The 57,671-nt window shown below is 51.0% G+C and carries 49 protein-coding genes and 2 tRNA genes (1 of these 51 running past the window's edge); 9 read left to right on the forward strand and 42 right to left on the reverse strand.

Annotation, left to right across the window (positions count from 1 at the left end):
- Together BZG25_RS11350 and BZG25_RS11355 are read right to left on the reverse strand one after the other, a co-directional pair.
- Window positions 1–1,378 (reverse strand): Ig-like domain-containing protein (locus BZG25_RS11350; RefSeq protein WP_131826114.1); only part of this gene is annotated, 1,378 nt, incomplete at its 3' end.
- A gap of 222 nt (window positions 1,379–1,600) precedes the next feature.
- A complete protein-coding gene (locus tag BZG25_RS11355; protein WP_077578349.1) occupies window positions 1,601–2,497 on the reverse strand; it encodes a LysR family transcriptional regulator in 897 nt (298 codons plus the stop codon).
- A 101-nt stretch (window positions 2,498–2,598) separates the two neighbouring features.
- Here BZG25_RS11355 and metE point away from each other — a divergent pair, with 101 nt between their 5' ends.
- Complete coding sequence (metE, locus tag BZG25_RS11360) at window positions 2,599–4,869, forward strand: 5-methyltetrahydropteroyltriglutamate--homocysteine S-methyltransferase (RefSeq protein WP_077578314.1); 2,271 nt, start codon at window positions 2,599–2,601, stop codon at window positions 4,867–4,869.
- Window positions 4,870–5,006: 137 nt separating this feature from the next.
- On the opposite strand, the gene rpsO is transcribed toward metE, so the two are convergent.
- The 13 genes from rpsO to rlmE form a co-directional block, all read right to left on the reverse strand.
- Entirely contained in the window at window positions 5,007–5,276 is a 270-nt protein-coding gene (rpsO, locus tag BZG25_RS11365; protein WP_046075122.1) for a 30S ribosomal protein S15, read from the reverse strand.
- Window positions 5,277–5,429: 153 nt separating this feature from the next.
- Window positions 5,430–6,386, reverse strand: coding sequence for a tRNA pseudouridine(55) synthase TruB (gene truB / locus BZG25_RS11370; RefSeq protein WP_046075121.1), 957 nt, complete (start codon window positions 6,384–6,386; stop codon window positions 5,430–5,432).
- 3 nt (window positions 6,387–6,389) lie between these two features.
- A complete protein-coding gene (rbfA, locus tag BZG25_RS11375) occupies window positions 6,390–6,782 on the reverse strand; it encodes a 30S ribosome-binding factor RbfA (RefSeq protein WP_046075120.1) in 393 nt (130 codons plus the stop codon).
- An 86-nt stretch (window positions 6,783–6,868) separates the two neighbouring features.
- On the reverse strand, window positions 6,869–9,586 hold the full coding sequence (gene infB, locus BZG25_RS11380; protein ID WP_046075119.1) for a translation initiation factor IF-2: 2,718 nt from the start codon (window positions 9,584–9,586) through the stop codon (window positions 6,869–6,871).
- Window positions 9,587–9,607: 21 nt separating this feature from the next.
- Window positions 9,608–11,095, reverse strand: a complete 1,488-nt coding sequence (gene nusA / locus BZG25_RS11385) for a transcription termination factor NusA (RefSeq protein WP_077578313.1) — start codon at window positions 11,093–11,095, stop codon at window positions 9,608–9,610.
- A 21-nt stretch (window positions 11,096–11,116) separates the two neighbouring features.
- On the reverse strand, window positions 11,117–11,572 hold the full coding sequence (gene rimP / locus BZG25_RS11390; RefSeq protein ID WP_046075117.1) for a ribosome maturation factor RimP: 456 nt from the start codon (window positions 11,570–11,572) through the stop codon (window positions 11,117–11,119).
- A 422-nt stretch (window positions 11,573–11,994) separates the two neighbouring features.
- Window positions 11,995–12,071 (reverse strand) — tRNA-Met (locus BZG25_RS11395).
- Window positions 12,072–12,134: 63 nt separating this feature from the next.
- A tRNA-Leu gene (locus BZG25_RS11400) sits at window positions 12,135–12,221 on the reverse strand.
- A 7-nt stretch (window positions 12,222–12,228) separates the two neighbouring features.
- Window positions 12,229–12,567, reverse strand: a complete 339-nt coding sequence (gene secG / locus BZG25_RS11405) for a preprotein translocase subunit SecG (RefSeq protein WP_046075116.1) — start codon at window positions 12,565–12,567, stop codon at window positions 12,229–12,231.
- A gap of 177 nt (window positions 12,568–12,744) precedes the next feature.
- A complete protein-coding gene (gene glmM, locus BZG25_RS11410; protein WP_046075115.1) occupies window positions 12,745–14,082 on the reverse strand; it encodes a phosphoglucosamine mutase in 1,338 nt (445 codons plus the stop codon).
- Window positions 14,082–14,933 (reverse strand): dihydropteroate synthase, encoded by an 852-nt coding sequence (gene folP / locus BZG25_RS11415; protein WP_077578312.1) that lies wholly within the window; start codon window positions 14,931–14,933, stop codon window positions 14,082–14,084. Before folP ends, glmM begins: the two co-directional genes overlap by 1 nt.
- A 62-nt stretch (window positions 14,934–14,995) precedes the next feature.
- Window positions 14,996–16,945 carry an ATP-dependent zinc metalloprotease FtsH gene (gene ftsH, locus BZG25_RS11420; protein WP_046075113.1) on the reverse strand — a complete coding sequence of 650 codons (1,950 nt, stop codon included), beginning with the start codon at window positions 16,943–16,945 and terminating at the stop codon, window positions 14,996–14,998.
- Window positions 16,946–16,996: 51 nt separating this feature from the next.
- Complete coding sequence (gene rlmE / locus BZG25_RS11425) at window positions 16,997–17,626, reverse strand: 23S rRNA (uridine(2552)-2'-O)-methyltransferase RlmE (protein ID WP_077578311.1); 630 nt, start codon at window positions 17,624–17,626, stop codon at window positions 16,997–16,999.
- A gap of 204 nt (window positions 17,627–17,830) precedes the next feature.
- Here rlmE and yhbY point away from each other — a divergent pair, with 204 nt between their 5' ends.
- Window positions 17,831–18,127, forward strand: a complete 297-nt coding sequence (gene yhbY, locus BZG25_RS11430; RefSeq protein ID WP_046075111.1) for a ribosome assembly RNA-binding protein YhbY — start codon at window positions 17,831–17,833, stop codon at window positions 18,125–18,127.
- 103 nt (window positions 18,128–18,230) lie between these two features.
- Here yhbY and greA read toward each other — a convergent pair whose 3' ends face one another.
- Window positions 18,231–18,704, reverse strand: coding sequence for a transcription elongation factor GreA (greA, locus tag BZG25_RS11435; RefSeq protein ID WP_046075110.1), 474 nt, complete (start codon window positions 18,702–18,704; stop codon window positions 18,231–18,233).
- A 276-nt stretch (window positions 18,705–18,980) separates the two neighbouring features.
- On the opposite strand from greA, the gene dacB reads away from it, so the two are divergent.
- Window positions 18,981–20,423 (forward strand): D-alanyl-D-alanine carboxypeptidase/D-alanyl-D-alanine-endopeptidase, encoded by a 1,443-nt coding sequence (dacB, locus tag BZG25_RS11440; RefSeq protein WP_077639104.1) that lies wholly within the window; start codon window positions 18,981–18,983, stop codon window positions 20,421–20,423.
- 51 nt (window positions 20,424–20,474) lie between these two features.
- Here the strand turns inward: dacB and carB are convergent, their stop codons facing one another.
- The 9 genes from carB to murJ form a co-directional block, all read right to left on the reverse strand.
- Window positions 20,475–23,702, reverse strand: a complete 3,228-nt coding sequence (carB, locus tag BZG25_RS11445) for a carbamoyl-phosphate synthase large subunit (RefSeq protein ID WP_046075109.1) — start codon at window positions 23,700–23,702, stop codon at window positions 20,475–20,477.
- Between the two features lie 15 nt (window positions 23,703–23,717).
- Window positions 23,718–24,857 carry a glutamine-hydrolyzing carbamoyl-phosphate synthase small subunit gene (gene carA / locus BZG25_RS11450; protein ID WP_046075108.1) on the reverse strand — a complete coding sequence of 380 codons (1,140 nt, stop codon included), beginning with the start codon at window positions 24,855–24,857 and terminating at the stop codon, window positions 23,718–23,720.
- Between the two features lie 467 nt (window positions 24,858–25,324).
- Window positions 25,325–26,128: a 4-hydroxy-tetrahydrodipicolinate reductase gene (dapB, locus tag BZG25_RS11455; protein ID WP_046075107.1), complete on the reverse strand. Its 804-nt coding sequence runs from the start codon at window positions 26,126–26,128 to the stop codon at window positions 25,325–25,327.
- Window positions 26,129–26,262: 134 nt separating this feature from the next.
- Entirely contained in the window at window positions 26,263–27,207 is a 945-nt protein-coding gene (ispH, locus tag BZG25_RS11460) for a 4-hydroxy-3-methylbut-2-enyl diphosphate reductase (RefSeq protein WP_046075106.1), read from the reverse strand.
- A 10-nt stretch (window positions 27,208–27,217) separates the two neighbouring features.
- Window positions 27,218–27,649: an FKBP-type peptidyl-prolyl cis-trans isomerase gene (gene fkpB, locus BZG25_RS11465; RefSeq protein ID WP_046075105.1), complete on the reverse strand. Its 432-nt coding sequence runs from the start codon at window positions 27,647–27,649 to the stop codon at window positions 27,218–27,220.
- A gap of 44 nt (window positions 27,650–27,693) precedes the next feature.
- Entirely contained in the window at window positions 27,694–28,203 is a 510-nt protein-coding gene (gene lspA / locus BZG25_RS11470; RefSeq protein WP_046075104.1) for a signal peptidase II, read from the reverse strand.
- The gene (gene ileS, locus BZG25_RS11475; RefSeq protein WP_077639105.1) at window positions 28,203–31,028 is read right to left on the reverse strand and encodes an isoleucine--tRNA ligase; all 2,826 of its coding nucleotides are present in this window, start codon (window positions 31,026–31,028) and stop codon (window positions 28,203–28,205) included. Before ileS ends, lspA begins: the two co-directional genes overlap by 1 nt.
- Window positions 31,029–31,058: 30 nt before the next feature.
- Window positions 31,059–31,994, reverse strand: a complete 936-nt coding sequence (gene ribF / locus BZG25_RS11480; protein ID WP_046075102.1) for a bifunctional riboflavin kinase/FAD synthetase — start codon at window positions 31,992–31,994, stop codon at window positions 31,059–31,061.
- Between the two features lie 91 nt (window positions 31,995–32,085).
- Window positions 32,086–33,657: a murein biosynthesis integral membrane protein MurJ gene (gene murJ, locus BZG25_RS11485; RefSeq protein WP_077639106.1), complete on the reverse strand. Its 1,572-nt coding sequence runs from the start codon at window positions 33,655–33,657 to the stop codon at window positions 32,086–32,088.
- Between the two features lie 286 nt (window positions 33,658–33,943).
- On the opposite strand from murJ, the gene rpsT reads away from it, so the two are divergent.
- Entirely contained in the window at window positions 33,944–34,204 is a 261-nt protein-coding gene (rpsT, locus tag BZG25_RS11490) for a 30S ribosomal protein S20 (RefSeq protein WP_077639107.1), read from the forward strand.
- A 55-nt stretch (window positions 34,205–34,259) separates the two neighbouring features.
- On the opposite strand, the gene BZG25_RS11495 is transcribed toward rpsT, so the two are convergent.
- The 4 genes from BZG25_RS11495 to nhaA all read right to left on the reverse strand — a co-directional run bounded on the left by BZG25_RS11495 (window position 34,260) and on the right by nhaA (window position 37,059).
- Entirely contained in the window at window positions 34,260–34,577 is a 318-nt protein-coding gene (locus BZG25_RS11495) for a metalloregulator ArsR/SmtB family transcription factor (protein ID WP_046075099.1), read from the reverse strand.
- Window positions 34,578–34,643: 66 nt separating this feature from the next.
- Window positions 34,644–35,537 carry a transcriptional activator NhaR gene (nhaR, locus tag BZG25_RS11500; protein ID WP_046075098.1) on the reverse strand — a complete coding sequence of 298 codons (894 nt, stop codon included), beginning with the start codon at window positions 35,535–35,537 and terminating at the stop codon, window positions 34,644–34,646.
- 72 nt (window positions 35,538–35,609) lie between these two features.
- Window positions 35,610–35,885 carry a hypothetical protein gene (locus BZG25_RS11505; RefSeq protein WP_077606480.1) on the reverse strand — a complete coding sequence of 92 codons (276 nt, stop codon included), beginning with the start codon at window positions 35,883–35,885 and terminating at the stop codon, window positions 35,610–35,612.
- A complete protein-coding gene (gene nhaA, locus BZG25_RS11510; RefSeq protein WP_046075096.1) occupies window positions 35,854–37,059 on the reverse strand; it encodes a Na+/H+ antiporter NhaA in 1,206 nt (401 codons plus the stop codon). The genes BZG25_RS11505 and nhaA overlap by 32 nt, the downstream gene beginning before the upstream one ends.
- 419 nt (window positions 37,060–37,478) lie before the next feature.
- Here nhaA and BZG25_RS11515 point away from each other — a divergent pair, with 419 nt between their 5' ends.
- Window positions 37,479–38,627 carry a Na/Pi symporter gene (locus BZG25_RS11515; protein WP_046075095.1) on the forward strand — a complete coding sequence of 383 codons (1,149 nt, stop codon included), beginning with the start codon at window positions 37,479–37,481 and terminating at the stop codon, window positions 38,625–38,627.
- Between the two features lie 109 nt (window positions 38,628–38,736).
- Here the strand turns inward: BZG25_RS11515 and BZG25_RS11520 are convergent, their stop codons facing one another.
- From BZG25_RS11520 to rppH, 5 genes are all read right to left on the reverse strand, one after another.
- Entirely contained in the window at window positions 38,737–39,576 is an 840-nt protein-coding gene (locus BZG25_RS11520) for a thymidylate synthase (protein ID WP_077606482.1), read from the reverse strand.
- A gap of 88 nt (window positions 39,577–39,664) precedes the next feature.
- Entirely contained in the window at window positions 39,665–40,462 is a 798-nt protein-coding gene (gene lgt / locus BZG25_RS11525) for a prolipoprotein diacylglyceryl transferase (protein WP_077578301.1), read from the reverse strand.
- Window positions 40,463–40,474: 12 nt separating this feature from the next.
- Window positions 40,475–41,281, reverse strand: a complete 807-nt coding sequence (locus tag BZG25_RS11530) for a sulfite exporter TauE/SafE family protein (protein WP_371326857.1) — start codon at window positions 41,279–41,281, stop codon at window positions 40,475–40,477.
- On the reverse strand, window positions 41,281–43,539 hold the full coding sequence (ptsP, locus tag BZG25_RS11535; RefSeq protein ID WP_077639109.1) for a phosphoenolpyruvate--protein phosphotransferase: 2,259 nt from the start codon (window positions 43,537–43,539) through the stop codon (window positions 41,281–41,283). The genes BZG25_RS11530 and ptsP overlap by 1 nt, the downstream gene beginning before the upstream one ends.
- A 17-nt stretch (window positions 43,540–43,556) precedes the next feature.
- Complete coding sequence (gene rppH, locus BZG25_RS11540) at window positions 43,557–44,069, reverse strand: RNA pyrophosphohydrolase (RefSeq protein WP_046075090.1); 513 nt, start codon at window positions 44,067–44,069, stop codon at window positions 43,557–43,559.
- Between the two features lie 623 nt (window positions 44,070–44,692).
- On the opposite strand from rppH, the gene mutH reads away from it, so the two are divergent.
- Entirely contained in the window at window positions 44,693–45,364 is a 672-nt protein-coding gene (gene mutH, locus BZG25_RS11545) for a DNA mismatch repair endonuclease MutH (RefSeq protein WP_198531454.1), read from the forward strand.
- A gap of 44 nt (window positions 45,365–45,408) precedes the next feature.
- On the opposite strand, the gene BZG25_RS11550 is transcribed toward mutH, so the two are convergent.
- Window positions 45,409–45,711: a DUF6482 family protein gene (locus BZG25_RS11550; protein WP_046075088.1), complete on the reverse strand. Its 303-nt coding sequence runs from the start codon at window positions 45,709–45,711 to the stop codon at window positions 45,409–45,411.
- Between the two features lie 199 nt (window positions 45,712–45,910).
- Between BZG25_RS11550 and BZG25_RS11555 the strand changes: the two genes are divergently transcribed.
- A complete protein-coding gene (locus BZG25_RS11555; protein ID WP_046075087.1) occupies window positions 45,911–46,945 on the forward strand; it encodes an NADP(H)-dependent aldo-keto reductase in 1,035 nt (344 codons plus the stop codon).
- Window positions 46,946–47,035: 90 nt separating this feature from the next.
- Here BZG25_RS11555 and BZG25_RS11560 read toward each other — a convergent pair whose 3' ends face one another.
- The 3 genes from BZG25_RS11560 to BZG25_RS11570 all read right to left on the reverse strand — a co-directional run bounded on the left by BZG25_RS11560 (window position 47,036) and on the right by BZG25_RS11570 (window position 50,784).
- The gene (locus BZG25_RS11560) at window positions 47,036–47,266 is read right to left on the reverse strand and encodes a hypothetical protein (protein ID WP_077578297.1); all 231 of its coding nucleotides are present in this window, start codon (window positions 47,264–47,266) and stop codon (window positions 47,036–47,038) included.
- A 578-nt stretch (window positions 47,267–47,844) separates the two neighbouring features.
- The gene (locus BZG25_RS11565; RefSeq protein ID WP_077639110.1) at window positions 47,845–49,401 is read right to left on the reverse strand and encodes an alpha-glucoside-specific PTS transporter subunit IIBC; all 1,557 of its coding nucleotides are present in this window, start codon (window positions 49,399–49,401) and stop codon (window positions 47,845–47,847) included.
- Between the two features lie 48 nt (window positions 49,402–49,449).
- Window positions 49,450–50,784, reverse strand: coding sequence for a 6-phospho-alpha-glucosidase (locus BZG25_RS11570; RefSeq protein ID WP_241828712.1), 1,335 nt, complete (start codon window positions 50,782–50,784; stop codon window positions 49,450–49,452).
- A 165-nt stretch (window positions 50,785–50,949) separates the two neighbouring features.
- Between BZG25_RS11570 and BZG25_RS11575 the strand changes: the two genes are divergently transcribed.
- Both BZG25_RS11575 and BZG25_RS11580 read left to right on the forward strand, forming a co-directional pair.
- Window positions 50,950–51,669 (forward strand): GntR family transcriptional regulator, encoded by a 720-nt coding sequence (locus BZG25_RS11575; RefSeq protein WP_077578296.1) that lies wholly within the window; start codon window positions 50,950–50,952, stop codon window positions 51,667–51,669.
- Window positions 51,670–51,752: 83 nt separating this feature from the next.
- Window positions 51,753–52,184 (forward strand): PACE efflux transporter, encoded by a 432-nt coding sequence (locus BZG25_RS11580; RefSeq protein ID WP_077639111.1) that lies wholly within the window; start codon window positions 51,753–51,755, stop codon window positions 52,182–52,184.
- Window positions 52,185–52,218: 34 nt separating this feature from the next.
- Here the strand turns inward: BZG25_RS11580 and BZG25_RS11585 are convergent, their stop codons facing one another.
- The 4 genes from BZG25_RS11585 to recJ all read right to left on the reverse strand — a co-directional run.
- Window positions 52,219–53,556 carry a sigma-54 dependent transcriptional regulator gene (locus BZG25_RS11585; RefSeq protein WP_046075082.1) on the reverse strand — a complete coding sequence of 446 codons (1,338 nt, stop codon included), beginning with the start codon at window positions 53,554–53,556 and terminating at the stop codon, window positions 52,219–52,221.
- Window positions 53,557–53,791: 235 nt separating this feature from the next.
- Window positions 53,792–55,300, reverse strand: a complete 1,509-nt coding sequence (gene lysS, locus BZG25_RS11590) for a lysine--tRNA ligase (protein ID WP_046075081.1) — start codon at window positions 55,298–55,300, stop codon at window positions 53,792–53,794.
- Between the two features lie 26 nt (window positions 55,301–55,326).
- Window positions 55,327–56,425 (reverse strand): peptide chain release factor 2 gene (gene prfB / locus BZG25_RS11595; RefSeq protein WP_101494515.1). Its coding sequence is split into 2 segments (ribosomal slippage): window positions 55,327–56,349 and window positions 56,351–56,425, totalling 1,098 coding nucleotides; the frame shifts between segments, so codons are not numbered across the junction.
- A 94-nt stretch (window positions 56,426–56,519) separates the two neighbouring features.
- Window positions 56,520–57,671 carry the 3' portion of a single-stranded-DNA-specific exonuclease RecJ gene (recJ, locus tag BZG25_RS11600; RefSeq protein WP_046075080.1) on the reverse strand. Its footprint extends 579 nt past the window's final position, so 1,152 of the gene's 1,731 nt are visible here — the last part of the coding sequence; the start codon falls outside the window, past its right edge; the stop codon is at window positions 56,520–56,522.

The raw sequence follows: 57,671 nt of genomic DNA on the forward strand, positions 1-57,671 counted from the left end.
TCATGGTCACCGTCAGCTCGCCATCGGCCAGGCTGCTCACGTCTTGGCCTGTGACGGTCACGTTGCCATCACCATCCACGCTGATGTCGCCTTCCGCCACGGTGACGCTGTTATTTGCGCTGTCGGTGATCACGATGCTGTCGATCGACGCACCGTCTTCCACCGTGCCGGTGAACTCGACGTCGTCTTGTTCGTTGTCGTTGATCAGGCCATCGGCATCGTCGAACGCGATGCTGTTGCTGCTATCGCCACCTTCGCCTGGGGCCGCCGTATCCACCGTATGCTCTGATGAGCCAGTGCTTTCTACCGTATTGCCCGCGTCATCTGTCGAGCTCACGATCACCTCGAACTCGGTGTCCGCTGCCAGGTCGCTGCCGGCCACGTCCACGCTCCATTCGCCGTTTTCATCCACGGTGGTGGTGTACTCGGTGCCGTTGATGGTCATGGTGACCGGATCGTTTGCGGCGATGTCGCCGCCGCTCGCGCTGCCAGTGACCGTGATGGTCTCGCCCGCTTCTTGCGCGTTGATCACGTCATCGCTGGTGATGTTGTTCACGCTGACCGTGCCCGCATCCGCGCTGGTATCAATGTCTGCTTGATCACTCCCCGGCGCTGAGGTGTTGCCGGAGGTATCGGTAATGGTGGCTTCTACGGTAAGCGTTTCACCGTCTGCGGGCGTATCCGGGAGGGTGACGATGACAGTTCCGTCAGTAATATTATCTTCCGTCACGGTGAACGTCTGTCCATTCACCGTTAACACATCGCCTGGATTGGCGTTGGTGCCAGTCAGATCGATAGACACTCGAATACCGTCGCCAATTTCTTGGCTGCTAATCACACCATCATTGTTTGCATCGTTGAGGATAGTGACCCCAGGGGCGTTGGGGGCAGTAACGTCCACCAAGCGACCAAAACCGTCTTCTTCGTCCGTGCCAATTGCGCCTGCATTGTTGGCAATCGAGTCAGAGTCAAACCCAGAGCTCGCAATGGTCTCGCTTCCATCTCGCTCCAAGTTGACATAGCTCCATGAGCCACTACCCGTTGCTTCACCACCTGCAGCGGTCGCTTGGTCTTCTTGAATGGTGATCTCGCCTTCACCTTCCAAGATTTGTTGTTGAATGTCGGCTATTTCGTCTTGCACGTCTTGCGGCAAATTATCAATCAAGGAGCCGGGCTCCCCGCCTTGCGATTCCAAAGTGAGCAATACGCCGTTACTCAATGCAATCACAGCATCGCTGTTGTCGGGCAATACAAGCTCCGTTCCTGCGGGAAATGACATCCCCTCAGAAACCGTCATAGGCGCCCCATTGACAAGAACAACACCGTTTCCTTGAATATTTTCGACAATTACGTTGCGAGATAGCGAGATTGATTTCATAGCCGGACTCTTTAGCTAAACAAAGTGTGATCTGCTTTCAGAAAAAGCGAACCTTGATACATTATCGGTCTAATTAGACTTATCCGAAAGTGATTTTACTAGGAAATGTGCGCTTTATACGGCTCAAAAATGAGACAACAATGAGACTGAAACTACGGCAGTGCGATGACACGAAAGTTATTTGCAAAGAAGAGGTTATTCCACTTTCTTGTGCCATGTGCATCACAGCTTGTGATGGATACTGGTCACACTCGCCTGCCGAATAAAATCCTCGATATAATCCTCTCTCTCTCCAGCACGTATTCCTAGATGGATGGATTTATTGATGCCGCTTTTTCCCATACGTAGAACATGTAAGTTAAGTTGTTGTTGGTACTCTTTTGCCAGCCACTTCGGTAAGGCCGCAATGCCTCGTCCTGCCGCAACCATTTGTAGCATAATATCTGTTGTTTCAATGGTTTTGTGTTTGCGTGGCGCACAATGTGCCGGGGCGAGAAACTGCGTGAACACATCTAAACGCGCTTGGTCAACAGGATAGGTAATGAGCACTTCTTGTGTCACCTGATGGGGTTCGACATGAGACTGCGATGCCAGCGGGCTCTGTGGATGAGTCACAAGCACTAATTCGTAATCAAACACGGAGACGTATTCAATACCTGGTTTAAACAAGGGATCCGGAGTGACGAGCACATCAATATCATGACCAAATAATGCCCCTAGACCACCGAATTGAAACTTTTGTTTCACGTCAACATCCACATCCGGCCATTGGTGCAAGAAAGGCTCAACCACCTTAAGCAGCCACTGATAGCAGGGGTGACATTCCATGCCAATGCGCAGGGTGCCGCGCTGACCTTGTGCAAATTGTTTAAGTTGCTGCTCGGCATGCTCAAATTGAGGGAGCATACGCTCAGAGAGGGTCAGCAAGTACTCACCAGCCTGAGTGAAATGTAATTGTCTGCCTGATTTTTTCCACAGGCTAACGCCTATCTGACTTTCTAATTTTTTCATCGCATGGCTAATGGCAGATTGGGTGAGATAAAGCGTCTCTGCCGCGGCGGTAAGCGATCCTTGCTCTTTGATGGCACGCAGAATATGAAGATGATGACGTTCTAACATGTCTTTTCCATGACCAAATTTCATTAATTGATGAAATAATGCCATTTTAGTTCATAACGAGAAAGCCCTATGCTGAACTCAACTTAAAGGAGGACGTATAGATGGCTAAAACTCATAACCTCGGTTTTCCCCGCATAGGGGCACAGCGCGAACTAAAATTTGCACTCGAACGTTACTGGCGTGGCGAATCATCCCAGCAAGATTTAACCAATACTGCGGCGGCTCTACGCCGTACCCATTGGCAACAACAAGGTAAGCTCGATGCCGTTCCAGCGGGTGACTTTTCTTTTTATGACCATGTACTCGACACCAGCTTTTTAGTCGGCAATGTCCCTGACCGTGTGGCTGATCATCAAGATAACACCCTCGATAACTATTTCCGCGTCGCCCGTGGTCGCTCGGCGAACGATACTGGCTGCCAATGTGTCCACGCTGGTGAAATGACCAAATGGTTTGACACCAACTATCACTACATCGTGCCAGAATTCACAGCACAAACCACCTTTAGCTTGCATGCTGAAAGTCTATTGGCGCAAATAGAAGAAGCCAAACAAACCGGTGTTCAGGCCAAACCTGTTTTAGTCGGCCCCGTCACGTATCTGTGGTTAGGTAAAGAAAAAGATGCTTCTAACAAGCTGGATCTGCTTGATGAACTCTTGCCAGTTTATCAATCGCTCCTGAGCACGCTGGCAGAACAAGGTGTTGAATGGGTTCAAATCGATGAGCCTATTTTGGTCACTGAGCTTGCCCCTGCGTGGCAAACAGCAATAAAAACCGCGTATCAGACGCTAAGCCAAACCAACGTGAAGTTATTGCTGGCAAGCTACTTCGGCGAGCAAGCTGAAAATCGTCAATTGGCGCAATCCTTGCCCGTTGACGGTTGGCACCTGGATGCGATTCGTGGCCGAGGGGATGTTGCGTCGTACCAAGAAGCACTTGGCGATCACCAAGTCCTGTCTCTTGGTGTGATTAACGGCCGTAACGTTTGGAAAACCGATCTTAATGCCACGCTAGCTTGGCTTGAACCCACTCACCAAGCACTGGGCGATCGTCTCTGGCTCGCTCCCTCTTGTTCATTGCTCCATGTGCCCGTCGATTTGACCAGCGAACACAAGCTCGATCCTGAAGTAAAAAACTGGCTCGCCTTTGCCCATCAAAAGCTTGATGAATTGGATGTGCTTGCCAACGCGCTCAACCATGGCAAGCAAAGCGTTCAACAAGCACTGGCCGACAACCGCCAAGCTATTGAGAGTCGTCAGCAGTCACCACGCGTGCACAACCCTAATGTGCAAGCTGCATTGGCGGCGATTACACCGCATCTGGGTAGGCGACAACGCCCGTTTGCAGAACGCATTCGCTTGCAACACGAGCAGCTCAACCTGCCACGCTTCCCGACCACTACCATTGGCTCATTCCCGCAGACGAGCACCATTCGCCAAACGCGCTTGCAATACAAAAAAGGCGAGATTGATGCGGTGACCTATCAAGACATCATGCGCAAAGAGATCGCCCATGCGGTCGACAAACAAGAAGCTCTCGGGCTCGATGTTTTGGTCCACGGTGAAGCCGAGCGTAATGACATGGTGGAATACTTTGGCGAACAATTGGATGGTTATGTGTTTAGCCAGTTCGGTTGGGTGCAATCGTATGGCTCTCGCTGTGTGAAGCCGCCGATTTTATTTGGTGATATCGAACGCCCGAAAGCAATGACTGTAGAATGGACGCAGTACGCACAATCTCTCACCGATAAGCCGCTCAAGGGCATGCTTACCGGACCGGTGACGATTCTCAACTGGTCGTTTGTCCGCGATGATCAGCCACGATCGCAAACCTGTAACCAGCTGGCGCTGGCGATCCGTCAAGAGGTGCAAGATCTCGAGAAAGCTGGCACCAAGATCATTCAGATTGATGAAGCAGCCCTGCGTGAAGGCCTACCTCTGCGTCGCAGTGAATGGCAACACTATCTCGACTGGGCCATCAATGCGTTTAAAATTGCGGCTAATGGCGTGAGTGACGAGACGCAAATCCACACCCATATGTGCTACTCCGAGTTTAACGACATCATTGCATCGATTGCGAATATGGACGCTGACGTCATCACCATTGAAACCTCACGCTCGGATATGGAACTGCTGGACGCGTTTGATCACTTTGATTATCCCAATGACATCGGCCCAGGCGTTTACGATATTCATTCCCCCAATACGCCCACTCAAGCACAAATTGTGGGCTTGATGAACAAAGCCGCTGCGCGGATCCCCGAAGAAAGGTTGTGGGTGAACCCGGACTGTGGATTAAAGACCCGGCAATGGGATGAAGTGATCCCGGCCCTAGAAAACATGGTCGCTGCGGCGAAAACACTTCGCCAATAACCAGCGTCAATGGCGCTGCGTCAGCAAGGCGAAGAATCAAGATAGCGTCAAATAAAAAAACGCGCCACGGATAACTCCGGTGGCGCGTTTTTTATCGCAAAAGAAAAGGGAGCCTGAGCTCCCTTTTCTCCAGAATCTTAGCGACGGATGCCTAGACGCTTGATAACGTCCAAGTAACGGTCAACGTTGTTCTTTTTCAGGTAGTCCAGCAGCTTACGACGACGTGAAACCATGCGTAGCAGGCCACGACGGCTGTGGTGGTCACCTTTGTGCTCAGCGAAGTGCGATTGCAGATCGTTGATTGATGCGGTCAAAAGGGCGATTTGAACTTCTGGTGAACCAGTGTCGTTCTCAGTTTTACCAAAATCAGCAACGATTTGTGCTTTTGCTTCTGCAGTCAGAGACATAATGCTCTCCTAATAAGAGTGTGTGATTATCATGCACCAGCCAATCTCTGATTCAGCCGGTGCCCGAAGGCGCATATTCTACTGACTTTCGTCTAAGGTAGCAATCTATCCGCGCCTCTTTTTGCCGTCACCACGCGCAAAGGCATCATGTTTCTAGCGTGCGTCGGGCTGGCGACTGGCCACCAAACGACGCGGTGCTACCAAGCCATCGGCGTCAATTTCTCCCACCCCAATAAAGTGACGCTCATCGCCCGCCGTTAAGCGAACAAAACCACTCGTGGGAGCATTGGGCACTTGAACCGCTTGCCCTTGCAATGCATAGCTGGCCATCACCGGCAGCAAGTTAATTTCACGTAAGTCTTGCACCGCGGTATCGAGTGGCAGCAACAAAGGATCGAGCAACTGCTTAGGCTGGATCTCTTGCTCTCTGGCTTGATTGAGCAAGCTTTCCAGTTGCTCAAGCGTCACCATCTGGCGCGTTGGGTAGGCTGATACGCCAGTACGACGTAAGGCCGTCACATGCGCCCCACAGCCCAACATTTCACCCAGATCGTCGACGATAGTGCGAATATAAGTGCCCTTGGAACAATGCACTTCCATTTCTATCTCATCACCTTCAAAGCGCAGCAATTCAATCTGATACACCTTGATGGTACGCGCTTCACGCGGCACCTCAATACCTTGGCGCGCGTATTCATACAAAGGTTTCCCTTGGTACTTCAGCGCCGAGAACATAGAAGGAATTTGCTGGGTTTCACCACGGAACTTAGCAATACAACGCTCGAGTAAGCCTAGGTTAACTTTCACGTCTCGGGTTTCCACCACATCGCCATCGGCGTCAGAGGTGTTCGTCCGCTCACCCAGCTTTGCGACCACGCGATAACGCTTATCAGAGTCGAGCAGAAACTGGGAGAATTTGGTGGCTTCGCCCAGGCAAATGGGCAACATACCGGTTGCGAGTGGATCAAGTGCGCCCGTATGGCCTGCTTTTTCGGCAAAAAAGATGCGTTTTACTTTTTGTAAGGCATCATTAGAGGTCATGCCCGTGGGCTTATCGAGCAGGATAATGCCATCGACTGGACGACCTCGACGACGTTGACGACGCGCCATCTATTACTCCTCACCTTTGTCATCTTCACCACGGCGCTCATCATCGCTACGCACCGCTTTGCTTACCAAGTTGGAAATACGAATACCCTCAGTGAGTGACTCATCAAACACAAACGTCAGTTCTGGGGTCACACGCAAACGAATGGCCTTTCCAACCAAAGAGCGGATATAACCACTCGCTTCATTGAGGGCTTTGAGGCTTTCTGTCGGTGCTTGCTCGTCAACGGTTAAAAACGTGACGAAAACCTTCGCGTACGCCAAATCACGTGAAATCTGAACATCAGAGACAGTGACCATGCCAATACGCGGATCTTTAATCTCGCGCTGCAGTATCAGTGCAATTTCTTTTTGCAGCTGATGGGCGACGCGGTCTGTGCGGCTAAAATCTTTACCCATTTTCTTTTCTCTCAATAAAATGGGGGTAAGCGCATGCGCCTCCCCCCACGGTGTATCCAAACAACCTGGTTGATTTATACGCTTAATCAGTCGATTGAGCGCTGAATTTCAACCGTTTCATAGACTTCAATCTGGTCACCAACGCGAACGTCATTGTAGTTCTTCACGCCGATACCACACTCGTAGCCTTTTTTCACTTCGTTCACATCATCTTTGAAGCGACGCAGTGATTCTAGCTCACCCTCGTAGATAACCACGTTTTCACGTAGTACACGGATTGGATTGTTACGCTTAATCACACCTTCAGAAACCTGACACCCGGCAATTGCGCCCAGTTTCGGTGACTTGAAGACATCGCGTACTTCTGCCAGACCGATGATTTCTTGTTTGAACTCAGGCGCAAGCATACCGCTCATCGCTTGTTTCACTTCATCAATCATGGTGTAGATGACAGAGTAATAGCGCAGATCCAAGCTTTCATTTTCAATGGTCTTACGCGCCGCCGCATCCGCACGGACGTTAAAGCCACAAATGATCGCATTAGACGCTGCGGCCAAGACAGCATCAGTTTCAGTGATACCACCGACACCTGAGCCGACGATCTTCACTTTCACTTCATCCGTTGACAATTTGACCAGTGAATCTGCAATCGCTTCGACAGAGCCTTGAACGTCCGCTTTCAGCACGATATTCAGCTCAGCCACTTCACCTTCAGCCATGTTCGAGAACATGTTCTCCAGTTTGGCTTTTTGCTGACGCGCCAGTTTCACGTCACGGAACTTGCCTTGACGATAAAGCGCCACTTCACGGGCTTTCTTCTCGTCACGCACAACCGTGGCTTCGTCACCCGCTGCTGGCACACCAGAAAGACCGAGGATCTCAACCGGAATTGACGGCCCCGCATGCTCTACGTCTTGGCCATTCTCATCACGCATCGCACGGACACGGCCATATTCCAAGCCACACAGAACGATATCACCTTTGTTCAAGGTACCTTCTTGAACCAGCACTGTCGCGACAGGACCACGGCCTTTATCAAGACGTGATTCAACCACTACACCGCGCGCCATGCCTTGCTCGACCGCTTTCAGTTCAAGCACTTCTGATTGCAGCAAGATAGACTCAAGCAAGCCATCAATGTTCTGGCCTTGTTTTGCCGAAACATGCACGAAGATGTTTTCACCACCCCATTCTTCTGGGATAACGTCATACTGTGCTAGCTCGTTTTTCACGCTGTCAGGGTTAGCGCCTTCTTTATCCATCTTGTTGACGGCAACAATCAAAGGCACACCTGCCGCTTTCGCGTGCTGGATAGCTTCTTTGGTTTGTGGCATCACGCCATCATCAGCTGCGACCACCAAGACAACGATATCCGTGGCACCCGCACCACGTGCACGCATCGCGGTAAACGCGGCGTGTCCAGGGGTATCTAAGAAGGTGATCATGCCATTGTCGGTTTGTACGTGATACGCACCGATGTGCTGGGTAATACCGCCCGCTTCGCCCGTCGCAACGTGCGCTTTACGGATGTAGTCAAGCAGCGAGGTTTTACCGTGGTCAACGTGACCCATGATAGTTACCACCGGCGCACGTGGTGCGACAGGTGCATCGCTATCACGATCCGAGAGTACAGCCTCTTCCAGCTCGTTCTCTTTACGTAGGATAACCTTGTGGCCCATTTCTTCCGCCACTAGTTGCGCGGTTTCTTGGTCGATCACTTGGTTAATAGTCGCCATCGCACCCATTTTCATCATGGTTTTGATGACTTCAGCGCCTTTAACAGCCATTTTGTTGGCCAGCTCCGCTACGGTGATGGTTTCGCCGATTTCAACTTCACGGTTTACTTTCTGCGCTGGCTTTTTAAAGCCATGCTGCATCGATGATGGCTTAGCCATGCGGCCTTTGCCTTTTCCACCTTTGCCACGACGGCCGCGAGTGGTTTTATCCTCAGCAGCGTTCGCTTTTTTCTTCTTCTTACGACGCGGGGCGGCACTTTCTTCGCGACGATCCGCCTCGTCTTCTGCCTCACGGGCATACTCGGAAGTGACTGTATGGTGATCAGCCGCCTCCATGGTATTGAGTGCTTTGTCTTGATCTGACCAGCGTTCTTGATTTGCTTCTGCCATTTTGCGTGCCTCTTCTAACTGCCGCTGACTTTCTTCTTCAGCTTTACGCTTGGCTTCCTCTTCCTGGCGACGCTTAAGTTCATCAGCTTCTTTCTTCGCTTGCGCATCAGCAGCTTGAGCTGCAGCAGTATCCGCTGCGTTTTCTTTAGACTGCTCAGTGTTCGGTTGCGCTTGCGGCTTGGCTTCACGCTTAGCTTTTTCTTCGGCTTCGCGTTTGGCTTTCTCTTCTGCTTCACGTTTGGCTTTTTCTTCCGCCTCACGCTTGGCTTTCTCTTCTGCTTCGCGTTTCGCTTGCTCTTCGGCTTCTAGACGCGCTTTTTCTTCGGCTTCGCGTTTCGCTTGCTCTTCCGCTTCTTGCGCTGACTTTTGCTCTTCAAGGTCGCTACGCTTCACATAGGTACGCTTCTTACGCACCTCAACTTGGACATCTTTGTTCTTTCCGCCAGCCCCTGACACGCTCAGTGTGCTACGTTTCTTGCGCTGAAGCGTCAGACGCGTCGGAGCATTGCCGTTATCACCGTGCTCACGCTTTAAATGCGCGAGCAAAGCTTGTTTCTCATCTTGGCTTACCTGATCGTCAGCCGACTTTTGCATACCAGCTTCTTTAAACTGCTTCAGCAGACGATCGACTGGCGTATCAATTTCCTTCGCCAGTGTATGTACTGTAACCTCTGACATTCTGCTCCTCCTTTGCCGTCTTTACGCTTCGTCGCTGAACCAGCAGATATTACGCGCGGCCATAATCAGCTCACCTGCACTGGTCTCATCTAATCCGTCGATATCTAACAGATCGTCAGTACCTTGATCAGCCAGATCTTCCAAGGTCTTCACGCCTTTAGCGGCGAGTTTAAAGGCCATTTCACGAGAAAGACCATCCAGTGCCAGCAAATCTTCGGCAGGTTCAACATCTCCCAGCGACTCTTCTTGTGCCAGCGCGATGGTGGTCAACGCTTCTTTGGCACGTGCGCGCAAAATCTCGACGGTGTCTTCATCTAGTCCATCGATTTCGAGCATTTCGCTGGTTGGCACATAGGCCACTTCTTCAAGGGTGGTAAACCCTTCTTCCACCAAGGTTTCGGCAAAGTCTTCGTCAATATCGAGGTACTTCACGAACAATTCGACAGAGGCTTGCGCTTCTTCCTGGTGTTTTTTCTGTAGATCTTCAACCGTCATCACGTTCAGTTCCCAACCGGTTAGTTGAGATGCCAAACGGACGTTTTGACCATTACGGCCAATCGCCTGCGCCAAGTTATCCGCCGCAACGGCAATATCCATGGAGTGCGTGTCTTCATCGACGATGATAGAGGCTACGTCGGCCGGTGCCATGGCATTGATCACAAATTGCGCCGGGTTATCATCCCACAACACGATATCAATACGCTCACCACCCAACTCGGTCGATACGGCTTGCACACGCGCACCACGCATACCCACACAGGCGCCCACAGGGTCAATGCGTTTATCGTTGGTTTTCACGGCAATTTTTGCCCGTGAAGCAGGGTCACGCGCCGCGCCCATCAGCTCAATCATTTCTTCGCCAATTTCTGGCACTTCAATGCGGAACAGCTCACTCAGCATTTCCGGCTTTGAGCGAGTCATGAACAGTTGGAAGCCACGTGCTTCAGGACGGACGGCGTAGAGTAAGCCACGTACCCGATCACCCGGGCGGAAGTTTTCACGCGGCAGTTGATCTTCACGCTGGATAACCGCTTCCGCGTTGTTGCCTAGGTCAACGATGATCACATCACGGTTAACCTTCTTGACCACACCGGTAACCAGTTCACCTTCGTTGTCCATGAACTGCTCAACCACTTGCGCACGTTCAGCTTCACGCACTTTTTGTACGATCACTTGCTTAGCCGTTTGAGTGGTAATACGGTCAAAGGCAACAGATTCAATCTGATCTTCAACGTAGCCACCCAACTCTAAGGTTTCGTCTTCGTACTGTGCGGCTTCTAGCGTGATTTCACGCGTAGGCTGTGTCACTTCGTCAACCACGAGCCAACGACGGAAAGTATCGAATTCACCGGATTTGCGATCAATGGCGATACGTACATCAATGTCGGCTTCGTACTTCTTTTTGGTTGCCGTTGCCAGTGCGGTTTCCAGTGCCTCAAAAATACGCTCACGCGGAACGGCTTTTTCGTTTGAGACCGCTTCGACAACAGCCAAGATTTCTTTATTCATCTACTAATGCCTCATTTACTCTTAAAATGAAGGAACCAGGTTTGCTTTGGCGATATTACTCAAGGCAAACGCCTCATCTTGGCCGTCAACGCGAACCGTGATGGTATCGCCATCGACAGAAAGGATTTCTCCTTTCCACTTACGGCGGTTTTGCATAGCCATTTTCAGCACGATGTTCACTTCATGCCCGATGAATTGCTGATAATGATCAGCGGTGAACAGTGGACGATCAACACCTGGTGATGACACCTCTAGGTTGTAAGCCACTGTGATTGGGTCTTCTACATCCAACACTGCGCTCACTTGACGGCTCACGTCGGCACAATCGTCGACGGTAATGCCATTTTCATGGTCAATAAAGATACGCAGTGTCGAATGTTGGCCAGCTCGAACAAATTCAAGCCCAACCAACTCATAGTCCAACGCCTTAACCGGCGCGGCCAAAAGTTCAGTCAGTTGTTTCTCTAATCCTGTCATTCCAAACCCCAGAAATAAAAAAAGGGCTTAAAAGCCCAGTTACTATCCGAATGGTCTTCTTCAGATAACAAAAAACCCCGAAGATCGGGGTTTAATGTAACTGGACCCTGATGCTACGCCAGTAGCGTAGCCGTTATCGCTGGTGTCGGAATCATCTCAGCAATAACGAGAGAGTAACTCTCTGCACAAAGGCTTATTGGTCCGCTTCGTGCTGCCCCGAGGGCAAAAAGGCTAGCACGTGGCTAGCCCGGTTAGCGTGGCTTTAGTAAGAAACGCTAACGCGTTATTCAGTTTAGCCGTTATGTTAACAACAAACTTGAAATTGGTTGTGGGAAGCGGATTTTATCGCGCCGTGCAATGGCGCCGACCGGAGGTCGTGTTGATTGCATTCAACCTGATATTTCACTTCACCAACCTAAAATTGGTTGCGGGAGACGGATTTGAACCGCCGACCTTCGGGTTATGAGCCCGACGAGCTACCAAACTGCTCCATCCCGCGTCCGATGGCGACTATTATATCGCTTTTTGCAACAAAGGTGCAAGCAAATGCCCTTTGTGAACTTGGTGCCGAGAGCGGGACTTGAACCCGCACGCCTATAAAGGCACTACCCCCTCAAGATAGCGTGTCTACCAATTCCACCACCTCGGCTCAATTTTTACTGAGGGATCTCACTGTTATCAACAGGGATTTCGTCCTCTTTTGGCGCCGCTTGCTGTTGTGTAGCAGGCTCGCTTAAATCTTCAAAACCGCCTTTTGCTTCAGGCTTATGTGCAGTGAGGTTACCAAGCACCAAACTCAGGGCAAAAAATGCAATTGCAAAACCGGTTGTCATTCGGGTCAAAAAGTTTCCAGAGCCGCCAGAGCCAAATACTGTATTTGATGCTCCAGCCCCGAACGAGGCTCCCATATCTGCGCCTTTACCTTGCTGAACCAGAACCAGGCCAATTACACCGATTGCGGCCAACAGATAAATCACAAGTAGAATTTCGTACATGGTTCCACCTATGCTCCAGGTTGTTGAGCCGGCAGTGTTACTTCTCAGCCAGCGCAGCCCCCTTCGTTGGGAGCGGGTGAATACTAGCGAAAGCGCGGTGACGAAACAAGAGGAAATTGCAAAAAACCTTGATTTCGACGCTGTTTGCGCAATCTATGACCACCCGCTCGACCGTTATCAACAATTCGCCTTCACCGCCTCTGCGATTTCAAGCGCATAAGCGTGGACGTTGTCGGCCTCAGGCCCTTCCACCATCACTCGGATTAAAGGTTCAGTGCCCGATTTACGCAACAGTACACGTCCTTGTTCGCCCAGCTTTTCCTCGACACTGGCTTTAGCTGCCAGCACAGGCGCGCTTTGTAACGGGTCAACCGTGCCGCTAAAACGGACGTTCTCTAACACCTGGGGCAGTAGCGTCATGCCATCGCTTAAGGCTTTAAGATCCATCCCCGTCGCGGCGATGCTCGCCAGCACTTGCAACGCGGCGACAATGCCATCACCGGTCGTGACCTTATCCAGCACAATGACGTGGCCCGAGTTTTCTGCACCGATCCGCCAGCCTTTCTCTTGCAGCTTTTCCATCACATAACGGTCGCCCACTTTGGCGCGCGCAAACGGAATGCCGAGAGACTGAAGCGCAAGCTCCATCCCCATGTTGGTCATCAGGGTACCAACGACACCGCCTTTCAATTCACCACGGCGCAGGCTCTCGCGGGCGATAATATACGCAATTTGGTCGCCGTCGACTTTGTTGCCAAGGTGATCCACCATGATCACGCGGTCGCCATCACCGTCAAAAGCGATGCCTAAGTCCGCTTTTTGTTCGAGGACTTGTTTTTGTAACGCACGAACGTCCGTGGCCCCCACTTCATCGTTTATATTGGTACCGTTGGGCGCACAGCCAATGGTGGTCACCTCCGCACCGAGTTCACGAAACACAGAAGGCGCAATGTGATAGGTGGCACCATGGGCGCAATCGAGCACAATTTTTAACCCACTCAGGCTCAACGCGCTCGGGAAGGTGCCTTTACAAAACTCGATGTAACGCCCGGCCGCGTCGTTAATGCGGCTGGCTTTACCTAACTCAGCCGACTCGACACAAGTCAGTGTTTTTTCCAGCTCAGCTTCAATCGCTAACTCAACCTCATCAGCCAGTTTGGTGCCTTCTGAGGAGAAGAATTTAATCCCGTTATCATAATGCGGGTTATGTGACGCCGAGATCACAATCCCAGCTTCCGCGCGGAACGTTTGGGTTAAGTAGGCAATCGCAGGTGTTGGCATGGGGCCGGTAAAGGCGGCTTCTAGACCCGCCGCAGAGAGCCCCGATTCCAGCGCCGACTCTAACATATACCCAGAAATACGCGTGTCTTTACCAATCAGTACCTTACGCGTGCCTTGTTGCGACAACACGCGACCTGCGGCCCAGCCAAGCTTTAGCATAAATTCCGGCGTAATGGGAAATTCGCCCACCTTGCCACGCACACCATCGGTGCCAAAATACTTACGCTCTGTCATTATTTTTCTTCTCCTAATTCATTTTTTACGCGCGCTGTCATGGCGACGACCTTGAGTGCATCAGCGGTTTCTTTCACATCGTGAACGCGAATGATTTGTGCGCCTTTCGCCGCAGCTAAGGTGGCACAAGCAAGGCTACCGCCCAGAATATCCTGCGGCGTTTTTTCTAACATCTTGTAAATCATTGACTTGCGTGACATCCCTGCTAATACAGGCAACCCGAAGTCATGAAAAGCGTCGAGATCCGCGAGAAGCTGATAGTTGTGCGCCAACGTCTTACCAAAACCAAACCCGGGATCTAGAATAATATTCTGTCGACGGATCCCCGCCTCAGTGCAGGCCTCGATACGTGCTGCTAAAAACGCTTTCACGTCCCCCACGACATCTTGGTAGTCAGGGGCCGCTTGCATTGTCCGTGGTTGTCCTTGCATGTGCATGATGCACACAGGCACTTGCAGATCCGCTGCCGCTTCCAACGCACCAGGCGCTTGCAGCGCTCGCACATCATTAATGAGATTGGCGCCTGCTTTTACTGCGGCACGCATCACACCAGCCTTACTGGTATCAATCGAAATCCAACAATCAGATTGCTCACGAATCGCTTCAATGACTGGGACAACACGATTGATCTCGTCTTGCTCTTCTACATCAGCAGCACCTGGGCGTGTCGACTCGCCACCAATATCTAAAATGGTGGCGCCGTCGGCTAGCATCTGCATCGCTCGCTCAACCGCTATATCGCGGTGCTGAAATTGGCCGCCATCTGAGAAAGAGTCCGGCGTCACATTCAAGATACCCATGATGACAGGGCGAGTAAGGGGGAGTGCGTTATTCTTGTGGGTTATTTGCATGTGTTTGTTTCCAAGCACGATCAAAAAAACCCCGACGTATCGGGGTTTGCATTCATGGGGATTTACGCTTCAGATTGGTTTTCTGAATCAAGCGGTTTTTGTTTTTTGTCGTCAGATTGCTCGTCAGACTCGCTCGCTTTCGAGGCATCCGGCTTGCTCGGCGTATCATCTGAAGATGAACCGCCATTACCGCCTTCCCAGCCCGCGGGCTCTCGCACGTCACGGCGAGCCATCAGATCATCAATCTGCGCTGCATCAATGGTTTCGTACTTCATCAAGGCATCTTTCATCGCGTGCATGATATCGAGGTTTTCTTCCAAGATTTGCTTGGCGCGATCGTAGTTGCGGTCGATGATGCCACGAATTTCAGCGTCAATGAGTCGGGCTGTCTCATCGGAGATATGCTTGGTTTGCGCGACCGAGCGTCCTAAGAAGACTTCGCCTTCTTCTTCTGCATACAGAAGCGGACCCAATTTTTCCGAGAAGCCCCACTGCGTGACCATTTTGCGAGCAATATCCGTCGCTCGCTCGATGTCATTCGACGCCCCCGTCGAAACTTTTTCTTTGCCGTATATCAGCTCTTCGGCCAAGCGTCCACCATAAAGGCTTGAAATCATCGAGTCGAGATGCTGACGCGACATGCTGATCCTGTCTTGCTCAGGCAAGTACATGGTCACACCCAATGCACGTCCACGTGGGATAATGGATACCTTATACACAGGGTCATGTTCAGGCACCAAGCGACCAACAATTGCGTGACCCGCTTCGTGATAGGCGGTTGACTCTTTGGTTTCTTCCGACATCACCATTGAACGGCGCTCTGCACCCATCATGATTTTGTCTTTCGCCAGTTCAAACTCGACCATCGATACGACACGTTTGTTACCACGCGCAGAGAACAGTGCTGCTTCGTTAACAAGGTTAGCCAAGTCAGCCCCTGAGAAGCCCGGCGTACCGCGCGCAATCAGTGACGCATCGACATCATTGCCTAGCGGTACTTTGCGCATGTGTACTTTGAGAATATGCTCACGGCCACGCACATCTGGCAAGCTCACCACCACTTGACGGTCAAAACGACCAGGACGCAATAGCGCAGGGTCCAATACGTCTGGGCGGTTCGTCGCCGCAATGACGATAACGCCTTCGTTGCCCTCAAAGCCATCCATTTCGACCAGCATCTGGTTTAAGGTCTGCTCACGCTCGTCATGACCTCCGCCAAGCCCAGCGCCACGCTGACGACCGACAGCGTCGATTTCATCGATAAAGATGATGCAAGGTGAGGCTTTCTTCGCTTGCTCGAACATATCGCGGACGCGTGATGCACCCACACCTACGAACATTTCCACGAAATCGGAGCCGGAAATGGTAAAGAACGGTACTTTGGCTTCACCCGCAATCGCTTTGGCTAGCAAGGTTTTACCGGTACCCGGAGGGCCGACCATGAGTACGCCGGTTGGGATTTTACCCCCTAACTTTTGGAAACGGCTTGGGTCGCGCAAGTAATCTACCAACTCCTTTACGTCTTCTTTGGCTTCATCACAGCCTGCAACGTCGGTAAAGGTCGTTTTAACCTGCTCCTCACTCATCATTTTGGCTTTTGATTTACCAAAAGACATGGCGCCTTTGCCGCCACCACCTTGCATCTGGCGCATGAAGAAAATCCATACCCCGATAAGCAGTAGCATTGGGAACCAAGAAATGAAGATCGATGCCAACATACTTGGCTCTTCAGGTGGCGTCCCTTTCACGCGCACGTTTTTGTTAAGCAGATCATCCAAAAGTTTTGGATCATTCATCACAGGCATAAAGGTGACATAGCGTGAGCCGTCACGTCGGGTGACACTCAGCTCACGATCGTCAAATTTTACTTCCTGTATTTGATCGTTGCCGATTTCGCGTACGAAAGAGGTATAGTCGACTTGACGACCGGCGCTGTCCCCTGGTCCAAAGCTTTGGAACACAGACATTAAGACAACGGCGATAACCAGCCACAGAATCAAGTTTTTTGCCATGTCACTCAAGGTGTTAGCCTCGCATAACTGAGATAGATAAATGTAAGGGTACTACAGTTTATAACCTGTAGCCACAATGTAGACTTCTCGCGACCTTGCACGGGATGAGTCGGGTTTTCGAATTTTGACCGCTGTAAACATTTTACGCACCTCGGCCAAATACTGATCAAAGCCTTCGCCCTGAAAAACTTTTACCACGAAGCTGCCTTTCGGCCCCAGCACTTCACGGCACATCTCTAATGCCAGTTCGACCAAATACATCGCTTTGGGTTGATCGGCCGCCTGATTGCCGCTCATGTTTGGCGCCATGTCAGACATCACCACATCAACTTGGTTGGGTTGAATGCGCTCGAGCAAGGTGTCGAGCACCGCTTGTTCGCGAAAATCCCCTTGAAGAAAGCTAACACCTGGCATGGGATCCATGGGTAGGATATCGCAAGCAATCACTTGCCCATCGTCACCGACTTGTGTCGCGGCATATTGCGACCAACCTCCAGGCGCAGCGCCCAGATCGACCACTGTCATTCCCGGTTTCAAGATGCGATCTTTTTGCTGAATCTCTTCTAGCTTAAAAATAGCCCGAGACCGATATCCTTTTTTCTGCGCTTCATGAACGTACTTATCGTCGAAGTGTTCTTTCAGCCAGCGTCCTGAGCTGGCAGAGTGTTTTTTATTCGCCATGTTGTTCCTACTACGCCCGCCAATGCACCACATTCATATAAAATTCAGGCAATTGTGTGCGTTAGCTTATTCTCAAAGACAGACTCACTCTCACCCAGCAGACGACGTGCATGGCATCTGCCCACTTTCTACTGTTTCAGTTTGTGGTGAGATGGCGTTAGAATGGCATGTTTTCAACCCCTAGCAAATAGAAATCGAGCCAACATGAAACTCAGCACCAAACAAAAACAGTATCTCAAAGGACTGGCTCACCCGCTTAAGCCTGTAGTCTTAATGGGCGCCAATGGTTTAACTGAAGCCGTGGTCGCTGAAATTGAGCTTGCGCTTGACCACCACGAGCTGATTAAAGTGAAAGTGGCCTCTGAAGACCGTGAGACCAAAAACCTGATTATCGACGCGATCCTACGGGAAACAGGCGCCGAAAAAGTGCAGGTAATCGGTAAAACTTTGGTCATTTATCGCCAAAGCGACGCACGCAAAATTGAATTACCACGCAAATAATCATGTGTGTGATCAAGTACGTGCTGTAGCATAACAAAAAGGCCGCATTGCGGCCTTTTTACTGTGTCAGCATCGGAGAAAAGTTACATTCCGTAACACTTTCCTACACGTAATCGACGCTATCAATTTCGAACTCTTTGACGCCACCTGGGGTGGTGATGCTCACTTCTTCACCTTCTTCTTTACCAATCAGGCCGCGAGCAATGGGAGAATTCACCGAAATCAAATTCGCTTTGATGTCGGCTTCATCATCACCCACGATCCGATAGGTCACTTCTTCGTCAGTGCTCACGTCAATCAAGGTGACCGTCGCGCCAAAAATCACTTTGCCATTATTCGGCATCTTGGTGACATCAATCACCTGTGCCACCGACAGCTTGTATTCGATGTCACGGATTTGCGCCTCACAAATGCCCTGCTCTTCACGAGCCGCATGATATTCTGCGTTTTCTTTTAAGTCGCCGAGCTCACGCGCCTCTGCAATGGCGTTGGAGATCTCAGGGCGACGCTTGATCAACTTGTCCAGCTCTTCTCGTAGCAGCTGCTCACCGCGTACGGTCATTGGCACTTTATCCATAAATGACATTACCTCTTTCAATCCACAGCAAAGGGATTTTGGCAAAACAAAGCCACGCCCAAACAGAGTATCTGGGCGCGGCGGAATTCAACGCTTTTTTTAGATTGTAAACAAGAATTCGCGCAAAATCATCTCTGATCCGGTGATAGCGTGAGCCATCCATCGGCTATCCGCTTCGCCCCCAGCCCAGCTGACGGCCTGGCCACCCCGAACGGCTTGTCTTCAAGGCTAGACAGGGTAGGATGGCATGCATGCGCAAACAAAAAGGCTTTTACCATGCTGTCCGCTCTTTTCCGCCGCCTCGCCCCCATGGCGATTTTCCTCGTGCCGTTAGCATCGGCCTCGGCGCCGTCGTTAACACTGGAACAACTGACACCATTACTCCCTAAAGGCAGCCAAGTCGCGCTATGGGTGAGTGATGCGCAGCAAAATCAGCCCCAGATCAGTGAGCAAGCCGATGCGCTGCTGCCTCCGGCCAGTACACAAAAACTCCTCACCGGACTCGCCGCTCGGCTTTATTTACCGAGCACTTTCCGTTTTTCCACCCGATTGGTGCAAACCGGTGATGACATCGCCCTTATTTTTAACGGTGACCCCTCACTGACTCGAAAGGATATTCGTCAACTGCTGAGTCAATTACCGCGTCGTGGTCTCGATACCATTAACAATCTCTATCTGGATGGGCATGCGTTTGCTGGTCGCACCCGTGCGCCTGGCTGGCCATGGGACATTTTAGCGGTCTGCTACAGTGCACCTTCCACGGCAATCACCCTCAATCACAACTGTGTGCAAGGTGCGATTTATAGCCAGCCTGATAGTACGCTGACACGCGTGCATGTCCCTGACCACCAGCCCGTTTCGGTAGAGAACCAAGCGCGAGCGGTAAGCGAGGACGAACAAGCTACCCGCCATTGCGGGCTCGATCTCACCGCGACACCGCAAAATACGTATTATTTTTCCGGTTGCCTCCCGCATCGGGAGCGTCCGCTGCCCCTCAACTTTGCCGTACAGACCCCTTCGACTTACGTCAAAGCCATTGTGACCGATGAGCTCGCGCGCCTGAATGTGCGTGTGAAAGGCGATATCCGAGTGGCGCGGGCGCCCAGCCAGTCACGCGAGTTGGCTCGTCACCAGTCAGCGCCCCTTACCTCCCTACTCACCACGATGTTGCGCGACTCTGACAACCTCATTGCCGACAATCTTCTCAAAGCCTTGGGGCGCCGCTACTTTCAGCAGCCTGGCTCTTATCGCAATGGCGTCGCGGCGGTGAAAGCGATATTACAGGAGGCTGGGATTGATCTATCACAGGCCGTGCTGGTCGATGGGTCGGGGCTGTCTCGTAATAACCGTCTCAGCGCCCGCCAGCTGGCGCAGGTGATGCATTACATCACCACTCACCCGGCACTTGGCATGGTTCAAATGCTCCCCACTGCCGGTGTGGATGGTACCCTCAAGTATCGCCAGAGCATTCGCCACGCCCCCATAAAAGGGCGTTTAAAGGCCAAAAGTGGTTCGCTGTATGGCAGCTTTAATCTAGCTGGGGTTTTGGAAGGTGATTCAGGAAACCAGCATATCGTGGTGCAACTTGTCAGTCATTATCATCCCGAGGAAGACGCACAGCCGGAGAATGTGCCCTCGCCGATTACTCAGTTTGAGCGTGAATTTTATATGGCGCTGATCCGCGGTCAGCTACTGCCTACACGAGCGCCATCTCACTGAACAAAAAAGCCCGCCAAGATGGCGGGCTCATACGCGTTGACAATCATACTGTTATGATTTGGTCAGTACCCGTGCATGCAACGATTGCACAGGATTGACTTTACTCATGTCGGCGGCCGTTAACGCCATACAGGTCGCGAAAGCAGCATTCAAGGTGGTGGTATAATTCACTTTAGCCGCCAGTGCGCCACGGCGCAGCACTTTTGAGTCCTCAATCGCTTGACGCCCTTCCGTGGTATTGACGATATAGCTGTACTCACCGTTTTTGATGCGATCAAGAATGTGTGGTCGCCCTTCATGTACCTTATTGACCAGACGCGGATTGATGCCCGCCTCGCCAAGGATCACCGCGGTGCCATGGGTCGCGTCGAGCTCAAAACCAAGCTTGAGCAACTTCGCCGCTAAATCCACCACGCGCTGCTTGTCATTATTGCGCACCGATAACAAGGCGCGTCCACCCTCGCTGTAGGCTTTACCACAGGCTAAATCCGCTTTGGCAAACGCTTCGGCAAAGGTATCACCGACACCCATCACCTCGCCGGTCGAACGCATTTCAGGGCCCAACAGTGGATCAACCCCTGGGAATTTATTGAACGGCAGCACTACCTCTTTGACCGAGTAATAAGGTGGAATCACCTCTTTAACAAACCCTTGCTCGGCCAGTGAGCGTCCGGCCATGACCCGTGCTGCAATTTTCGCGAGCGGGACACCGGTCGCCTTGGACACAAATGGGACCGTACGCGCCGCACGCGGGTTGACTTCAATGAGATAGATTTCATCATCCTTCACCGCAAATTGCGTATTGACCAAGCCTTTAACGCCTAGCTCCAACGCCAGCTTACGCACCTGTTCACGCATGCGATCTTGGATATCGTCACTGAGAGTATAAGCAGGTAACGAGCAAGCAGAATCACCAGAGTGCACGCCAGCTTGCTCGATGTGCTCCATAATGCCGCCAATCACGGCGGTTTCACCATCGCACACGGCATCGATGTCCACTTCAGTCGCATCATCCAAGAAATGATCTAGCAACACGGGAGATTCGTGCGAGACACTCACCGCCTCGTTAAAGTAGCGGCGTAGGTCGGTTTCATCATAGACAATTTCCATCGCTCGCCCGCCGAGGACGTAGGACGGACGCACCACCAGCGGATAACCAATCTCTTTGGCTTTCTCCACTGCTTGTTCCAGTGCGGTGACGGTGGCGTTAGCAGGCTGCTTAAGGCCAAGGCGCTGCACCGCATCTTGGAAACGCTCGCGATCTTCAGCACGGTCAATCGCATCTGGGCTGGTACCGATAATCGGCACACCCGCCGCTTCTAAGTCACGGGCAAGTTTAAGTGGCGTTTGCCCACCGTACTGAACAATGACCCCTTCAGGCTTTTCTACGTTCACAATGGCGAGTACGTCTTCCAAGGTGATCGGCTCAAAATAGAGGCGGTCAGAGGTGTCATAATCGGTAGAAACGGTTTCAGGGTTACAGTTGACCATAATGGTTTCAAAACCATCTTCACGCAGGGCCAGGGATGCGTGGACACAGCAGTAGTCGAACTCGATCCCTTGCCCGATTCGGTTCGGGCCACCGCCAATCACCATGATCTTCTTCTTATTCGTCGGCTGTGACTCACACTCTTCATCGTAGGTAGAGTACATATACGCGGTGTCAGAAGAGAACTCAGCGGCACAGGTATCCACACGTTTGTAGACAGGATGAATCTGGAACTTGTCACGCAGTTTGCGTACTTCAATTTCCGACACGCCTAACAAGGTTGCCAAACGGACATCAGAAAAACCTTTACGTTTTAACTGACGCAGCGCGGCTTTGTTGAGCCCCGCGAAGCCTTGCTCACGCACTTGCTGCTCATGTTTGACAATGTCTTCAATTTGTACCAAAAACCAGCGGTCGATATTGGTGAGATTAAACACGCCATCGACCGACATACCGGCACGAAACGCATCGGCAATGTACCAAATCCGTTCGGCGCCGGGCTCTTTGAGTTCATGACGAATTTTAGTTAACGCCGTATCGTCATCCAGGTTTACCATCTCATCAAAACCCGCCGCGCCCACTTCCAGACCGCGTAATGCTTTTTGCAGTGACTCTTGCTGGTTACGGCCAATCGCCATCACCTCACCCACTGACTTCATCTGGGTGGTTAAGCGGTCGTTCGCGCCGGCAAATTTTTCAAAGTTAAAGCGTGGGATTTTAGTCACGACATAATCGATGGTCGGCTCGAACGAGGCGGGCGTGGCGCCACCGGTGATATCGTTCATCAGCTCATCAAGGGTAAAGCCCACCGCCAACTTGGCTGCCACTTTCGCAATTGGGAAGCCGGTTGCTTTTGAGGCCAATGCCGAAGAGCGTGATACCCGCGGGTTCATCTCAATGATCACCATGCGGCCATTTTTGGGGTTAATCCCAAACTGTACATTTGAGCCGCCGGTTTCAACGCCAATTTCGCGCAAAACAGCCAGCGACGCATTGCGCATCAATTGGTATTCTTTGTCGGTCAGGGTTTGCGCCGGCGCCACCGTGATAGAGTCCCCCGTGTGGACCCCCATGGCGTCGAAGTTTTCAATCGAGCAGACAATGATGCAGTTGTCGTTTTTATCCCGCACCACTTCCATTTCGTATTCTTTCCAACCAATGAGTGACTCATCAATCAACAACTCATTGGTGGGGGATAAATCGAGGCCGCGCTCGCAAATCTCTTTGAACTCTTCCTGGTTGTAGGCGATGCCCCCACCAGTGCCTCCCATGGTAAAGGAGGGACGGATAATACAAGGGAAGCCCACTTCGTCGAGCACCTTGTGCGCCTCATCCATGCTGTGGGCGATGCCCGCACGCGGACAATCCAAACCAATGCTTTGCATCGCCTCATCGAAGCGATGGCGGTCTTCGGCTTTGTCTATTGCGTCAGCGGTGGCGCCGATCATTTCCACGCCAAATTCGGCTAACACGCCATGGCGCTCGAGATCCAGTGCACAGTTCAAACCTGTCTGGCCACCCATGGTTGGCAGTACGGCGTCAGGGCGTTCTTTTTCGATGATGTGTTTCACCACCTGCCACTGGATAGGCTCGATGTAAGTGGCATCGGCCATCTCTGGGTCTGTCATGATGGTGGCAGGGTTGGAATTGACCAAGATGACACGATAACCCTCTTCGCGCAGGGCTTTACACGCTTGTGCCCCTGAGTAGTCAAATTCGCAGGCTTGGCCAATGATAATCGGGCCTGCGCCCAAGATAAGGATGCTTTTTATGTCTGTGCGTTTTGGCATGCTCAACGACTCCAATTAGGCGCGATGTTGTTTGATGAGGTCGATAAAATGATCAAAAAGTGGCGCGGCATCATGCGGCCCTGGGCTTGCCTCTGGGTGCCCTTGGAAACTAAATGCGGGTTTATCCGTGCGATGAATACCTTGTAAGCTACCATCAAACAAAGACACATGGGTCGCGCGCAGCGTCTCTGGCAGGCTGTCTTTATCGGCCGCAAAGCCATGGTTTTGGCTGGTGATCATCACCACACCACGCTCCAAGTCTTTGACCGGATGGTTAGCCCCGTGATGACCAAACTTCATCTTAATTGTGTTCGCCCCACTGGCGAGGGCTAAGATTTGATGGCCAAGACAAATGCCAAACAAAGGCAAGCCTTCTGACAAAAACGTGCGCGTCGCTTCAATCGCGTAATCACACGGCGCCGGATCGCCAGGGCCATTGGATAAGAAAACCCCATCCGGGCTCATCGCTAACACCTCTTCCGCTGGCGTGGTCGCGGGCACGACCGTCAAGCGACAGCCACGGTCAACTAACATGCGCAAAATATTGCGTTTAGCACCAAAGTCATAGGCCACCACGTGATACGGCAACTCACCTTCTACGGCAGCCTCGGGCAAGCCTTGATGAAGCTGCCAAGAGCCTTGTGTCCAGCGGTAGCTTTCTTTGGTGGTCACTTCTTTGGCGAGATCCATTCCCTTCAAGCCAGGAAAGTCCTGCGCTTTCGCGAGCGCCAAGGCCTCATCCACACTGTCACCGGCCACAATACAGCCGTTCTGCGCGCCCTTCTCTCGCAACAAGCGCGTGAGTTTCCGCGTATCGATATCGGCAATACCGAGAATGTTGTGCTGTTTGAGGTAATCAGAAAGGGATTGTTGATTGCGGAAGTTGCTGGCTAACAGGGGAAGATCACGAATGACGAGGCCTTGGGCATGAACTTGGCTAGATTCTTCGTCTTCGGAGTTGGTCCCGGTGTTGCCAATATGAGGATAGGTGAGTGTCACAATCTGACGGGAATAAGAGGGGTCGGTTAATATTTCTTGGTACCCCGTCATCGAGGTATTGAAAACCACTTCTCCCACCGCGGTGCCATCAGCGCCGATTGGGGTACCGTGGAACACTGTCCCATCTTCTAGGACTAAGAGCGCAGACTTGCTCAAGACAACCTCCAGTTATATAGAAATGCACTTTTTACGACTAACGTTGCATTCACGTATTCCATCTAAGATCAAAACTCACGTCAAGCTGAATTTTGACAAATTGCGCGCATTCTAGGGATGCACAGGGGGACTGTCAATCAAAGCGCGTGATTTTTCTTTATTTTATTCGCCACTCATAAAGAAACGGCCGCCAAAGCGCTATAACAACAAGCCTCACCCATGAATTACGGATAAAAAACGCGCAAAAGGCACGCTTAATGTGTTTTTCATCAACACCTTTTTACCCTTATCAGAAAAGGTAAATTAGCAAACGTTTACTCATGCAACAAAAGCATGCATAAGGGCTATCTGTCACCATAATGACAACAAACACAAGATTAGTAGTAATAATGTCTGAACCAGGAAGGCAACCGGCAGAGGAAGAGGGAAAAGCAGAAAAAAACATCGCGCCGAGGCGCGATGAATAATTATTTAAGATTGAGGACGTCTTGCATCGTGTATAAACCACGTTGATGCTGATTGAGCCAAACCGCAGCTCGTACGGCGCCTTTGGCAAAGGTGTTTCGATTAGACGCCTTGTGAGTAATTTCTACACGCTCGCCAATATCGGCAAACATCGCCGTATGCTCGCCAACAATGTCACCTGCTCGAAGCGTGGCAAAGCCAATTTCATCTTTGCTTCGCTCTCCGGTGATCCCTTCACGCGCATAAACCGCCACATCGCTAAGTTTATTTCCCATTGCGCCGGCAATGGCTTCACCCATACCGAGTGCGGTACCAGATGGTGCATCGACTTTATGACGGTGGTGCGCTTCAACAATTTCAATGTCGCACTCTTCTCCCATCACTTGGGCTGCCTGCTCTAACAACTTGAAGACAAGATTGACACCAACACTGTAATTCGGGGCCATCACCATGGCTGTCGAAGCCGCCGCTTCTTCAATGGTTTGCTTTTGCGAGTCATCAAACCCTGTCGTACCTATGACCAACTGCTTGCCTTGTGCTTGGCATAACGTCAGGTTGGCCAGGGTCGCAGCAGGGGCGGTGAAATCAATGACCACATCGAAGTCGTCACTCACTTTCGCCAAATCGTCCACCACATTAACGCCTAACCGGCCAATGCCCGCGAGCTCTCCCGCATCGGTACCGACTAAGCTGGATTCTGGTCTTTCGCTCGCGGCTCCTAAAGTGGCACCTGGATACTGTGAAACCGCTTGGATAAGGTTGCGACCCATGCGCCCAGCCGCGCCTGCTATGGCAATACGTACCATGATTTTCCCCTTTGTCACTATGCCAGTTCACTGGCTCCTTCTTGGTAGCCAATCACTCTAGCGCGTTCCTTGGCACTTGTATATTGGCGAAAAAAAGGGAAGCCCGTGCTCCCCTCGCCGTCTTGAACATCACCCTAGGTGACTTCTCGAATTTGCAACTCTTTAGGCACTTCAAAAAACATGTTTTCTTCACGCCCTGCGAGATTATCAACATGGGTGGCACCCAGCTGCTTGATTCGCTCGATAATTTGATCCACTAACTCTTCTGGTGCCGACGCACCGGCCGTGATCCCGACCGTCTGCTTGCCTTCAAACCAGGCCGGATCGATATCTTCCGCCGTATCGGTTAAATAACCTGGCGTACCGAGTTTTTCGGATAACTCGCGCAGACGGTTTGAGTTGGAGCTGTTTTTTGACCCAACCACCACCATCACATCACAGCTTTGCGCTAAATCGCGCACTGCGTCTTGGCGGTTCTGGGTGGCATAACAAATGTCGTCTTTACGTGGTCCTTGGATGTTAGGAAACACCTTACGCAAGGTATCAATCACATCCGCTGTTTCATCGACCGACAGGGTGGTTTGGCTCACATAGTGCAAGTTATCAGGATCGCTCACCTTCAAGGTATACACATCCTCTGGAGTTTCGACCAAATACATGCCGCCGGTTTCACTGGCGTATTGCCCCATGGTGCCTTCCACTTCAGGGTGGCCGGCATGGCCGATCAGTACCACTTCCATATTCTTACGACTGGCACGCGCAACCTCCATATGCACTTTCGTCACCAGCGGGCACGTGGCATCAAATACGGTTAACTGACGCGACTTGGCCTCATTACGCACCGCTTGCGACACGCCGTGGGCGGAGAAAATCACAATATTGTCGTCGGGCACTTCGCTGATCTGCTCAACAAAAATCGCCCCACGCTGCTTTAAGCCTTCCACCACAAAGCGGTTATGCACCACTTCATGACGGACATAAATGGGGGGTTGATAGATTTCTAGCGCGCGCTCAACAATACTGATGGCACGGTCAACCCCTGCGCAAAAGCCACGGGGATTGGCAAGTAAGATCTTCATGTGTCCGCCTTTATTGCACACTTATAATTTCAACATCAAAAATGACGGTCTTCCCAGCCAGTGGGTGGTTAAAATCAACCGTGACGGAATCCCCAGTCACTGCTGTCACAATGCCCGGGATCTCCTGCCCTTGCGGCCCACTAAAGGCAATGATCGCCCCTTCTTCTGCGGGCGTTTCTCCACCAAAGTGACGGCGATCCATGTGATGGATATTATCCGGATTAGGCTGGCCGAATGCATCCTCTGGTGCCAAGGTGAAGCTGCTCGACTCCCCTTCTTTTAAACCAAGAAGGCAAGTTTCAAAGTTTTCCGTCAAGCTACCGTCGCCCATCACCAGCTTCGCCGGTTTACCCGCATTATGGGTGGTATCGGCAACCGAACCATCTTCCAGTTTGATGGTAAAGTGCATAATGACTTCGCTAGACGCTGTGATTGCTTTCATGATTCATCCTTTTAGACAGTCGCGGTTTTGCTGATAGATACGCATCATCCTTGTTTGGTCGATGACTGGCCTTGACGAAAACTATCTAAGATTATCAATGCAGCGCCCAAACATATCGCCGAATCGGCGAGGTTAAACGCTGGCCAGTGCGAACTTCCGAGATAAAAATCAAGGAAGTCAATCACGTAGCCATGCACAAGACGATCAAACAAATTACCCAGTGCGCCACCAATGATCATCGCATAGGCAATATTGATCATGCGTTTGCTGGCCGGTGTTCCCCGCATCCAATACGCCAATAATCCGCTCACCCCCAGTGCAATCGCACTGAACAGCCAACGCTGCCAACCGCCGGCATCACTTAAAAAACTAAACGCCGCGCCGTGGTTGTGCACGTATGTAAGATTGAAAAAAGGCAGCACTTCAATCCGATTCGCAAACCCGTATTCCATGGTTTGCATCACCAGCCACTTGCTGCCGATATCGAGAGCAAAGACCAGCGGCGCTAGCCAAAGCCAGCGCCATCCTGATTGTGAGAGGGAAAGAGTCTGCATCACGCAAATTGGCGAGTTTCGCCTTCTCCTGCAATATTGGTCACGCAACGGCCACAGATCTCTTCATGACCCGCAATGGTGCCAACATCAGCGACATGGTGCCAACAGCGCTCACACTTAGCTGCGCTTGATGCCGCCACGTCCACAGCCAAGCCGTCGAGTTCAGTCTTTGTTGCGGAATCAGGGGCATCTCCCGCGATCACGGTCGCTTTCGAGGTCAACAGCACAAAGCGAAGTTCGTCGCCCATCAAGCGCAGCTTCTCGGCAAAGTCTGTCGGTGCATAAAGCGTGACTTCCGCTTCTAATGAACCGCCGATGACTTTTTCATTCCGGGCTTGCTCTAGGGTTTTGTTCACTGCACCGCGAACATCAAGCAATTTCGCCCAGAACGCCTGATTCAGCACAGCCTGCTGTTCTAAGTCAAACAAGCCGTCATACCAGACTTCGGTGAAGACAAACTTGTTTCGCTCGCCGGGCATTTCATTCCAGATCTCATCCGCGGTAAATGACATAATCGGTGCCATCCAGCGTACCAGTGCTTCCACGATGTGGAACAGCGCCGTTTGACAGCTGCGGTGCGCATGGCTGCCTGCTTTGGCTGTGTACTGACGATCCTTGATGATATCGAGGTAGAACGAGCCCATTTCAATCGAGCAGAACTGCATCAAACGCTGAGTCACTTGGTGGAAGTTACAAGCATCAAACGCGGCAGTGATCTCTTGCTGCGCTTCGAGGGCGCGGCTGACGGCCCAGCGATCGACCGCCACCAAATCGTCTGGAGCAACCAAGTCAGTTTTAGGGTCAAAACCGTGTAGGTTAGCCAGCAAGAAGCGCGAGGTATTACGGATACGACGATAGGCATCGGCACTGCGTTTTAGAATTTCATCCGACACACTGATCTCACCCGTATAGTCGGTTGATGCCACCCACAAACGGAGAATATCGGCACCCAGCTTGTTCATCACATCTTGCGGCATGATGGTATTTCCCAGCGACTTCGACATCTTGCGGCCATTACCGTCGACGGTGAAGCCATGGGTGAGTACACGGCGGTATGGGGCTTTGTCTTTAATTGCCACCGACGTCATCAGTGATGACTGGAACCAGCCACGGTGTTGATCCGAGCCTTCCAAATACATATCGGCTTCTTGACCGTTAAACTCGTCACGCTGATTAACCACAGCATAGTGCGTTGCGCCAGAGTCAAACCACACATCCAGGGTATCCAAGACTTTCTCGTACTGATCAGCGTCATCGCCCAACAGTTCATTCAGATCTAAGTCCCACCACGCTTGAATACCGGCTTTTTCTACGCGCTGAGCCACCTGCTCAATCAGGTTGAGCGTATCCGGGTGTAGCTCTGAGGTTTCTTTATGAACGAACAGGGCAATAGGCACGCCCCAAGTGCGCTGGCGCGAAATACACCAGTCTGGACGCCCTTCCACCATTGACTCAATGCGGCTTTGTCCCCAGTCAGGGATCCATTCAACGTTCTTGATCTCTTGCAGCGCTTTATCTCGCAGCCCCGCTTTGTCCATGGCAATGAACCATTGCGGCGTGGCACGGAAGATGATCGGTGTTTTGTGGCGCCAGCAATGCGGGTAGCTGTGCTCATACGCGTGATGATGCAATAAGGCACCGTGCGTTTTCAGCGCTTCAATTACGCTGTCGTTGGCTTTAAACACGTGTTGACCGGCAAACAGCGGCGTGTCGGGCAGATATACACCATTGCTGCCAACCGGGTTAGCTACTTCGAGATCGTATTTTTGACCGACCACAAAGTCTTCTTGACCATGACCTGGCGCCGTGTGAACCACACCGGTACCCGATTCAGTGGTAACGTGATCGCCTAGGATAACCGGCACATCAAAGTCATAAAAAGGATGTTGCACGCGTTGAAGCTCCAACGCTTCACCTTTACAGAAACCAAGGTTGTGATAGTGCTCAATGCCCGCGCGATCCATCACATCTTTTGCCAGCTCTGCGGCAAGGATCAAGCGCTGTGGCTGGTCACCTTCCACTTGCACCAAGACGTATTCCAAGTCCGCCGCAACGGCGACCGCACGGTTCGCTGGCAAAGTCCAAGGCGTCGTGGTCCAGATCACCGCGGATACTGGGCCTTCGCCTTGGTGATCGCCCGCTAGGGTAAATACGTTCAATAACGCCTGCTCATCAACCGCGCGGAAAGTAACGTCAATCGACGGTGATGTTTTATCTTGGTACTCAACTTCGGCTTCCGCGAGCGCCGAACCACAGTCTGTACACCAATGCACGGGCTTGAAGCCTTTGTGCAAATGACCATTGCCCGCAATTTTACCCAGCGCTCGGATAATATTGGCTTCGGTATTAAAGTCCATGGTCAGGTAAGGCTTATCCCACTCACCTAACACGCCAAGCCGTTTGAAGTCGGCTTTTTGACCTTCCACTTGCTTGGCCGCGTATTCACGACATTTTTCCCGGAACTCGGCGGTGGAGATTTTCTGACCTGGCTTGCCAACTTTTTTCTCTACCATCAATTCGATAGGTAGACCATGGCAGTCCCAGCCAGGGACGTACGGTGCGTCATAGTCCGCCAGCGTTTTCGATTTAATAATAATGTCTTTGAGAATTTTATTAACAGAGTGACCAATGTGAATATTGCCGTTCGCGTACGGAGGACCGTCATGCAAAATAAATGTTTTTTTGCCTTTCTTCGCTTGACGGATTGCACCGTAAAGATCTTCATCGTACCAACGCTTGAGCATATCAGGCTCGCGCTTAGCAAGATTACCTCGCATCGGAAACGCGGTTTCCGGCAGGTTTAAGGTATCTTTGTAGTCACTCATTGATTATTGATTCCGTATGGAGGTTACACTCTAGACATTATTGGCATCAGCCAGCCACGCACGCGCGGCTGATGCATCTCGTTGAATTTGCATTTTTAACGCGTCTACTGACGCAAATTTGGTCTCGTCACGCAACTTATGTAACAAGCTTACTTCAAGCTGTTTGCCGTATAAGTCGAGCGTGTGATCAAAAAGGTGTACTTCGAGTTGCTGGTGCGTGCCGTTTACCGTAGGACGGTGCCCTACATTCGCCACCCCAGGCAATGATTGCCCATCGATGGCCACCGTTACCGCATAGACACCAGACACAGGTGAAACGCGACGTTTAAGCAACACATTTGCAGTAGGAAAACCAATCGTCCGCCCTAGCTTGCGACCGTGGGCAACCCGGCCACAAATACTGTAAGGACGCCCTAGCATATCGGCCGCCACTTGCATCTTTCCGGCGGAAAGTGCATCACGAATCGCCGTGCTACTCACACGCCGGTCGCTCACACAAAAGCTCTCGGTACTGACAACCGCAAAGTCATGCTCTTGTCCGGCTTGTTTTAAGCGCGAAAAGTCGCCAGTTCGCTTAAGGCCAAAGCGAAAGTCGTCACCCACAACCAGAAACTTAACACCCAATTGATTGACCAACAAGCGGTCCACAAAGGCATCAGGGCTCATGGCGGCGAATGCCGGGGTAAAACTCACGCACAACAGCCTGTCGACGCCCAGTTTGGCAAGCTGGGTGTATTTGTCCCGCAATCGCGATAAACGGGCAGGCGCTTGCTCTCCGAGAAATAGCTCGAGCGGTTGCGGCTCGAACAGCATGACGGTCGCAGGCAAGTCAAGGGCTCTGGCCTTCTCAACGACTTGACGCAAAACAGCCTGGTGGCCGAGGTGGACACCATCGAAATTCCCGATGGTCAGTACACAGCCTCGGTGTTGCGCCCGGATGTTGTGGATGCCTCGAATTAATTCCATCGCCTGCTGACTATTTGAACTATTAAAACTGGCGGATTATATACTAGTCAGCGCTGGCAATCAGCCCTGGATTGATAATCCGCGCGCTCTATCATCCACGATGACGAATATCACTCACCCGTACACCGAGCAACAGGGCGGTGACAAGATAAAGCGCGCCGCCTCCCACAATAAGGCTGGCTAACGTTAAGCTTCGAGATAACAAGGACATCGACACCCACTGAGACAACGCAGGCATCACCAGGTACAAACCGGCAATCATCACCCCCACAGCCAACACGAGTTTGCTAATAAATCCGACGGTTGCCCGCGATAATTGATAAATGCCTTGGCGGTGTAATCCTTGATAGAGCAGGCCGGCGTTAATCAACGCAGACAGCGCGGTGGCTATGGCCAGCCCGACATAACTAAACAAGTAAGCAAAAATGGCGTTGAAAACCATGTTACTCGCCATCGCTATCACACCATACTTTACGGGCGTTTTGGTGTCTTGGCGGGCGTAGTAACCAGGCGCAAGGACCTTGATCACCATAAAATTGACCAAGCCACAGGCATAAGCCATCAACGATAAACTCGCCGCTTCTACGTCAGGGACGCCAAATTCACCACGCATAAAGAGCACCATCAACATCGGTTGGGCAAGCACGATCAAACCCGCCATCGCTGGGATCCCAAGGAGCAACACCATACGCACCCCCCAGTCCATGGTGGCGGAAAATTGCTGAGGCGATTGGTCCACATGCTTTTTCGATAGCGCCGGCAAGATCACGGTGGCAATAGCAATACCAAACAGGCCGAGCGGAAATTCAAGCAAGCGATCAGAGTAATACAGCCAACTGATCGACCCTGTCATCAAGAAACTGGCAATAAAGGTATCGAATAATAGGTTAATTTGGCTCACCGAGACCCCGAAAAGCGCGGGAATCATCAGCTGACGTATTTTCACTACCCCAGGATGCTGCCAGCCCCACTTAGGTTTTACCAGCATGCCTTCTTGAGAGAGGAAAGGTAGTTGAAATAAAAGCTGAACCGCGCCCCCAATAAAGACACCAATCGCCAAACCTATTTCAGGTTGGGCAAGATGCGGGGAGAGCCCTATCGCCGCTGCGATAATGGCGATATTCAAAAAAACAGGGGTAAAGCTCGACACCGCAAATTTATTGAGGGTGTTAAGTATCGCCCCAGATAAAGCCACAAAGGTAATAAACCATAAGTAAGGGAAGGTAATTTTGAGCATCAAGCTCGCCAACTCAAACTTGGCACCGTCAGGCCGGCCCTCGAGCCAATCAACGAACCAACCTGTACCAAACAGCGCCGCTAGGACGGGCGAACCGACCACCCCGAACAAGGTGACAAGAGTAACCAAGCCACCTAAGGTGCCCACCACATTGGCGACCAGCTCACGCGAGTGCGCGCGTGTGTCATCATCTTTATCTCGCGCTTGATATTCAGTTAATACGGGCACAAACGCTTGCGAGAAGGCACCTTCTGCGAACAAACGACGCAAAAAGTTCGGAATTTTGTTGGCGAAAAAGAACACATCGGCGGCGGCGCCTGCCCCCATCAAGTTCGCGATCACCACATCACGGACCAGCCCTAAAACACGGGACACCAAAGTCATGGTGCTCACGATGAGCCCAGAGCGTAAAAGTCGCTTACTCACGGTTACCTCTTGAAAACACGTGCCCAATGCGCGTCACTGTCGCACCTTCATTGTTTCTTTCCGCTGTCACGTTATCACTGACATCGATAAGAAATGGAAATATAGGTGACGTCGGGGCTGAAATGCTGATAGAATCAGCCGCCATATTAACTGTGATAACCCCGCAGCGCCAACACATCGTTGGAGCGGCGGATCTTTGCACAAATGAATTGACAATAGAGGTAAAAAGAGGCATAGTCCTCCGCCTTGAAATGTCACCGAACAAAAAGATTTGGGAGTTAGACCCTTGGCGAATATCAAATCTGCTAAGAAGCGTGCGATCCAGTCTGAGAAGCGTCGCCAGCACAACGCAAGCCGTCGCTCTATGATGCGCACTTATATGAAGAAAACTGCTTCAGCTATCGCTGCAGGCGACAAAGAAGCAGCAACTGCTGCTTTTGCACAAGTTCAGCCTATTCTTGATCGTTCAGCCACCAAAGGCCTGATCCACAAGAACAAAGCAGCTCGTTACAAAGCAGCATTCGCAGTACAAATTAAAGCGCTGTAATTTTGCTCTTTGCAAAGAGATAAAAAAAACCGGCTTCGGCCGGTTTTTTTATTGCTTAAGGGTTGGGTGAATCCACGGTTTCCTTACAATACAGATCATGTAATAACTGGATAACCGCCTCAACTTCATCACTTTTTAGCGAGTAATACACGGTTTGCGCTTCTTTACGCGTGGCCACTAGGCCATCTTTTCGAAGCCAAGCAAGGTGTTGAGACAGCGCCGATTGGCTTAAAGGCACTCGCTCCACCAGCTGCCCAACCGACAACTCTCCTTGCAGTAGATAACACAGAATGAACAGGCGTTTCTCGTTGGCCATGGCCTTGAGCAGGTTTACCGCCTTCGGCCCATTCTGCTGCATGCGGGCTAAATCCATTCAACTTCCATCACTCATTAATACTCATTGCCACGAGTCTAGCACGATCTTTATGCCAATCTGTAACTAAACAAATAAGCGGCTGTAATCTGCCTCACAAATCCGCTTGACCGCCGGATGCTGGATCATTCGCTCGGCGAATATCACATAGTACTCTTCTTTGACCGCACTCAACTCGACAATTTGTACGGCTTGCCCGAGGCGCGTCACTTCCTCGGCATAGGTGGTGGGCGCAATGAATAACGCCTGATGACTAATGCCAAATGCTTTCATCAGTGCAGAGTCATCAAACTCACCCAGTATGTTGGGCACGATGCCTTGTTGATCAAACCACTGTGTGAGTTTTCGTCCCATAGCGGTCGCTTTGCTCGGCATCAATATTTTTTGCGTGGCAAGACGGATAGGTAGCGGCACATCGGGGGGCTCTGCGGGATTAGAGGAATACAAACTCATGCTACTCTCACCAAGCTTGACGCTAAATAACCCCGCCTGTTGCGTGGAATCGACTGGGCAGTCGGACAAGATCATATCCAATTTGTGCTGAGAGAGCTGTTCGAGTAGCATCTCGTGCGTCGATTCAAAGCAACGTAGGTGGATGGCATTATCGTTCGGGATAGCATGAAGCAAGATTTGACTGATCAAACGCTTAGATAAGGCATCAGCCACCCCTACATCAAATAAGATGTTTTCTTGTTGGCTATAGTTAACAATATCCAGCATCTCATAACTCAAGCCAAACATACGGTCCGCATATTGAAAAACGAGCTGACCCAGTTCGGTGGGCTCAACATAACGGCCATTGCGTTTAGTAAGCTTGCCATTTAAGCGCTGTTCCAGCGCTCGGATTTGCCCTGTCACAGTTTGTGGTGTTAAACAAAGTTTGTCCGCCCCTTGGGTGATCGAACCTTGCTTGCAGACCATCCAGAAATAGTAGAGGTGGTTGTAGTTTAGGTGAGCCATGCTGATTGATAAAAAAACGCCAGACGAGCAGCTTACGCTGCCCCTCTGGCGCCTTCAAGTTTCATGCTCGTTTTAGTCTTTCACATCATCTTTATCGAGCGGCTTTCTCACCCGCTCTCCAGCACGATGCTCTAACGCACGCTCTGAAAAGCTCGACCCATTTTCGGCTTTATCTGTGTCGTTTAATGAGGCCGTCATCGCTTTTCCATCTGCCACGCCCGCTAAGTAGGCTTGGCACACGTCGCTGTTATCCTTTTCTCCGTGGCAGTACATCTCCTGGTTCGCCGCCATGGCAGAGCCAGAGACGGCAACCAGGCTAGTAATCAATGCTAGTGTCGCCTTCTTCATACTCGTCTCCTCGTTCATCAGCAAGCGCGCTGGCTGGGGGCAATGCAAAGTGCAAGACCGCATAACCAATCACCGCGGCCAAGGTTGATCCTATCAAGATCCCCAGACGAGAGAGTGTGACGAACTCGCCATTCACACCGACAAAGGCCAGTGACGAGATAAAAATAGACATGGTAAAACCAATACCACAAAGCACTGACACCGCGAAGATGTGGGTGAAATTCACACGTGCTGGTAATTTGGCAATGCCGAGTTTCACCGCTGCCCAGCTAAAGCTAAAGATACCCAAAGGCTTACCAATCAGCAGACCCAATGCAATACCTAACGGCAACATTTCGGTTAAGTTTGCCAAAGAGACGCCATCCAAAGACACCCCGGCATTCGCAAAGGCGAAGATAGGCAGGATCAAATACGACACATAAGGATGGAGGGCGTGCTCCATTTTTTTCAACGGTGATGGGTCATCCTCCGTTTTACCTTTCAGTGGGATGGCAAAGCCAAGCACGACACCGGCGAGGGTCGCGTGAACACCTGACTGTAAAACACTGAACCACAGCACCAAACCGACCACCACATACGCGGTGATACTGGTGACCTTGCGCATGTTCATCGCCACCAAGACTAAGGTAGCAGCAAACGCACTGGCTAACGCAACCACTGACAGATCACTGCTGTAAAATAGCGCGATGATCACTATTACCCCAAGATCGTCAATAATCGCCAGTGCGAGCAAGAAGACCTTTAGCGCCAACGGTACACGATTACCCAGCAATGCCAAGACACCGAGGGCAAAGGCAATATCGGTCGCGGCCGGGATCGCCCACCCCGATACCGCGAGAGGGTCACCCCAGTTAAAGGCTAAATAGACCAATGCGGGGGCGAGCATCCCACCAATGGCGGCGACCGCCGGGAAGGTCGCTTTGTCTTTCGAGTTTAAGGCACCTTGCACCAACTCACGCTTCACTTCCAAACCAATCAGCAGGAAAAAAATCACCATCAAGCCATCGTTGATCCAATGACCAACCGATAAACCGGCTATATAGGTATGAAGGGTGCTGTCATATAAAGGCTGTAGATCCGAGTTCGCTACGAACATCGCCAATACCGCCGCAATAATCAGCACAATACCTCCTGCGGATTCCATTTTCAGAAACTGACGAATGACATCAGTCATTTAAGCACTCCATACAAAAAAAGTGGATTTCCGTAGTCTAGTCAGCCAGACCACTTTTAGAAAAATCGTTTGTTCTGATAGTAAACATCGGAAAAACCGATATCAAAACTAACTTACCATTGATTTATTCGCAGTCTAATCTTTTTTATCCTTGCTAACCGCCCTGTGTCTAGCATAGTGTCAACGCGCGCCTCCCTGTTACATTTTTTCCACGGATTTTTTTACGGCACCGAACGGGCACAAATAATACTTAAAATCAGCAAGCTAACTGGCGCGAATTCCACTGATAACCTCGTCCAGATCGGATTTTCAAACCACTGCAGTATTTGTGTCATATTTCTGAAATATTACCTTCTTACTATCGCCGCAGATTTTTGCTTTGACACTAAACTGACATCGAACTGTCACGGAGATATCTTATGACTCCCCATGCTACAGCGGTAGAGGCAACCCAGAGCTCCTCAAATTGGTTCCGTTGGACCAAGCTTGCCGTCATGCTTTACCTCCTACTGGTGGCCGTTGCCATGGTAGGAAGCGGCTTTAAATGGGCCGTCGGCGACGAAGCAAAGACGCTCTTCGCGTTCGCTTCTCATCCCGTAGCTGGCTTAATGATTGGTATTGTTGCTACCGCATTGATCCAATCGTCAAGCACAGTCACCTCTATTATAGTTGGCTTAGTCGCAGGTGGCCTCCCCGTTGAAGCCGCGATTCCAATGGTCATGGGGGCAAACGTAGGCACCTCGGTCACTAACACGATCGTGAGCCTTGGGCATGCCCGCTGTAAAGTGGAGTTTAGTCGCGCATTTAGTTGCGCCACCGTCCATGATTTCTTCAACCTTTTTGCCGTTGCTATCTTCCTGCCATTAGAGATGGCGTTCGGTTTGCTGAACAAGATTTCCGAGTGGTTGGTTTCACCGCTGACGCAAGCCAGTGACATGAGCATTAAAGGTTTGAACTTTGTTAAACCGCTGACAAAACCCGTGGTTAACGCGGTGCAATCACCGCTTGAAGCCGCCCTGCCTGGTAACATTGGTGGCGCTATCATGATTGTCATGGGGATTGCTGCCATCGTGATTGCGATTACCATCATGGGCAAAGTGATGAAAAAGCTGATGGTCGGTCGTGCCAAAGACATGCTGAAGAACGCGATTGGTCGTGGTCCACTGCACGGTATTTTCTCAGGCTCTGTGGTCACTGTTTTGGTGCAGTCTTCATCGACAACCACCAGCTTAATGGTGCCGCTAGTCGGCTCAGGGGTGCTAAAAGTCCGTGACATCTACCCCTTCACCTTAGGCGCCAACATTGGGACTTGTATTACCGCCCTACTCGCCGCCACGGCGGTTACCGGTGAATTCGCGGTCTTTGCCCTACAAATCGCGTTGGTGCACTTAAGCTTCAACATCTTGGCGACGACGCTGATTTTCGGTATTCCGTTCTTGCGTGAATTGCCGCTCAAAGGGGCCGACTGGTTAGGCCAATTGGCAGCCAAATCAAAAGCGGCGGTACTGGCTTACATCGGCCTCGTCTTTGTGATTGTTCCAGGAAGCATTGTGCTGTTGTCACAGTGATGGGTTGACCTCCCGCCCAAGCGCAAAAAACCACCGCCCGTGCGGTGGTTTTTTATTGGAGACACCAAAGTAAGTCAGATAAAGATGTCGCGATATCGATGAGACGTCACTAAATGGCTATCGGTGCTTTAATCGTTGGGTGCGGCTCGTACCCTTCAATCTCAAAGTCATCAATTTGATAATCAAAAATAGACGCCGGTTTACGTTTGATCACCAAGCGAGGTAGTGCACGCGGTTCACGTTTTAGTTGCTCGTAAACAATCTCGTCGGTTAAATGATTATGATAAAGGTGCACGTCTCCAAAGGTATGGACAAAATCGCCCACCGCTAAATCGCATTGTTGCGCAATCATATGAGTGAAAAGCGCATAGCTGGCAATGTTAAACGGCACACCCAAGAAGTAATCGGCGCTGCGCTGATAAAGCTGGCATGAAAGCTTGCCATCAGCCACGTAGAACTGGAACAAGCAATGGCAAGGCGCCAAGGCCATCTTGCCTTGTTCGGCGTTCTCGGTTGGGCTTATCGACTCATCAGGCAAATCAGCAGGGTTCCAAGCGGTAATGATATGACGACGTGAATTAGGTTTCGTTTTAATTTGCGCGATCAGTTGTTCGATTTGATCCACGGTCGAGCCATCAGGACACGCCCAAGAGCGCCACTGCGCGCCATAAACGGGGCCAAGATCGCCGGTTTCAGTCGCCCACTCATCCCAGATACGCACCTTATTTTCTTGTAAATAGTGAACGTTCGTATCGCCGTTAAGGAACCACAAAAGCTCATGGATAATGGCACGCGTGTAGAGTTTTTTGGTGGTGAGTAGCGGAAAGCCAGCGGCAAGGTCAAACCGCAGTTGCCGACCAAACACTGACCGTGTTCCCACGCCCGTGCGATCGCCTCTATCCGTCCCATTATCGAGAATATCCTGCATCAAAGCCTGATACTGCTTCATAGTGTTTCCTATCATTGGCCAAACGAACAAAAGGCACCGCTGAGGTGCCTTGATGGTTTACTTACTATAACCGATTAGCGCTATTCGGTCACTTGGCGGATTGACGCTGGTACGCCCATCCGATCATCACTGCCCCCGCAATAATCATGGGTAATGACAACAGTTGTCCCATACTGAAAATGCCGGCAAACAAGCCTAGGTGCGCATCTGGCTCACGGAAATATTCCACAATAAAGCGGAACGTCCCGTAGCCAGCCAAGAAAAGCCCTGATACTGCGCCCATCGGGCGTGGCTTTTTGATGTAGAGGTTGAGGATCACAAACAGGGCGACACCTTCTAGCGCAAACTCATAGAGCTGTGAGGGGTGCCGCGGCCAAGGGCCACCACTTGGGAATACCATCGCCCACGGGACATCAGTCACCCGTCCCCAAAGTTCACCATTGATAAAATTCCCTAGACGACCTGCGCCCAATCCAAACGGTACCAGCGGCGCGATAAAGTCAGCAACGGTAAAAAAGTGACGCTGAGTTTTACGCGCGTACCACGCCATGGCGGTGATCACACCCAGCAAGCCCCCGTGGAAGGACATGCCACCTGTCCACACTTTGAATAAAAACAGCGGATCGGCAATAAAGGCATCAAATTGATAAAATAGGACATAGCCAATACGTCCCCCGAGCACGACGCCCAAAAAGCCAGCAAAAAGGAGATCGCTGACTTCTTCTTTGCTCCAACCGCTATTCGGTTTGGCCGCACGATGATTCGCAAGCCACAAGGCGAACACAAAGCCAAGTAAATACATTAAACCGTACCAACGCACGGCTACCGGACCAAGTTCAAATAAGATGGGGTCGATTGACGGAAAGGTAATGTAGCCTTCGGCCATGAATGGGATCCTTTATTTCAACAACATGCTGGCGCCGACAATAACAAGAAAGACGGCAAAAATACGTTTTATTTGCGCAGTGGGTAGTCTCACCGCCAGTTGAGCACCGACCCGTGTCATCAATACCGACGTTGACACGACGCCGAGCAACGCAGGCAAATACAAATATCCGACACTGAGCGCGGGCAAGGGTTCCGTTTGACGCCAGCCCAACCACATAAAACTCATCATGCCACCCAGCGCCAACACCGCGCCCCCCGCCGAGGCACTGCCAATGGCTTGGTGCATACTCACTCCGCGCCAATGCAGGTATGGGACGGTAAACGAGCCGCCCCCGATCCCCGCTAAGCTAGAAAGTGTCCCAATCAGCGTGCCCGCAAAGGACAGTCGCAGCCAATGCGGTAAAGGACGCGCGCGATAGGGACGCCGATTGAGCAACATTTGTAGCGCCATAGCGAGTACTATCACGCCAAACAGGCGGGGCAACCAATCGTGTGGCAGCCGATCCGCAAGCCCTGCCCCCAAGACGCCGCCCAGCATCATGCCAGGGACGAGCGCTTTAACCGCCTCAAGGTGAACATTCCCCAGACGAAAATGGCGCCAAGCAGAGGCACTCGACGTCAGTACAATGGTCGCGAGCGAGGTAGCGAGCGCAATGGGCATCACCACAGTGGGCGCAATACCGAACACGGGGAGGAGAAAGGTCAGCGCAGGCACGACGACCAACCCGCCACCAATTCCCAGAAGGCCAGACAACGTCCCCACGCAGGCACCCAGCAGCATACACATTACAAAGAGTAGGGCCGTTAAGCTGGTTATCATCGCAGCTGTCCGACTTTGACCAACGCCTCTAACCCTTGCGCGGCCAGAAAAGCTTCAGTGGCAGCGCGGATCTCGTCTGGATGATCCAGGGTTAGCATCTGCTTGGCCTGCGTGACTAAATGCGCGTGCGATAAACGGCTTAGCAAATACTTAATCTTGGCCACGTTGCGGGTATTCATACTGAGCTGGTGATACCCCAACCCCACCAGCAAAGACGCCCCCACCGGATCACCGGCTAGCTCTCCACACACACTAACCGGAAGCTGATGACGGCTCCCCACAGCGGCAATCGACGCTAATGCGTGTAATACCGAGGGGTGCAGCGCATCAAAAATATCAGCCACGCGCGCATTGTTGCGATCGACCGCTAATAGATATTGAGTGAGATCATTGGTGCCGACCGAAAGAAAATCGACATCGCGCGCAATGTTATCGAGCTGATAAAGAATAGAGGGAACTTCAACCATGATCCCCAATAAAGGGATATTGATACTTTGCCCAGCTTGGTGTGCCTCTTGGCTGACCTCTTGATAAGCACGGCTAATCAACGCCTTGGCTTCCAATAACTCGTTACGCCCAGAGATCATCGGCAGCAATAGCTTAAGGTTGTTAAAACCAATACTGGCACGCAACATGGCGCGAACTTGAATCAAGAAGATATCCGGGTGGTCGAGGGTAAAACGGATCCCGCGCCAGCCTAAAAACGGGTTGTCCTCTTCAACACTTAAATACGGTAATGGTTTATCGCCGCCAATATCTAAGGTGCGCATCACCACAGGTTTATCAGGGTAACTGGCAAGAATCGCACGGTATTGTTTGACCTGCTCGTCTTCAGACGGAAAACGGCGCTGCATCAGAAACGGCACTTCCGTACGAAAGAGCCCAACACCGTCAACGCCCTGATTGATTGCAATCTGGCTATCGGCGCTTAAGCCGGCGTTTAAGTGAACTTCAATACGCGTGCCATCCTGAGTATGTCCTGGTGCCGCAAGTGCCGTCTCAAACGTAGACTGTAGGCTCGCTTCCTCTTGCACGAGGTGCTGGTATTCATTGATCAATGCCTCAGCGGGCTCGATCATCAGCACCCCTTTGTGGCCATCGAGGATCACGGTTTTTTGATGAAGCTTAGCGGGCGAAAAGCTGACGCCCATCACCGCCGGGATCCCCAACGCACGCGCCAAGATCGCCGCGTGTGAGTTCGCCGCCCCTTCTTCCGCCACCACACCAGTGAGCAACGCGCGAGGAATGGACGCTAACATGCCCGCCGTTAGCTCTCGCGCCAACAGCACAATGGGTGTCGAAACCGGTGGTGGACTCCCCGCAGGCGCAATTAAAAAGTAAAGCAGCCGCTGTCCTAACTCTTTCACATCGCCCGCTCGGGCTTTTAGGTAAGGATCATCCATCGCGGCAAAACGGGCAGAAAAGGCTTCAACCGTTTGTCTCACCGCCCAAGTGGCGGCATCCCCTTGTTGGACCCGTACTGTCATGTCTTCACGCAGCATAGGATCGTTAAGCAGATGAACAAACAAATCAAAAATCGCCAGCGCGTCTTTTTGCAGCTCTTTATCAAAGCGTTTACGCAGACGGCGAAACTCGGTACTGGCATCGTCAATCGCCGCGTCCAGTCTGTCGAGTTCACCTTGTGTATCTAGGTGGCAAGCAGGCGCCACCTCTTCAAGCCGCGGTTGAGAGTCATCACACCATGCTTGTGCGATCCCAATGCCCGGCGACGCAGGCATTCCCTCTAGCAACACGGGAGACGGCGCTCCCTGCCAGCCACCTTGGGCATCGGCATGCGCAAACACCACGGCCAACTGCGCGGCTAAGGTCACGAGAAAGGACTCTTCGCTCTCATCAAACTGGCGGGGTTGATGTTGTTGCACCACCAGCACACCCAACACCTTTTTGCGATAAATGATAGGCGTGCCAAGAAAGGATTGAAAGGCATCTTCGCCGGTGGAGGGGAAGGGTTTGAACGCGGGGTGCTTACGCGCGTGCGCCAAATTTAAAGGCTCAGCACGCTGACCCACCACACCGACCAAACCCTCGCCAAATGCCATCGACACTTGTGCACAAGGGTCGAGGCCTTGTGTTGCCATAAGCTCAAACTGTTGGTGTTCGGCATTGGCAAGATAAACGGAGCAGCACTCGGTACGCATCGCCACGCAAGTTTGTTGCACCAAGGTGTGTAACGCCTGCTCAAGATCTGAAGACGCCGCCACACTTTGCACAATATTCCTTAACTGCGTGAGCACCCAATCTCTCCTTACATTTATCCTCGCTTGTGTCGACGCCGAGGTTTGCGTTCTTTAAACGGCATCGCAAGTGGCGCGAATTCTTTCATCGCACGCCGATACACTTCCCGCTTAAATGCCACCACTTGCCGCACTGGATACCAATAGCTCACCCAGCGCCAGCCATCAAACTCTGGTGTCCCCCCGCGCGAGACATTAACGCGTGACTCGTCACATTCAAGTTTGAGCAAAAACCACTTTTGCTTTTGCCCGATACACACGGGCTTGGAATCCCAGCGCACAAGGCGTTTGGGTAACTTGTAGCGTAGCCAATGTCGACTAGTCCCCAAGATGCGTACATCTTTTTTAGTCAGCCCCACTTCTTCATACAATTCCCGGTACATCGCTTGTTCAGGGCTTTCCCCCTCATCGATGCCACCTTGTGGAAACTGCCATGAATGCTGACCATATCGACGAGCCCAGAGAACTTGACCGTGGCCGTTACAAATTACTATCCCCACGTTGGGACGATAGCCATCGCCATCAATCACTGGACGACCTCAATGATAAATCTCTACTGAACCTGATTTTTTCACAAAAAGCGGTGAAGGGTAAACAAACATTGTGGATTGAGCGTTGTTTTTGCGCACTCGTCGTCATCTGAGGATAACTCAGCCCCTAACAGGAAGTTATAAACATAGCAATGAGAGTTTGCGCACATTTATTCACGCTTTCTGTGGATAGATTTGTGAAGAATCCTAGAAAAAGTTCACTTCTCGAACGATTAAGGATCGTGTCATAGAATTAAAAGCGACATAAAAAACAACAAATGTATTAATAATCAGTTAATTAAAGACGCGTCGCAACAAAAGGATCTTTTTTAAGATCGAGCGATCGTCAAAGACACACAGATCGCTCAAAGATCCACCAATCAGAAAATTATCCACACCAATAGCGCAAAAAAACGGCAGGTTCGCGATTTTTCACATTTTCACCCTCCTTTACGTACTGTATATTTGATCATGACAGTCGGGAAACTCATCAATCATCCTTCAGCTGTGGATAACTACAAGCGTACGGATAGGATCATCAAGGGTAGGATCGACTTGCAGCTAATACAGCAGTTCTTGATAATGCACGCTCTCAACGTAACGAGCAGGATCCCAGCACAGTGATACAGCCCCCCGCATCCGAGCAGGTATTGATGGAGCGAGCACTCGCCCTCGCCGGTCTGACCCTTGGCGAAGTCAGCGAGACACTGTCGATCCCTTGTCCAGCGTCACTCACGCGAGAGAAAGGTTGGATTGGCATGTTACTCGAGGCCTGTTTGGGCGCCAACGCCGGCAGCAAACCCGAACAAGACTTTGCGCATTTAGGCATTGAGCTAAAAACAATTCCGGTCAACGGCGATGGTAAGCCGCTGGAAACCACCTTTGTGTGCGTTGCGCCGCTCACTGGGATCGCGGGGGTGCGCTGGGAAAATAGCCATGTGCGGCAAAAACTGTCACGCGTCTTGTGGATCCCCGTTGAAGGCGAACGCGATATACCGGTATCACAGCGCCGCATTGGCACGCCATTATTATGGTCCCCTAGCCAAGAGGAGGAAGCGCGACTGCGCGCCGATTGGGAGGAGTTAATGGATTGGGTAGCACTCGGTCGCGTGACGGAAATCACAGCCCGCCAAGGTGAGTCTCTCCAACTACGACCCAAAGCAGCCAACGGCAAGGCCTTGACCGACGCTTTCGGCCCCGATGGTGAGCCGATCCGTACCTTGCCACGCGGCTTTTATTTACGCACGCAATTCACCCACCAAATCTTGCGTCGTTACTTTGTGGATCCGAAGTAAGTGTCAATCCGCACGCATGACATCCCGCGCGTTTAGGTAAAACATCAAAAACGAATTGGCATATCTTCTCGACAGCTTGGCTCGCCCCCGGTGGCAAACTCATCGTAAGGGTCCATCAAGCGTAATACGCCCTCTTCAATTCCCAGGGCTTTAAGTTTCTCCCCGACTTGCCCGACATGATCAAACTGCATCACTTCACCGGTTTGGTCTGAGCGTAAAGGCTCTAATTCATGCTTCACTTCTACTTCGACCGAGTATTTTGCGCCGCCTGCGTGTGCCATCACATAACATTGTGGACATGAGCGAGGATCCGCGCGCATCCAGGCTTTAAGCTGTGAATAGTTCATCTGACTTTCCTCTAGATTACACTTTTTCGTGTCCATCATGCCTAGCAATAACACCGCGCTCAGACCGATACCATCGGACAGTCCATTTAGTAATGGTCAATATTTAACCAGCTGTCAAGCCGCAGCTAAACCGCTTTCGATCATTTTTAAAATTCTCTACTATGGACTGCCATAGGTCGATTGCAGACAAGGAGAAAGGATGCAATACCACCGTTTGCCCCATTCCTCGCTAGAGGTGAGTAAAGTGTGCTTAGGCACCATGACATTTGGTGAGCAAAATAGTGAAGCTGACGCCCATGCGCAGCTCGATCTTGCCTTTGAGCGGGGCGTGAATTTCATTGATACCGCTGAAATGTATCCCGTTCCCCCCAGCCAATCCACACAAGGTTTAACCGAACAGTACATCGGCAGCTGGTTAGAAAAGTCCGGGAAGCGCGATCGTGTTATCCTCGCCACCAAGGTAGCCGGACCACGCAATGTCCCCTATATCCGTGACAATATGTCGCTTAACCGACGCCATATTCATCAAGCCGTTGAGGATAGCCTGACACGACTAAAAACCGACTATATCGATTTGTATCAAGTGCACTGGCCACAGCGGCACAATAATTGTTTTGGTAAGCTCAATTATCCGTATCAAGATGAACACTCTGGGGTCACCATCCTCGACACGCTGGATGCGCTGCATGAGCTTGTCCAAGCAGGAAAAATTCGTTATATCGGTGTCTCAAACGAAACGCCTTGGGGCGTGATGCGCTATTTGCATCTGGCAGAGAAGCACGGCCTCACGCGTATCGTCTCTATTCAGAACCCTTATAATTTGCTTAACCGCACCTTTGAAGTCGGCCTGTCGGAAATCAGTCATCATGAAGGGGTCGAGTTGCTTGCGTACTCGCCGCTCGCGTTTGGCGCGTTGAGCGGAAAATATTTGCAAGGCGCACGCCCGAAAGGGGCCCGTTGTACACTGCACCAACGCTTCGCGCGCTACTTTACCGAGTCAGGGCAAAAGGCCACGCAAGAGTACGTCGATCTTGCCCAACGCCATGGCCTCGATCCTGCACAAATGGCACTCGCGTTTGTGAATAGTCGTCCTTTTGTCGCGTCTAACATCATCGGTGCCACGACGCTAAAACAGCTCGAGAGTAATCTCGATAGCTTGGATCTGACGCTGAGTGACGATGTGCTTGCCGGTATTGATGAGATTGCTAACCGCTATCCCAACCCCTGCCCTTAGATCGCAAACGGCAGCCAAGTTGGCTGCCGCGCAGTGTTTTATTCGAGGATGGGGCGGCGTATCAACCGATACGCCGCTTCCTGGGGCCCATTATAACCACCGCCATCGTCGTCGCCATGTCACAAGATAACGTTTGGCCGCAAATTGTGTGCTAACGGGCAAAGCATCTTGTTTGTCAGGCGCAATACCAATATCACGTTGTAGGTGACGATTTAACGCCACATCTGTGTAGCGGTAACGGTGTGTGCTCGCGCGACGCTGACGAATCATATCCAAACGCACCAGCGCTTGGGCTAAGGGTAATAAAGATAGTTGAGTCATGATGGCTCTCCTTTTCGGTTACAGGAGGCCACAGGCATAAAGCGAAGTGGGACTGCAAACTGGCCGCGTTATACCTGCGACCAGTTACAGTTGGACGCAGAGTCAGATGCGTGAGCGGGTATCCTGAGCCAAGTGGTTGGCACAGTAACGCGCAGAGGCAACGATGACATCGAGTTTTTTCATCGGAAAATAAGTCATGGCATTAACCTCCTTGAGCATGTGAATCTGCGTGAATGGAGCTAATAGTATTCAATAACTTATAATTAATATCAATAAGTTATATAAATATTGTTCAAATAAAGCGCAACACTCTGTCTAGCAATAAAGACATGGGGGATTGTGCTAACCAGTCCGCTAATCATCGATAAAACTCAATCAGTTGTGCTATCGACGTGATATTAGATGCCTTTATGACCGGTACTGATGCGCTATTATCGAGGCGTCACAAGAGGAAGGGGAATGGCGCGAGCGACCCTACGTTTAGCCGCCCGCTAATCATGCTATGTGTCTAATCATGCTATGTGTGTTGATGATTGCTTATCAATGACGCCTCGAGTGCTGAACAATCAACAAAGTCTTTAAGCCCGTGTTAGTTGCGTCATTTCTTCGCGGACTTGTGGTACGGTTAAGCCGACAATAATTTGGAAACTATCACCATTACGCACCATGTTTACTGCACCATGCTCCTGGAAATATTGCGTTTCCGCTACTTTTTCAGGCTCATGTACCTTGATACGTAACCGCGTGGCACAATTGGTGAGCAGGGCTATGTTGTCTTTACCACCTAACCCTTCAATAAACGCGCTCGCTTGTCCGCCGTCAATCACACCGCTCGATGAATCACTCTGTTGCGCGCCCTTATAGTCGGCTTTGGTATAAAGCTTCGCCTCTGCGCTGCCTCGACCAGGGGTGGGAATATCAAACTTCAAAATCAACGCGCGGAATACCACAAAGTAGATGGCGGTAAAACTCAGACCGATAAGCACTTGTGCAATATATGTGGTGCCATGCAAGCTGCCTAGTGGTAGCCAATTTTGAAAAATAAAGTCGATAAGTCCGGTTTGAAAGTTACCTGAGACACCAAACCAATAGGCAATGGTTGCCATGGTAGCTGCCAGTACCGCGTGGAGTGCAAACAATGCCGGCGCGATGAACAGGAAGGTAAACTCAATCGGCTCAGTGATCCCCGTAAGAATGGCCGTCAATGCCGCACCGAGTACTAAACCGAGCACCATCTTCTTGTTTTCTGGTTTTGCGGTTGCGTAAAGGGCCATGGCAATCCCCGTACAGCCAAAGACTTTCCCCATCCCAGTCAACATCAAGCCACCTTGTGGGAACTGCTCGGTTAAAGGCGCAGGGTTGCTGGCAAAGTTTTGGATATTTTGAATCCAATGGGCCACTGTGCCGCCATCCACCGCTACAGGTCCATAGAATACGGGGCCATAGACAAAGTGATGCAGCCCCGTTGGGATCATAATCCGCTCAAGGAAGGTGAACATCCACACCCCGAATGACCCCGCACCGACTAAAAAGGTTTGTAGATTATTAATGCCGTGCTGAATACTTGGCCAGGTAAAACAGGTGATGATCGCCATGAGTACCATAATCGGAAAACTCACAATAACCACCAAAGGTGTGCCACCAAATACCGCCGCCCAGTTTGGCAGTTTTTTGTCGAAGAAACGGTTGTGAACCCAAACGGAGAGGCTAGCAATTACGATGGCGCCCAATAGGTTAGTATCCAAAGTAAGTATACCGCCCACATCAGTAAGCCCACGCTCACCCTCCACATAGTTCACCCCAAGCTCAGGTCCCCAAAACTGTAAAATGCCACCAATCACATAATTAAAGGTGATGTATGACACCAGTGTGGCAAGCACTGCGCGCCCGGATGCAGATTTTGCTAGTGCTATCGGTAACCCGACCGCAAACACTAACGCCATATTTTTAAACACCGCCAACGAGGCTTGGAGTAGGATCGTTGACACTTTTACCCATGCACTGCCTTCCACTGCCCAAGGAAAAAGATCTTGGTTAAGCAGCATCACCGATAAGCCCAATAACATACCGGCCGCAGGAAAGAGGAGCACAGGGACAAACATTGCTGCGCCAAAGCGCTGGATCATATCTTTCATGATGATCGCTCCCAGATGTTGGCCCCAGATAGTGTCTGGGGCATACTATTATTGTTGAAATTGAGGTAGATAGTCCGCATTAACGCGTAAAAGCTCATCGACGATTTGTTGCGCTTTTGGCACATCCACGACGGTGCGATTAAGCGTGAGCGCGTTGACCAGTGTTTGTCGATCCCCGCTAAACCACGCATCAACGACCAGCTTTTCGTAGCCGAGTTGGCCTTCTATCAGTGCTTTTTGGAACGTAGGGATGGTGCCAACGGCAAAACGTTTCGGGCCGTCATTGGTTAACGCTGCCGGGACTTCAACCATGGCATCATTCTGAATATTTGGAATCGCGCCATCGTTTGGCACGATAACCAGATACGTCTCGCCACGGTTATATGCCAAAGAGGCCGCCACACGAACCATATAGCGCCCATGAATGTCTGCGTGTAGGTGCTCATTAGCGGTAGTGCCCGCGGCAATGATGCGCTCATTCAGGCTAAACACTCGCTTTTCTCGCCCATTGATCACTTGGCGCGCACGCGTATTAGCAATATCTTCTTTTTCCACCATTTTTTCTGGATATAAGTAGTATTGCAGGTAAGTATTGGGTAAATACTGCGGATTGTCTTTTAGCATGGTTTGCATGTTCTTGAACGTTGCTTGCCATGAAGGGTCATCAGCAATTTCTGGATCAACGGCACTGATCCCCTCTTCCAAAATGATGCGTTTAATCTCATCGGTCAGGTCGACACCTTCTCGGTTTCGTACCTTGGTAAACCATCCAAAGTGATTCAGCCCAAAGTATTCCGGCACCAAGTCCCAGATTTCGCAGCCGAGTAATTGCGCATAACTCACCATAATGGCAGCGGGCATGTCGCAGATGTTTAGAATGCGGTTGTCATGAGGAAACTCTCGCTGTAAGGCTTCAGCGACAATGGCTGCGGGATTGGTATAGTTTAAAATCCAAGCATCCGGAGCAAAGTGACGGATGTCATTCACGAGAGTGATCATGTCTCCTATCGAGCGTAGTCCATACGCCATGCCCCCCGCGCCACAGGTTTCTTGACCGACACAGCCATAAGAGAGTGGAATCTGCTCATCACGCTCACGCATCGGTAACCCACCCGTGCGGATCTGAATAAAGAAGAAATCGGCATCTGAAAATGCGGTTTCTTTATCCGTGGTATAAACGAACTCCTCGACCTCGGGATAGGCCTCGCGCAGCAAAATCTCCGTCGCTTTGGCATTTGAGGCTTGTCTTTGTTCATCAATGTCATAGAAGGTGATTTTGCTTAGCGGAAATACTTCTTTTTCAGCAATCAAGCTATTGATCATCCCCAATGTATAGGTGCTTCCACCCCCGACGATAGTGAGCTTTTGTGGTTTCATCATCATGTCTCCTCTTAATATGTATCTTTAATGTATTGCATAAATAATACTTTAAGAATACACAAAAGGGCGTTTATTGATCGAAGGCACAATGAAAATCTATTTATGTACTTCAAATGTATTATCGATCACAGTTTGTTATGATGGGGAATGCAGCCAAAAGGAGCCGACATGTTGAAACCTCGCTACATGCAAATAGCCGATTTACTCACTGAGCAGATTAAAGATGGCACCCTGACACCAGGCGCGATGATGCCGACTGAGGCCACGCTACAGGCTACCTATGACGTCAGCCGCGTCACGATACGTAAGGCGATGAAGGTGTTGGTTGATAATGATCTCCTCTACCGTGTCCGAGGTAGCGGCAGTTATGTAAAAGCACCTAAAGCACAGCACAACGCCTTTCAACTGATGGGCTTTATCGAAGAAGTCTCAGCGCAAGGCAAAACACCCAGCTCAAAAGTGATCGCATTTGAAACGTCACCTTGCAGCCATACCATTGCCAGCAAGTTAAACGTGGAGGAAGGGACGTTGATTTATGAAATACAACGTCTTCGTTTGATTGATGGCGAGCCAGAAATCCTTGAGTGCACGTACCTGCCAGTAGCCATGTTTACCGATCTCAGTATCGAAGTGATGCAAACATCAAAGTACGACTATATCGAGCGACATAAGGGGATGCAGATCGCGAAAAGTCGCCAATGTGTCTGGCCAGATAGCACGTCAACCTCACTCGCCGCCCTCCTCAACACCCGTGAAAATTCGCCCATATTACGGGTCGAATCAGTCAGCGAGCTTGTCGACGGGACACCGTTTGAATATACAGTGAACTACTTTCGTTTATACCAGTACAGCTTTGAATTCATCGCTCACCGCCAAACACCACAATGATCCATTTCCTCGAGACGTCTCGGTTGCGTTGTTGAGTATGAGGTGTAGTCTGACCGGGTTACCTTACTTCGACGGAATATCTGATGAGAACAAAAGCAGATAGATGGCGCCATGCTATCGGTTTTGAATTAACGGGCTTGATCTTAGTGGTGCTAGGGCTCAATTGGATCCTTGGCGCAGGCATCGGTCATCTTGGGATCATGGGGGCGATTTTTTCTGTGCTTGCCACCCTTTGGAATTATGTCTACAACATTGGCTTTGATAAAGCGATGCTGGCTTGGCGGGGCTCAGTGCTCAAAACCTTACCGCTGCGTCTGCTGCATGCGGTGATCTTTGAAGCCGGTCTGCTGGTCGCAACCATCCCCTTTATCATGTGGTGGCTGTCGATGAGCTTTTGGCAAGCACTCAGTATGGATATTGGGCTCGTGGTATTTTATCTGGTATATGCGTTTGTTTATAACTGGCTGTACGACTATCTGTTTCCGATCCCAAATACGCAATCCCAGCAGGGCTGAGTCTGCCAGCCCTGCGCGTCACTCGTACAAAGATTTACTGACGGAAGGTACGCGGCGAGGGGATCAAGTTGTGTTTGTTCAATAGCCGATACATGGTCGCACGTGACACACCGAGCTCTTTGGCCGCGGCCGATACTTGTCCCTTATTTTCTTCAAGGACGGCGATCAGCGCGTCTCGTTCAGACTCTTCACGGATTTTACGTAAGCTTTGTTTATAATCCCCCTGACGGGGCAGATCTAAGTGCTCCGCTTCAATCACCAGATGATCGGCCAACAATACTGCCCGTTTCACCTGATTAATGAGCTCGCGCACATTACCCGGCCACGAGTAACTGCTTAACACACGCTTGGCCTCATCGGAAAAGGTCCTCGCCTGTGTGTTGTATTGACGTGCAAACTTAAGCAAAAAATATTCGGCTAAATCAGGCACATCTGGCTGACGGTCTTTTAATGAAGGCATATTAATGCGCAGGACGTTTAACCGGTAATACAGATCCTCACGAAAAAGCCCCTCAGCCACGCGTTTTTCCAAATCCATGTGGGTCGAGGCAATCACACGCACATCCAGGTCATGCTCATATTTATCATGACTGATATCCAAGGTGCCCTCTTGCAATAAGTGCAATAAGTGCCCTTGTAGATGCAGCGGCAGATCACCAATCTCATCAAAAAAGAGGGTACCTTTATGGCATTGACGAATTTTGCCATGCGAGTGCTCGTCTCCCAATAACGCCTGCTGCATTTGTTCATCCGCAAGCGCTGAGCATTTAATCGACTCAAATCGAGCCTTCGCACGGGTTGATGCATGATGAACCGCTTGCGCCACCAACTCCTTACCTGTGCCGCTCTCACCGGCTATCAATACAGACACGTCGGTTGGCGCAACACGCCTGACCTGGTCACGCAACTTTTTCATCGCGGGGCTGGCGCCTTCCAAACCCATATCGCTATGATCGCCAAGTTGCGGCCATACTTGTCGCTCAAGGCGCAACATACCCAATTGGTGACCAATGGTACTCATCAATTGCGAGTTAGGGACAGGCGAGGTGAAGTAATCAATACAAAAGCTGACAATAAACTGGCAGATCGCTTCGTTATTAAGTTGGTTTTCTCTTACTAAGGCTAACCAGCGCACCTGTTTGTTGCGATTAACCAGTGACGCCACCCCATTGAGGCTGAAGTCATCATGACTTAAATCGACAATACCTATACAGGGGCCGATATCTTGTAGCAATGACTGTGCAGCTCGCAAATCATAACAGCGATGACAATGCCAACCGGCTTGCTCAAGGGTCGCTAACCAAGGCTCATATGTCCCGCCAACAACGACGAGTGAGCTCAAGGTTTTGTCATTCCCCGAATCGAATCCCATAACACCTGCCTTACATCCAGTCTGTCTTTTTTGCCAGCGAATCAAGCCCCTATTATAAAGAAGGGCAAGTTCTAATCTGTCTCAATAAAGAGACATACGATGGGTTGTAATACGGATAATTGTAGCCAAATATCTGAAAAAGCCAGATAAAATATCGCAGGTTTATGAAAAGACAATGACGCAAGGCGCAAAAAAAGCGGCTCAATGAGCCGCTTGTTCTGTGGTCTGTCCAGTGTTAACTGCCTTGCTGTGGGCGCATGGCTGGGAACAAAATCACATCGCGAATCGTATGCGTGTTGGTGAATAACATCACCAATCGGTCAATACCAATTCCTTGTCCCGCCGTCGGTGGCAAACCATGCTCGAGTGCGTTGATATAATCCGCATCGTAGTACATAGCCTCATCATCACCGGCATCTTTGGCATCGACCTGAGCTTTGAAACGTTCATCTTGGTCTTCTGCGTCGTTAAGCTCCGAGAAGCCATTTGCCACTTCACGCCCACCGACGAAGAATTCAAAACGGTCGGTCACAAACGGGTTATCATCATTGCGACGCGCCAGCGGTGAAATATCGGCCGGATATTCGGTGATAAAGGTTGGCTGAATCAACTGTGGTTCAGCCGTCTCACCAAAGATCTCTTCCAGCAACTGCCCAGTCGTCCAGAATGACTCAACACTGATCTTGAGTGATTTCGCTATCGAGGCAAGGTGGTCACGATCTTGTACCGTCTCATACGTCAGCGCCTGAATATCAGCATGATCAGGGTTATATTGCTTGATAGCATCGAGCATGGTCATTCGCGGATAAGGCCCCGCGAAATTAATTTCATGCTCACCATAAGGCAACACAGACTGCCCCATTACGTCCAGCGCGACGCGAGAGAGCATGTCTTCCGTAAGATCCATCAGATCATTATAATCGGCATACGCCATATAGAATTCCATCATCGTGAATTCTGGGTTATGACGCGGTGAGAGCCCTTCATTACGGAAGTTACGATTCACTTCAAACACACGCTCAAAGCCGCCGACAACCAAACGCTTCAAGTAAAGCTCTGGCGCCACACGTAAGTACATGTCGATATCAAGCGCATTATGGTGGGTGGTAAACGGACGCGCCGTCGCACCGCCTGGGATGACGTGCATCATCGGCGTTTCCACTTCCATAAAGTGTTTTTCCACCATGTAATTACGGATGGCGGTGACCACATTAGAGCGTACCTGGAAGGCGTGACGCGACTCTTCGTTGACAATCAGATCGACATAACGCTGACGATAACGCAGCTCTTGGTCGGCCAGCCCATGAAATTTTTCTGGTAGCGGACGTAGGGCTTTCGTCAGCAGCTGGTAGCGCTCCATGTTGACATACAGATCGCCTTTTCCAGATTTATGTAGCGCACCGTGCACACCAATGATGTCACCGATATCTAAGCCTTGGTACTCGGCTTTCAACGCCTTTTGCACGTCTTTTGACGCATAGGCTTGAATACGGCCCGAAACATCTTGCACCACCATAAATGGGCCACGTTTAGCCATGATGCGGCCCGCGATGGTCACTTTATGGTCCAGTGTTTCAAGTTCCGCTTTTTCTTTCTCGCCAAATTCAGCTTGCAAGTCAGCCGCTAGATGCTCACGACGGAAATCATTAGGATGGCCGTTTGCCTTGCAGTTTTCACGAATGTGAGTGAGCTTGGCGCGACGCTCGGCAATCAGCTTATTTTCATCTGGTAACTGGTCAGTCATAGAAAACCCTTTACATTAATTCGTCATTACAGGCCAGATTTGAGGCTGGCTTCAATAAATTTGTCCAAGTCGCCGTCGAGAACGGCCTGCGTGTTGCGGTTTTCAATACCGGTACGCAAGTCTTTGATGCGCGAATCATCTAATACGTAGGAGCGGATCTGACTGCCCCAACCGATATCTGATTTGGCGTCTTCGTTGGCTTGTTTTTCCGCGTTTTGCTTTTGTAGCTCAAGCTCAAACAACTTCGCACGCAGCTGTTTCATCGCTTGATCTTTGTTTTTATGCTGTGAGCGATCGTTTTGGCACTGCACCACAGTGTTGGTCGGCACGTGGGTGATCCGAACCGCTGACTCGGTGGTGTTAACGTGCTGCCCACCCGCGCCAGAGGCACGGTACACATCAATCCGCAAATCTGATGGATTAATATCGATATCAATGTTGTCATCGATTTCCGGATACACAAACGCCGAGGCAAACGAGGTATGGCGACGGCCCCCCGAGTCGAAAGGCGATTTACGCACAAGACGATGAACGCCCGTTTCAGTACGTAACCAGCCGTAGGCGTATTCACCGGTGATGCGTACTGTGGCAGACTTTAATCCAGCCACATCCCCTTCAGAGACTTCAATCACATCGGCTTTAAAGCCTTTCGCATCCGCCCAGCGCAAGTACATGCGGAGCATCATGTTGGTCCAATCTTGCGCTTCGGTACCGCCTGACCCAGCTTGCAGGTCAATATAGCAATCAGACGCATCGTGCTCACCAGAAAACATGCGGCGGAATTCTAGCTTGGTTAGCTTGGCTTCAAGCTCCACCAGCTCCGGTTCCACTTCGTCGAAGGTTTCTTGATCGTCTTCTTCGACCGCAAGCATCAACAGTTCGTTGACGTCTTCGCCGCCTTGAGTCAGTTGATCAATGGTTTCCACCACCGCTTCTAGTGAGGCGCGCTCTTTCCCTAGCGCTTGCGCACGTTGTGGCTCATTCCACACGTCCGGTTGTTCTAACTCGGCATTAACTTCTTCTAGACGCTCTTTCTTGGCATCATAGTCAAAGATACCCCCGAAGGACATCGGTACGTTCGGCGATATCGGCGAGGCGATTTTTGATTGGATTAATCTCAAACATGGTCAAGCATCTTCATTGTTAGCGGAAATTTAACCGCCGAATTTTAGCGAATTGTCGCGCCAATAAACAGGGCGTGATGGAAAAAGCCGCACATTTAAGCGGCTTCAAGGTGAGAGATGATCAACTGAGCGCTACGGTTTCCGCGAAACTCATTTATATCGAGGCGGTAAACGAGCCGTAGCGTCTTGGTGCTGGGATCGGGCCAGCGACGCAAATCAACATTAAAGGCAATGGCGTCAATCATGGTGCCACCGCCCTCGGGCTCGACCATCAATTTTAAGTGTTTTCCGCCCACCAGTTTTTGCTGCAGCACCTTAAAAATGCCATCGAACTGCGGCTCAGGGAAGCCTTGCCCCCAAGGACCGCCTGCTTGAATGATTTCTGCTGTCTCTAACCCCAGTTCGTGACTTTGTAAGGGACCATCACTTAACAAGACACCTTTTAAGTCGTCCTCACTGATCTGCTCACGTACTTGGCTATCAAACTGCTTGGCGAACGTATCAAACTGTGCTTCGTCGATGGTCAATCCGGCCGCCATGGCATGGCCGCCAAACTTTTTAATTAATCCAGGGTTTAAGGTATCAATCCGATCCAATGTATCGCGCATATGCAAACCAGGAATCGAACGCGCTGAGCCTTTTATCAGTCCATCACCACCATCGGCAAACGCAATCACAGGGCGGTGAAATTGATCTTTTAAGCGCGAGGCGAGGATCCCTATCACTCCCTGGTGCCAATCTCGCTGAAAAAGTGCCAGCCCCACCGGCAACTCACGCTCAGACTGCTCGGCAATCAAGCGCTCACACCAAGCCACGGCTTCTTGCTTCATTCCTTGCTCAATGTCTTTGCGGGTTTGATTGAGCGCATCCAACTCAGACGCCATACGTCTGGCAGCATGAATGTTGTCGCATAGCAACAACTCAACCCCAAACGCCATGTCATCCAAACGCCCCGCGGCATTGATCCTCGGCCCCAATGCAAACCCGAAATCACTGGCGACAAGCGTGGCCATGTTGCGATTGGCAACCTCGATCAACGCTTGGATCCCTGGGCGGCAACGTCCGGCGCGGATCCGCTGTAAGCCCTGATGAACCAGGATACGGTTGTTACTGTCCAAGGCCACCACATCGGCGACCGTGCCCAGCGCCACCAAATCCAGCAAGTCGGCTAAGTTAGGGACGGTCAGTCCCTGCTGCTCAAACCACCCTTGGTCACGTAAATGCGCGCGCAGCGCCAGCATCAAATA

Origin of the sequence: Salinivibrio sp. ML198 (assembly GCF_001996015.1) — a bacterium.
Taxonomy (GTDB): Bacteria; Pseudomonadota; Gammaproteobacteria; order Enterobacterales; family Vibrionaceae; genus Salinivibrio; species Salinivibrio siamensis.

Bases quoted from the DNA above. Each gene is read 5' to 3' on its own strand.
- fkpB (WP_046075105.1), bottom strand. From the start codon at position 27,649: ATGAAAGCAATCACAGCGTCTAGCGAAGTCATTATGCACTTTACCATC.
- BZG25_RS11575 (WP_077578296.1), top strand. From the start codon at position 50,950: ATGTTGAAACCTCGCTACATGCAAATAGCCGATTTACTCACTGAGCAG.
- BZG25_RS11585 (WP_046075082.1), bottom strand. From the start codon at position 53,556: ATGGGATTCGATTCGGGGAATGACAAAACCTTGAGCTCACTCGTCGTT.
- nhaR (WP_046075098.1), bottom strand. From the start codon at position 35,537: ATGGCTCACCTAAACTACAACCACCTCTACTATTTCTGGATGGTCTGC.
- dapB (WP_046075107.1), bottom strand. From the start codon at position 26,128: ATGGTACGTATTGCCATAGCAGGCGCGGCTGGGCGCATGGGTCGCAAC.
- BZG25_RS11515 (WP_046075095.1), top strand. From the start codon at position 37,479: ATGACTCCCCATGCTACAGCGGTAGAGGCAACCCAGAGCTCCTCAAAT.
- lspA (WP_046075104.1), bottom strand. From the start codon at position 28,203: ATGCAGACTCTTTCCCTCTCACAATCAGGATGGCGCTGGCTTTGGCTA.
- BZG25_RS11560 (WP_077578297.1), bottom strand. From the start codon at position 47,266: ATGACTCAACTATCTTTATTACCCTTAGCCCAAGCGCTGGTGCGTTTG.
- BZG25_RS11520 (WP_077606482.1), bottom strand. From the start codon at position 39,576: ATGAAGCAGTATCAGGCTTTGATGCAGGATATTCTCGATAATGGGACG.
- lgt (WP_077578301.1), bottom strand. From the start codon at position 40,462: ATGGCCGAAGGCTACATTACCTTTCCGTCAATCGACCCCATCTTATTT.
- glmM (WP_046075115.1), bottom strand. From the start codon at position 14,082: ATGACAGAGCGTAAGTATTTTGGCACCGATGGTGTGCGTGGCAAGGTG.
- rimP (WP_046075117.1), bottom strand. From the start codon at position 11,572: ATGACAGGATTAGAGAAACAACTGACTGAACTTTTGGCCGCGCCGGTT.
- greA (WP_046075110.1), bottom strand. From the start codon at position 18,704: ATGGATAAAGTGCCAATGACCGTACGCGGTGAGCAGCTGCTACGAGAA.
- ileS (WP_077639105.1), bottom strand. From the start codon at position 31,028: ATGAGTGACTACAAAGATACCTTAAACCTGCCGGAAACCGCGTTTCCG.
- BZG25_RS11495 (WP_046075099.1), bottom strand. From the start codon at position 34,577: ATGGATTTAGCCCGCATGCAGCAGAATGGGCCGAAGGCGGTAAACCTG.
- BZG25_RS11355 (WP_077578349.1), bottom strand. From the start codon at position 2,497: ATGTTAGAACGTCATCATCTTCATATTCTGCGTGCCATCAAAGAGCAA.
- metE (WP_077578314.1), top strand. From the start codon at position 2,599: ATGGCTAAAACTCATAACCTCGGTTTTCCCCGCATAGGGGCACAGCGC.
- yhbY (WP_046075111.1), top strand. From the start codon at position 17,831: ATGAAACTCAGCACCAAACAAAAACAGTATCTCAAAGGACTGGCTCAC.
- BZG25_RS11565 (WP_077639110.1), bottom strand. From the start codon at position 49,401: ATGAAAGATATGATCCAGCGCTTTGGCGCAGCAATGTTTGTCCCTGTG.
- dacB (WP_077639104.1), top strand. From the start codon at position 18,981: ATGCTGTCCGCTCTTTTCCGCCGCCTCGCCCCCATGGCGATTTTCCTC.
- rbfA (WP_046075120.1), bottom strand. From the start codon at position 6,782: ATGGGTAAAGATTTTAGCCGCACAGACCGCGTCGCCCATCAGCTGCAA.
- BZG25_RS11570 (WP_241828712.1), bottom strand. From the start codon at position 50,784: ATGATGATGAAACCACAAAAGCTCACTATCGTCGGGGGTGGAAGCACC.
- BZG25_RS11580 (WP_077639111.1), top strand. From the start codon at position 51,753: ATGAGAACAAAAGCAGATAGATGGCGCCATGCTATCGGTTTTGAATTA.
- folP (WP_077578312.1), bottom strand. From the start codon at position 14,933: ATGCAAATAACCCACAAGAATAACGCACTCCCCCTTACTCGCCCTGTC.
- lysS (WP_046075081.1), bottom strand. From the start codon at position 55,300: ATGACTGACCAGTTACCAGATGAAAATAAGCTGATTGCCGAGCGTCGC.
- secG (WP_046075116.1), bottom strand. From the start codon at position 12,567: ATGTACGAAATTCTACTTGTGATTTATCTGTTGGCCGCAATCGGTGTA.
- nhaA (WP_046075096.1), bottom strand. From the start codon at position 37,059: ATGACTGATGTCATTCGTCAGTTTCTGAAAATGGAATCCGCAGGAGGT.
- truB (WP_046075121.1), bottom strand. From the start codon at position 6,386: ATGGCGCGTCGTCAACGTCGTCGAGGTCGTCCAGTCGATGGCATTATC.
- ribF (WP_046075102.1), bottom strand. From the start codon at position 31,994: ATGGAATTAATTCGAGGCATCCACAACATCCGGGCGCAACACCGAGGC.
- BZG25_RS11505 (WP_077606480.1), bottom strand. From the start codon at position 35,885: ATGAAGAAGGCGACACTAGCATTGATTACTAGCCTGGTTGCCGTCTCT.
- infB (WP_046075119.1), bottom strand. From the start codon at position 9,586: ATGTCAGAGGTTACAGTACATACACTGGCGAAGGAAATTGATACGCCA.
- nusA (WP_077578313.1), bottom strand. From the start codon at position 11,095: ATGAATAAAGAAATCTTGGCTGTTGTCGAAGCGGTCTCAAACGAAAAA.
- carB (WP_046075109.1), bottom strand. From the start codon at position 23,702: ATGCCAAAACGCACAGACATAAAAAGCATCCTTATCTTGGGCGCAGGC.
- BZG25_RS11555 (WP_046075087.1), top strand. From the start codon at position 45,911: ATGCAATACCACCGTTTGCCCCATTCCTCGCTAGAGGTGAGTAAAGTG.
- ftsH (WP_046075113.1), bottom strand. From the start codon at position 16,945: ATGGCAAAAAACTTGATTCTGTGGCTGGTTATCGCCGTTGTCTTAATG.
- BZG25_RS11550 (WP_046075088.1), bottom strand. From the start codon at position 45,711: ATGAACTATTCACAGCTTAAAGCCTGGATGCGCGCGGATCCTCGCTCA.
- rlmE (WP_077578311.1), bottom strand. From the start codon at position 17,626: ATGGCGAATAAAAAACACTCTGCCAGCTCAGGACGCTGGCTGAAAGAA.
- rpsO (WP_046075122.1), bottom strand. From the start codon at position 5,276: ATGTCTCTGACTGCAGAAGCAAAAGCACAAATCGTTGCTGATTTTGGT.
- ispH (WP_046075106.1), bottom strand. From the start codon at position 27,207: ATGAAGATCTTACTTGCCAATCCCCGTGGCTTTTGCGCAGGGGTTGAC.